This window comes from Ralstonia sp. UBA689 (assembly GCF_002298975.1).
GTDB lineage: Bacteria > Pseudomonadota > Gammaproteobacteria > Burkholderiales > Burkholderiaceae > Ralstonia.
On record NZ_DBMV01000033.1, the window covers coordinates 169,290 to 224,689 of the forward strand.

Below are 55,400 nucleotides of genomic sequence, written 5' to 3' on the forward strand. Positions count from 1 at the left end.
CTTCTCTCCGATTGATTTGCGTGGCTGCCGTGCTGGCGCTGGCGGCGTGCAAGCCGAAGGCGCATCAGGCGCCGCAAGCGAAAGACGCGCCGGCGCCAGCGGTCCAGGCGTCTGCTCCTGCCGCCGCATCCAGCCAGGTAGCGGCGCCGTCGCCGCCGAACGCCACGGACGTGGCTAGTCTTGCCGCTGGCGCGTTCGTGACCAACTTCGATCGCAGTGAGCGCACCTGGGTTGCCAGCTTCAACGGCATGGCAGTGGCCTTTGGCAATGGTTTTCTGATGGCTATGGGTGGCCAGGACCAGAGCAGTCACCTGGATGTGCTGCTCGCCGGCCCGACGGTGATCGATTCGTTCGGCTACCAACCGGCTGCCATGCCGATCTACCTGCCAAAGCGTATCGATATCGCCGTTTCCGACACCGAGCAGGGCGACGACTTTCGCACCGTGAAGTCCGTCTCCCCTGATGCCGCGCCGCCGCTGCCGTCTTCCGGCGTCGCGGAAGAGGTTCGAGTAAAGCTCAACGCTCCGGTACATGCGCGTCGCCTGCGCATTACCTATGTCGGCAACCACGACGAAGCTAAGGTCGCCAACAACCACAGCCTGGCGCAGTTTCACGCCTACGGCCACTTCGATGGCGAAGCGCCGCAGCGCGATATCAGCGGTGTCTACAGTTTCCCCAACGGCGCCGTCGTGCCCTCGCAGAACGGCTATCTGGTACTGCACCAGAACGGGAACAGCATCGAAGGTTGCACGCTGGATGCCACGACGGGCAATGGCCCCGGCGGGCTTGTGGTCAAAGCCGTATTGGGCACGCTGGTTGGGGGGCTCGAAGACGGGGTGTTCCGCTTTGTGCGCACCGATGCCGGGCAGTCCGAGGGCGTACCCGGATTCATCGTGGTCGGGCCGGATCGCAAGGATGAAACGCTCGCCTATGCGGCGCTGCTCAAGCCGGGCGAGTTCAAGGAAGAGCTCGGTCAGAAGACCGATCGTGGCCAGGTTCCCTGTGCACAGACCGGCAAGCCACCGGTCGACCCGATCGACCAGGAGCTGACGCAGCACGGCCGCATGGCGCTGTATGGCATCAACTTCGATTTTGATTCGGCCAAGCTGCGCGGCAACTCCGCGCCGGTGCTGGACAAGGTGGCCGCATGGCTTAAGGCGCATCCGGACGCCAAGTTGGAGATCGAGGGGCATACCGACGATACCGGCACGGCTGCGCATAACCAGACGCTGTCGCAAGGCCGAGCCGATGCGGCGAAGGCTTATCTGGTGGGCGCGGGCATTGCGCCGGATCGACTGACCACCGCAGCCTTCGGCGCTACCAAGCCTCTTGCGCCGAACGACTCGGAAACCCACCGCGCGCAGAATCGGCGCGTGGAGATCGTCAAGCACTGAGGACGCAGGCGATGCGGCGCAAGGCACTCGGACTGCTGTGGCTGGGCGCCGCATCCTGCGCACTGGCCAACCCCGTGATGTACCGCTCGGGCGGCGCGCAGTTCATCGTGGGGGGCATCAACGGCAGCGATGTTGTCCGCGCCCAGCCCGCCGTTCGGCCCACACCACAGAAGCTGGCTGCTGCCCGCGTCACCAACTTGGCAACGGCCGGGCGTGCGGACCCGTGCGGCAGGCTCGCCCCCGCTTCGATGGAGGCTCTGCGTAACGCCGCGCGCGCGGAAGGCGTGGACGAACGACTGCTACTGGCGGTGGCGCATACCGAATCGCGTTTCAACCCCCTGGCGAAGTCTCCGGCGGGCGCGATCGGCCTGATGCAATTGATGCCGGCCACCGCACGTCAGTACGACCGCAGCGGCACGGCCAATCTGTGGGACGCCGATACCAACGCACGCATCGGGGCGCGGCACCTGCGCTATCTGCTGGATCTGTATGGCGGCAACCTGGCGCTTACCGCCGCCGCGTACAACGCGGGCGAAGGCGCCGTGCAGCGCTACGGCCACGCCATCCCGCCGTTTGCCGAGACGCAGCAATATGTGCCGCAGGTGGTGGCGCGGTATCTGGACTATATGGAGCCCAGTAGCTTGCAGGCGCGACCGTCGGGATGCCGGCCGCTCGTGCGTTGATGCACCGCTTCAACCGCGTTATTGCGGCAGCGGTGTCGTCGTCGGTTGCTGCGCTTGGTACGTAATGGACACCGTAGTCAGTCGGCCCATGGCGTCGGTCACGTTGATGACGCCCGGCGTGATGCATCCACCGAGCAGCTTCACGCTGAAGCTGCCGCCGACATCGTTGACGCGCGATGTCGAAACGGTCATGAAGGCCGGCAGCGAGTTTGCCACCGTATACGGCGACTTCCCGCCATAGATGAAGTATGAGCCGGCGTCGGTCGGGGGGCAGGTAGCGCCCGGGCTTGTGATCGTCGTGTTGTTTGGCGAGACGGTCAGTGCGGTCACGCCGTTTTCCATATCGCCGCCGCCGCAACCCGCCAGCGCTGCGCAGGCTGCTACGGTCAGAAATATCCCCCGGAACAAATGTGTGTTGTCTTGCATGATGTGATCAGTGCTGAGGAGAGAAATGCCTTGCCGGCTCTCGAGTCGGCAAGGCGGGGTTACTTTGCAATGGCGGGACTCTGCATGCGCACGGTGGCATACGAGACGATCGGCGTGCGGCCTTGCTGGTAATAGATGCAGTTCGACAGATTGGACGCTTCCAGCAACGATGTGTCGCCGCCGAAGGCGTTCACACCATCACCAAAGCCGCCGCACATCACGCGCTTGAAGACGTATGAAATGAGCGGCACCTTGAGTTCGTAGGCGTAGGTCACACGGATGCGCAGCAGGTTGGCATCCATGAGTGTCTGCTTGGATTCCTTGCCAATGGAAACGGAGCGGAACTGCAGGTTGTCGTTGGGGATGGTGACCCGATTGCTGTTATTGGGATCGGGGATACCGTAGTCCTTGAACGAGCCGGGGGACGGGTTCAGGATTTCGATCTTGAGCCGCGTGGGGATCAGCAAGTCGCCCTGTGCGGCAAGCCAGGCGGTAGACAGCCGCGTGATGTCGCTGGTCTGCGTGGTGTCCTGATAGAAGGGGATCAACCCTTTGACAAGCGCCGCGCGGATCACCGCAGGATCGGCATTGTGCAACGAGCCCGCGCGCGCCGCCATGAACGTGGCGTTGTTGAGCGTCGAGCGTGCCATGAACATGAAACCGAGCTGCACGATCGCCAGAATCAGCAGGAAGGCCAGCGGCCCGATGACGACAAATTCAGCCAGCGTGGCGCCCTGCTCCCTGGCGCGACCGGCGCCGGTACCGCGCCGGCGGATCACTCTCCGCCCCCTTGCGGTTGGGCGTTCACCTGTGGTTTGCCCGCTGCGCCTTCGCTCGCGCTGGTGATCCGGATCATGCGCTGCGAGAGCTGGCGCATACGGCGTGCATCTTCTGCAAACTGCGGGCTATCGCCGGCATGATCGGCCGCATGGGCAAAGGCTGCATCGGACTGCAGCAAGCGGACCAGTCCCAGGTTGAAGGCGGCCTGGGCGTAGTTCGGGTCGTGCACCAGCGCGGTCTGGTAGGCCTGCGCGGCATTTTCGTACAGACCCAGGTGGCTTGCGACGTTGCCGTAGCGGAACAGCAGGAACGGGTTCTTTGGGTAAGCGCGCACCAACTGTTCGTAGCCGTCAAGCGCCTGCTGCCAACGGCTGGCGTCGTAGTCGGCTTCGGCCCGCTTCATCTGCTCGAGGCTCGCGCTGAATTTGTCCTCAAGTTTCGGGGCGGTCTGGCCGATAACGGGGGCAGCGCACGCCACACCCGCCGCCAGTGCCAACGCTCTGGCCCAGCGCAATCCCCTGCCGGCTCCGATCCGATTGCCTGTCTGCTTGTGCTGCACGTCTGCGCTCCCCATGCGTCCGCCCACCGGACGACCCGCATGTATAAGCGGCTTGTGTTAACGCACCGTTAACGCGACTACGAGTTCTCGTACACCAATCTTCATAGACAGAAAGCATTCGCGTGGAAGACTCCCGCTCGGTCACGGCATGCGGCCGCTTGGCGTTCGCGTATCGGACTTACCTCAACTGATTGGGTTCCTCAACCCTTTGATCCCCGGGAGTCAACCATGCGTCAACTCAAACTCAAACTCAAGCGCAAGTCGCTCGGCCAAGGCATGACCGAGTACATCATCATCGTCGCCCTGATCGCCATCGCTGCTGTCGGCGTCTACAACCTGTTCGGCAAGACCGTCCGCAACCAGATGGCGGGTGTGGCCAACGGCCTGGCCGGCGCAGACAGCACCGCCAAGACCGCCATTGGCAATGCCGGTACGGCCGCCAACAACGCCAGCAGCGACGCCAACAACCAGCGTGGCTTGGACTCGTTCGCCGACAGCACCGGCAAGAAGTAATCGGTTCAGTTGAACGGATCGACAAGGAGGCCGCGACATGCGCGATCGCAACGGACAACGTCATCGGCATAGCGTGCGGCAACGCGGGCAGGTGCTGGTCTGGACCTTGGCCATGGCGGCAGCGTGTGTCGCCGTCTTCCTTGGTGTTTATGGTGTTGGCCAAGCCAACATCGAGAAGCAGAAGATTGTGAACACCGCGGATGCTGCGGCTTACAGCGCGGCCATGCAGGAGGCCCGCACACTGAATTTCGAGTCCTACGTCAACCGTTCGATCGTTGCCAACGAGGTGGTGATCGCGCAGGTCGTGACGCTGGATTCCTGGGTGGCGTACATGGCACGAACGGCCAAGAACATTGGCACGATCCTCCAGTTCATTCCGTACGCCAACGTCATCGGCCGGGCGCTGGTGCAGATATCGGATAGGGTGCTCAAGCCGCTGGTTGACAACGTCCTGCCGCCCTTGGTGCCCTTCCATCAGGGCCTTATTACTGTCCTGACTGGGGCACGCGAGGCGGCTCATCTGGCCACTTATGAGACCGCCATTGAGACCGCCAAGGCCGTCGTCGGACGGAACGTCACGGTATTCGGTGGCCGCACCGACAACGCCCCCTACATCACCTCTCTGGGCATGGCCGCACTGGTTAAGAACGAGGTGAGCTGGCTGAACTTCACCAAGATCTACGCGAAGAATGATCGTGCCAACGCCGCCGATGTCATCAAGCGCTCACGCGATCGATTCTCTGGCGACAACGAGCGCACCGGCGGCGATCTGACCAACATCGACTTCTTCTTCGCCGGCATCAGCAAGACATCCGGCGGCACTCACTTGGTTGGTTACGACCGCTGGGAGGCGCAGGACACGCTGGACACGTGGCATTGGACCATCAAGGGCCGCAAGTACGATATTCCCGTGGGCTGGGGGCGTGCCACCGCTTCGCAGAACGGCCAGCGTGGCAACCGCTGGAACGTGCCTGGCAACGCCAATGGCATGGCCTACAGCTCGACCAAGGCCATCAAGGGGTGGCTTGGCATCCCGGAGATTCGCGACGTCGTGGATCGCAAGGCGACCTACGATCCGGAGGTCGATGCCAAGGCCAAGAAGGCACCGCAAACGCTCGAGTTTCTGATCGAGGTGGCGAAGAACCGCACGGATGTGCCGTTCGCCAGCTCGATGGGCATGGACAAGTCGCCGACGGGCGCGACATCGGGCCCAGGCTCCCCGGACCTGAACGAAAAGCTTGCCGGCGACCGCATCGGCGCGGTGTCGAAGGCACAGGTGTTCTTCAAGCGCCCCTATCTGCGCAAGGACATCACTGCAAGTTCGTTCTTCCGCAGTGACAACGCGCAGGAGTACGGCAGCATCTACAACCCGTATTGGCAGGCGCGCCTTGTCGATGTGTCGGTCACGGAAAAAGAGGCCTTCTATCTCGGCAGCGGGGCCAGCGGGCTCGCGATCTTCACCCCCAACTCCAGCGGGAAGAACTGACATGCAACACGAAGCCACTCGCCGACCGGCGCGCTTTGGCAGGGTGCGTGCCGCACTCACGCGCCATACGCAACGCGGGCAAGCTGCCACGGAGATGGTGGTGGCGACGGCCTTCTTGCTGCCGCTGTTCCTGAGCGTCGTGTATGTCGCCCGCTATGTCGACATCAAGCAGACCACCGTGCAGGCCTCGCGTTACGTGGCCTGGGAGCGCTCGACCGATCCCAGCGCCAAGCGCAAGGATAGTGATCTCGCGAACGAGGTGCGAACCCGATTCTTTGCGAGTGGCAATTGGCTGAACGGAAATATCAACAGCGTTGCCCATGTGGCCGGCACGCCGGGTACGGACCAGTACAACAGCTTCTGGTCAGATCAATCCGGCAAGCGTTTGCTCAATAGCTTTACAGACGTTACCGTCCTGACGCGCAACGAACCGCCGCCAGGCAAGATCGCGGGTATCGTCAGTGGCGCCGAAACCAAGGCGTTTGGCTTGAACGGCAAGGGCTTCTTCACGGCCAACGTGGAGGCAACGCTGCAGAACGTCGCAGGCTTCGATCCTCTGGCGGCCATCAATCTGCGTATCGGCGCAACCAACGCGATGCTTGGCGATACTTGGGGCGCGAACGGCAGTGATCAGGTGAAATCGCGTGTTCGCAAGACCGTACCTGCAAGTTATGTCGGTAGTGCGCTTGATGCCGTCAGTTGGATTCTTACGCCGTTCGAGAGTGCGTTCTCGGATTTCTACTTCGGTTGCATCAACACGGAAGTCGTGCCAAAGGATCGGCTCAAGCCGTATCAAGCGAACGGCTACTGTACGGATTGACGATGCGCGTGTTGTCTAGCCGGTCGCAATTGCGGCGTGCGTTGTTGGCGAGTGTCATGGCATTCACTGCGATGGCGGCGTGTGCCGCCATTGATTGGCCGAACGTTCCTCTTCCACCATCCACGCAAGCTGAGAAGGTGGGCGACGAGATGCGCGTCAATGGCTTGCCCATGCGGGCCATGGCGTTCGAGTCGGCGCTGGCGCCGCAGGACGTCATCAAGTTCTATCTGAACGCCTGGCGTAGCGGAACGGGCGAACTCTCCGGTGAAAAGCGCGTCGCCGATTGGACGGTGGTGGCATATACGGAATCGACGTTTCATACCACCGTACAAGTACGGCCGCGCGCGGACGGGCGTGGCAGCATGGGTTACATCGGCACCACGTCGCGGGACGGAACGGAGCGACCGGATTTCTCTGCGCGCGGTCTGCCGCAACCGGCGGGTGCGCGCGTGCTGTCTGCGGTGGAATCCGATGATCCTGGTCGCCAGAACGTGCAGGTGACCATGACGGTGCCGATGTCGGTGTCCTCGATTGCGAGCTACTACGCATCGTCCTTGCAGCGGGATGGCTGGGTGCCGGAGCGCACACCCAAGCCTCGCGAAGCCAACTCTGATCGCATCTATGCCACCTACAACCGTGGCGTGGAACAGCTCGACGTGGTGTTCATACGTGATGCTGCCAGCGGCCAGACCTATATCAACGCAAGCCGCGTTGGTCCCAAGTAGAGGTTCGCCGCCAGTTCACGCATTCATCTTGCCGCAAAGGCACGTATTCATAGTTGACCGTCCGCGCGACGGCCACGACGTCTATCCGATCGACCTAACGCCCCTTACCGCCATGAAACTTCGCCGATCCCAGCGCGGCCAATCCGCCGTCGAGTACACCATGGTGTGCCTGCTTGTCTTCATCGCGCTGTTCCAGGGCACGCCCAGCCCTGCGCAACAACTGGCCGATGGCGTGCGGTCGTTCTATCGCGCCCTGACTTTCTACGTTTCGCTGTCCTAAGCCGCCATGGCCATCGCACTCAAAATCAACCGTAACTGGGTCATGCTCGGCCTTGCCGTGGCGTTGGGCCTGTCTGCCACGTTCCTGAGCAACAAGCTGCTGCGCGATCGCGTTGCCTCCATTGAAGAGGAGGCGCGGCGCGGCCGCAAGATGGTCAGCGTTGTTGTCGCCAAGAAGGATCTGCAGCGCGGAGATACGCTCAATGCCGATGTGCTGGCAGTGCGCCAGATCCCTGCCGACTATGTTCACTCGACGGCCATCCTGCCGAATCAGTTCGACGCGATCGTCAACCAGCGCTTGGTTACGCCACTCAAGCGCGGGGAGGAGCTCCTGGAGGCACACACCGAAGGGCGCGGTACACAGATTTTCTCGGGCATGCTGAAGGTCGGCTCGCGTGCGCTGACCTTTCCGGTGGATGAGATCAACTCCATCTCGGGCATGCTGCGTCCCGGCGACAAGATCGACCTGATCGTCACCCTGCGCGATGCCAACCCGGGCGCCGCCCAGGGGAGCAAGGACATGACATTCCCGCTGCTCTCCAACGTGGCCGTGCTGGCCACCGGCCAGCAGATCGGCCGTGGCGGTCGCAATGATGATCCGAACACCGCCAAGCAGACCTTTGCCACTGTCACGCTCGAGACGACGCCTGAAGACGCCAACCGCATCATCACCGCCGAGTCCACCGGCAAGCTGACCGCAGTGCTGCGCAACCCGGAAGATGGTCAGCCCAACGGTGTCAAACCGCTGACGGCGTCGGATCTCATGCGCAACTCAGGCAAGCGCAACACGGTTGAAATGATTGTTGGTGGGGGGGGGGGCAGCAACATGACCGTCACGCAGGCGCAATCGCTGTCCAAATTCGAATAACCGGCGCGATTGAATAGCGCGCACTCAGAAGAACGTCATGTCAACCATAACGAAATTCAAACGGGCCGGCCTTGCCATGCTGTTGCCGGCACTGTTTCCGGGGGTCATCGCGCCGGCACAGGCGCAGACGGGGAAGGTACTGGGCGCCGGCCCGAACTGGGCGACGTACGGCAAGCCCGCCAACAACGGCCTGTCGACCGACGCCGGAACGCCGCTGACGACCGGGTCGGGTGCTTCGCTGCAAAACGGCACTGCCGAGCCCAAGGCGCAGACTGTGGCCGTCGCCACCAACGCGCCGGTCGGTTTCGACCGCGCGATGCAGCGGGTCTCGCAAGACTATGAGGCTGCCGATAGCGCGACGCTGGGTGCGCAGATTGCGGCCGACGAGAAGCGGCGTGCCAAGCTTCTGGCGCAGGCGTCGGCTTCCGCCGCAGCCGCCAGCGGCCCCACCATCGTCGAGTCGAAGCCGGCTGGGGCAGCGGCAGTGGCCGGCAAGACTGCCAAGGCGGTCAAGGTGCCGCCGGGGCGCCACATCGACGGTCCGGCGGAGGCTATTCCGCGTGCCATTGCGCTGTATCCAGGCGAAGTTCGCGTGCTGAATCTGCGCGGAGTGACCCGGGTGGCCATCGGCAGCGGCAAGATCGCCAGCGCCACCATTGTTGAGGACCGCCAGATCGTGCTGCTCGGCGAGATGGCCGGTACCACGTCGGTCCACGTCTGGCTGCGCAACGGGCGCGACTTCGACATCGCCCTGACTGTCACTGCGGATGCGGTTGGCAACACGCTGGCCAATGTCAACAGCATGCTCACCGGCACCAAGGTGGTCGCTGTGCAGATGGGCGATCGCATTGTTCTGACCGGAAACTACGACACGGATGAGACCGTGCAGCGCGTGGCTTTGGTCAAGAAGGCCTATCCGGCTCTGATCGACCAGATTCCGGCGCGTCCGCTCGATCGCAAGATCTATAACGAGAAGCTGATCCGCTTGGATGTGAAGCTGGTCGAGGTCAAGAAAAACGCGCTGGATAACATGGGCATCAAATGGGCCGAGTCGATGAGCGGCCCGACGTTCGCCACGTCCGGCTTCTTCTATGCCAATTCGCTCTTCCGTGGTACGGCGCAGAATGATTTCCCGGTGACGACCGCGGCCAAGCCGTTCGTGTCGTACTTCGGCATCGCCACGCAACTGACCTCGATGATCAATCTGCTGGAAGAAACCGGCGCGGGCTGGGTGCTGGCTGAGCCGCGCCTGTCTGCGCAGAGCGGCGGCAAGGCCAACTTCGTGGCTGGCGGAGAAATCCCCATCCCGGTAGCCGGTCCGTTCGGGCAGACGCAGGTGGTCTACAAGACGTACGGCGTGATCCTGAACTTCGAGCCGGTGGCTGACGATGCCGGCAACGTCAGCTCACACGTCTCCGCCGAGGTGAGTGACATCGACACGCAGCACAGCTCTGCCGGCATGCCTGCATTCACGCAGCACAAGACCGAGACCGATGTGACGCTCCATGAGAACGAAACGCTGGTGATCTCGGGCCTGCTTAAGAACACCGGCAGCAAGACGCTGGATCAGATTCCGTTTCTGGGCGACATCCCCGTGCTGGGCGAACTGTTCCGCAACCGCCAGTTCCGCAACGAGCAGACCGAACTGGTGGTGATGGTGACGCCGCGCATCGTCAAGTCTGTCCAGGCACGCGACAACATGACCAATGAGCAGGACGTCAAGCGCGGCTACGAAGTCGTCGACAACGTGCACCAGTTGGTCGAGAAGCGGATGGCGAAGTAAGGAGGTTCTTATGCTGACGTTCAAGGTACAGGGTCCGAAGGGCGAGCTTCGCCAGATCGACGTGACCGAGCCGCGCTGCAAGATCGGCACGGACAAGCGCAATGCAGTGGTGCTCTCGGGCTGGACGCTCGGGCGCGAGCACGCGGAGATCCTGATGTCGAACGACGGCATCTTCGTGCGCGACCTCAAGAGCGCGAAAGGTACGTTCGTCAATGGCAAACGCATCGACACGCACGGGCCGTTGCTGTTGGAGGATGAGATCCGCATCGGCGACTATCGGATTGCCGTGGCGCACGCCGGCGCGGCGCAAGCGTCGTTTATGGAGGCATCGCCCGCGTCGGCACCCACGCCTGTGCAGGTTGCCGCGCCGCCCGCGCCCCGCCCTGCGGCCTCGGCCGCGCAGCCTGCGCCCGCTTTTTCTCCTGCGTCAGCGGCGGCCCCCGTGCCTGCTGCCCCTGTGCAACCCGCCTTCGATCGCGAACTGTTCGAACTGCGCAAGCTGTTGCAGGAGAAGCTGGTCGAGGCGTTCGACCTGCGCCGCATCGACATCCACAACATGCCGGATGCCGAGCTGCGCGCGCTGACCGAGCAGACCATCCGTCAGATCATCGACCGCACCAGCAGCGAGATTCCGCCCGGCATCAACCGGGAAAGCCTCATGGAGATGGTGCGCGACGAAGCCATCGGCCTGGGACCGCTGGAGCCGTTGTTGGCCGATTCGACCGTGACCGAAATCATGGTCAACTCGGCCAACGACGTGTTCATCGAGCAGAACGGCACGCTGTCGCGCTGCCCGGTGGCCTTCACGAGCGATCGCGCGGTGATCGGCGTGATCGAGCGGATCGTCGCCCCGCTGGGCCGCCGCATCGACGAAAGCTCGCCGATGGTGGACGCGCGCTTAAAGGACGGCTCGCGGGTCAACGCCATCATTGCGCCGCTGGCGCTCAAGGGCCCGAGCCTGACGATCCGGAAGTTCGCCAAGCGCAAGCTGGTGGCCGATGATCTGCTGCGCTTCGGCTCGGCCAACGCGGCCATGATGGAATTCCTGCGTGTGTGTGTGCAGTACAAGAAGAACGTGGTGATCTCGGGCGGTACGGGTTCCGGTAAGACCACGCTGCTGAACATCCTGTCGAACTTCATCCCGGAGCATGAGCGCGTCGTCACCATCGAGGATGCGGCCGAACTGCAACTGCACCATGCCAACCTCGTGGGCCTGGAAGCCCGTCCTGCCAACCTGGAAGGCAAGGGGCATGTGAGCATCCGTGACCTGGTGCGCAACTCGCTGCGGATGCGCCCGGATCGCATCGTGGTGGGCGAGTGCCGCGGCGGTGAAGCACTCGACATGCTGCAGGCCATGAACACCGGCCACGATGGTTCGCTGACCACCGCTCACGCGAATACGCCACGAGACATGCTCTCGCGTCTGGAGGTGATGGTGCTGATGGCCGGTATGGACCTGCCAGTGACGGCAATCCGTGAACAGATCGCCTCGGCCGTCGACATCGTCGTGCAGCAGACGCGCTTTGCCTGCGGCACCCGCAAGATCACGCACATCACCGAAGTGACGGGGGTGGAAAGCGGCAAGATCCAGTTGCAGGACGTGTTCAACTTCGTGCAGACGGGGCTCGACTCCAACCACAAGGTGAAGGGCCACTTCACGGGCTGCGGCTTCGTGCCAGAGTTCTACGAACACATGAAGAGCATCGGCATGGATCTGGATCTGTCGATCTTCGCGCGCCACGACCCGCGCGAGCAGGCGCAGGAAGTGCGATGAGCTTCCTTGTCAGCTTGATGATCGGCCTTGCGCTCATCCTGGGCGTGATGGCCGTCAGCACGACCGTCAAGCGTTACCGCGAACAGTTCACGCAGACCTCGCAGGTCACGCTGGAGGACATGTTCCTCTTCGTCGATCCGCAGAAGCTGTTCTACATCAACGCGATCGGCATCGTGCTGGTGCCACTGTTCGTCTTTCTTGGCACCGGCAACGGGCTGCTGACGACGATCTCAGCCGTGGTTGTGCTGGTGGCGCCGCGGCTGGTCTATGCGTGGATGGGCAAGCGTCGGCGCGCACGTTTCGCGGTGCAGTTGCCGGATGCGCTGACCATGATCGCCAACGCACTGCGCGCGGGCGCCAGCTTGCAGATGTCGCTGGACGTTGTGGTGCGCGAGTCTGCACCACCGCTCTCGCAGGAGCTGGGGCTGGTGGTGCGCGAGCAGCGCCTGGGCGTGGCGCTGGAAGACGCGCTCGAAGGCATGGCACGCCGCGTCACCTCGCAGGACTTCGACCTAGTGGTGTCGGCCATCGTCATCGCCAAGGAAGTCGGGGGCAACCTGTCGGAGACGCTGGAGCGCCTGGCCGGCACGCTGCGTGCCAAGGCCATCATGGAAGGCAAGATCGACGCGCTCACCTCGCAGGGCAAGATGCAGGGCATCGTGGTGGGCCTGCTTCCGGTGTTTTTGGCCGGCATCCTGACCTTCATGGACCCGGTTGCCATGGCGCCGCTGTACAACACTTATTGGGGCTGGGCCGCGATGGGCGCCGTACTGATCCTGGAACTGATCGGTGCGTTCTTCATCCGCAAGATCGTGAACATCGACGTATGACCTACATCCTGATTGGCCTGGCCGCAGGGGCGGCGCTCTGTCTCGGTCTGTACGCGGTGTACAGCCTGTTCTCCGAAGTGCCGGAGCAGGACACGCAGTATCGCGATCGGCCGCCGTCGCTGTTCCGCATGCTGTGGCCGTTGATCATCCTGGTGGAGTTCAACTTCGGCCGGATTCTGTTCACCAAGAAGCGGCTGGAGCAGACGGCTGTCCTGTTGCGGCGTGCCGGCCAGGAATATGCGCTGACGCCGCGCCAGTTTCTGTCGGGGCGCATCGTCACAGCGCTGGTGGGGCTTGCGCTGGGCTGGATCGGCAACGAAATGACCGGCATGGAGGGCATCAGCCTGCCGGCCATGTTCGGCCTGCTCGGTTACTTTTATCCGGCCATCTGGCTGCGTGATCAGACCAAGGTGCGCAACCTGCAAATCCTCAAGGCACTGCCGTTCTTTCTGGATATCGTCACGCTGGCGGTGGAGGCCGGCCTCAACCTGTCCAACGCCATGCAGCAGGCAGTGACCAAGGGCCTGAAGGGCCCGCTGGCGGTGGAGATCAACCGGGTGCTGCGGGACACGCGTGGCGGTAAGGCGCGTATCGACGCGCTGCGCGACTTCGCCGATCGGCTGGATTTCGCGCCCGTCACCAGCCTGGTCAGCGCGCTCATCCAGGCCGAGTCGATGGGCAGCAGCCTTGGCCCCATCCTGCGCGTGCAGGCCGAGCAGCGCCGCGCTGAGCGCTTCCAGCGCGCCGAGAAGATGGCCATGGAGGCCCCGGTCAAGATGCTCGGTCCGCTCATCATGTGCATCTTCCCCTGCACTTTCATCGTGCTGGGGTTCCCGATCGTCGTGAAGTTCATGACGAGTGGGCTGTGAGCCACGCCATGTCGTTGCGTTTCACCCATCGTCTGCACGTGGCCGGCGCCGACACGGATTGCCGGGTGGCGCTGGCGCAATCCTTTCTGCAGCGGCTGCGCGGCCTGTTGGGTTATCCGCCGCTGCGCGCTGGGCAGGCCCTGTGGCTCGCGCAATGCAGCTCGATCCATACGCTCGGCATGCGCTATCCGATCGACGTGGTATTCCTGGATCGCGCGGGCCGTGTGACCAAGGTTTGCGAGGCGGTGCCACCGTTGGCAGCTCGCGGCAGCCTGGGGGCGGCATCGGCGCTGGAATTCCGCGTCGGCGAGGCCGCGCTGCTAGGCATCCGGCCGGGCGTGCATCTGGCATGGACGAGCTGACGGCGTCGCGCTCGCCGGCCTGGCGTGCCGTGGCGCGGCCGCTTTCCCTACGATCGACGACGACCGAGCGCCGCGTGTTGCCTCTGCTGCTTGCGGCTGCCTGTGGTGCGGCACTGGCGCTGGCGTTCGCGCCGTGGTCGCTGCGCTGGGCTGCAGCGATCGGCATGGTGGGCGTAGCGGTGCTGTTCTCCACTGCACCGTCACCGCGCATTGCGGGCGGTATCGGCCTCTGTTCGGGGGGCGGGCTGATGGCAGTGGGCACGACGTGGATCGTCCACGCGATCGAAGGCGGCGCGTCAGCCGCGCCATGGGCAGTGGCGCCGATTCTCGCGGCGTTCGTGCTCATCAGCGCGCTGCCGTATGGACTGACGTGTTGGCTTGGCGCACGGCTCGTTCCGCTGGAGGAGGGCTCCACGCGTGCCCGCATCGTGCGCGCAGCTCTGGTGCTGCCTGCCGCCTGGACGCTGGCCGAATGGCTGCGTGGCAGGGGCCCGCTGGCCTTGCCGTGGATGCTGACCGGTACCGCTCACGTACCCGATGGCGCGCTGGCGAGCTGGATGCCCGTGCTCGGCATGTTCGGTACTGGGTGGCTGGCCTGGACGCTGGCCGGCGGATTTGCGTGCGCAGGCTTGCTGGCCTATCGACGTCGCTGGCTTGCCGCCATGGTTGCGGCAACCTTGCCGCTGACCGTGCTCGGGGTATCCATACCGATGGCGAACATCGCCTGGACCACGCCCGAGCCGTTTGCGCTGCACGTCCGCCTCTGGCAGACCAACCACCCGCAGGGCGAAAAATGGAATCGCGCCGTCGCCGCGGCCACTGCACGCGAACTCGTCGATTGGGTCGAGAACGCCCCTCGGCACAGCGTCCTGCTGACACCCGAACTGGTCATGATCGACCCGTGGCAGATGCTGCCCGCCGACTGGACGGGCCACTTGAAGGCTGCGCTGGCCGCCCGCGACAACACGCTGTTGCTCGGCATCCCCGGCGCCGATGTTGCCACGCATCGCCTGTTCAATACGCTCACAGTCATCGGCCCGCATGCCCGCGAGGCCGAGCCGCAGATCTACCTCAAGGAGCGCCTGGCCATCTTCGGCGAGACGCTGCCCGCCAAGGCATTGCTCGGCTGGCTCTACACACGCGCCTTCGCCTGGCCGCTGCAGGACCTGTCGGCGCCGGAGCCCGGCGAGAATACCCCGCTGCTCTATGCCGATGGTCATGTGCTGGCGGGTGCCATCTGCTTTGAGACGGCCTTCACGCGCAGCAGCGCCCAGCGCGATGCGCGTGCCGCTTTCATTGCCAATCCGTCCAACGATGCCTGGTTCAACAGCACGCGCTACCAGACGCATGCCCTGCAGATCACGCAGGCGGCGGCCCTGGAAACCGGCAAGCCGATCCTGCGCGCCAACAACGTTGGCTACACCGCGGTCATCCGTCCGGATGGCTCGCTGCAGGCGGTGCTGCCCAGCGGCGTGGCGGGTGAACTGGCGGCCGATGTCATCGGTCATATCGGCACCACGCCCTTCGCGCGCGTGGGCGAGCCGCTTATCATCGGTATCTGCTGTGCCGGCCTGCTGCTTGCCTGGCGCCTGGGCCCTCGCCGGCATGGACCCACTCGATTGAAGAACACAGGAGTACTTGCATGAAGCGTTCCCCACTCGCCCTTCTTGGTCTTTCCGCCCTGCTGGCCGGTCTTGGCGCGGCGTCGGCCGTCCACGCGCAGGAAGCGCCGATGGACGCGACCCACCTGGGGCTGCGCACCTTCGTCTACAACGCGTTCACGGGGATCCAGAAAGCCGAAGACATGCCGCGGTACCCGAAGGGACGGCCGCTGACCAAGGCCGACCTTTACAGTGGCGTGGCCGCCGGCATTCGCGCGCGCGGCAAGAGCTGCACCGGCGTGTCAGAGGCGCACGCAGTGGATGCGATGGGCTCGAAGATCGACGTGACATGCACCGGTGGCGGCCACTTCCGCGTGTTGCCGACTACCGGTGAGGTGCAGGGCGTATGAAGTCGCGCATCGCCGTTGCCGGCATCGCGCTGGCCATGATGGCCGGCGCCGCCCACGCACAGGCGCCGCAGGAACTGTCGCGCGCCATGCTCGGCCAGCTGTTGGGGTTTGTCCAGAACGCGTACTTCAACGCAAATCGCCTGTCCGACACGCCGAAGATGCCGACGGATCGTGCCGCGACGCAGCCGGAGGTGTTGTCCGCTGTGGCGAGCGCACTGCGTGTGCGCCAGCGCGCGTGCGCTTCCGTTGTCGCCGTCGACTACGCCGACGACACGGGCAACATGTTCAACATCACCTGCGCCGGCGGCAGCTACCTCGTCGACGCCAAGCGCGGCAAGATCACGCCCTGAGCGCGCGTTTCTCGCGGGCGGCGGCGTCAGGCAATCAGCCGCGCCGGCTCGCCCGTGAGGGCAGGGCGCGCAGGTGTGCGCGGATAGGCTGGGGCAACGGGCTCTGGCTCGGGCTTGCGCGAAGCGGCCGCGCCGAGGCGATCGCCCACCGGCTCCGCCGCCTGGGCTGCACCGCCGCTGCTCACCAGCCGGTAACCCGCGCCGCGCACGGTCTGGATCAGCCCGTCGCAGGCGGTGCCTTCCAGCGCCACGCGCAGCTTGCGGATGTGCACGTCGACCGTGCGTTCGCCTACGAAAACATGGTCGCCCCACACGCGGTCGAGCAGTTGCGTGCGCGAGTGCACGCGCTGCGGATGGGCAATCAGGAAATGCAGCAAGCGGAATTCCAGCGGGCTCAGCGCAATCGGGCGCAGGCCGTCGGCCGTTTGTGCTGTCACGCCCAGCGTGAGCGGGTCGAGGCGCAGGCCGTTGACTTGCACCACTTCATCCGCATGCTGCGGCGAGCGGCGGCGAAGCACCGCGCGGATGCGTGCGTGCAACTCGCCCGGGTCGCATGGCTTGACGACGTAGTCATCCGCGCCGGCATCGAGCGCCGCGATCTTGGCGCGCGCGTCGTCATGGCGCGAGAGCACGATTACGGGCAGGCCTCGTGTACGGGCGTCGGCGCGCAATGCGAGCAGCACGTCCATCGATTGGCGCTCCGGCCAGGTCCACTCCATCAGCATCAGGTCGGGCAGCGTTGCCTGGGTCATCGCCAGTGCTTGCGCCAGGCTGCTGCCCCGCTGGACATGGTGTCCGCCGTCATGCAGCGAAAACGTCAAACGTTCGAGCTGCGCGTGGTCTTGGTCGACCAGCAAAATCTGATTACCCACAGTAAAACCTCCCGTCTAACCTGCTGACAACTCTCCGGCGAGCGGCCATGCTGGCGCGCTCTCTACTGTCTGCGGTGCGCGTTGTTATTGAAGGTCACGCAGGCGTCGCGCACTCGCCAGCATGTCATCTGACTGTTCCCCCTGACCGCGAATGGCTCCTCGCGGCACTGCCACGGTGCTGCTCTTACTTCTGTCCCGTCCGTGACATCCAGCGGTCCAGCCGTTGTCGTTGCGTGTTGCCCAGCACCTGCAGCGGCGGGCGTACGCACGTCCATTCCGCGTGTCGCCGTAGCCGGCTCAGCATGTGCTTAATACTCGCCACCGCCGGCAGGCCCTTGATGGGGTTCACCCACTCGGCCGGCTCTGCGGTGTCGTCCCGATCCAGATAGCGATCGGCCATCATGTTCGCCAGCAGCGCGACGTCTGCGGTGACCGGCGCGCCAAGCTGTCCGGCCCGCTCGGGCAGGAAGGTCAGCATGCCGTCGAGCGGCAGGCCGCCTGGCGTAACATCCGCGCTCACTGCCTCGATGCCTGCGATGCGATGCGGGTACGCATCGGTCAGGCGCCGCATTACCGCCGCGAAGACGGGAGCGTTGCGGCCGGAGGGGCGCTCCAGCACGAAGCGGGCATCCGCCGGAACACGTTCAATCACCTCGATGAAGAAGCGGGACAACGACGCTTCGCTCGCCGCAGCATGGGTACTCGGTACCCGCAGTTGCACCGTGCCGTAGCCCAATGACAACGCGGTCTGTGTCAATTCAATCGATTCAGGGAGCGTCTGGCAGGTGGTGGCCGGCAGCAGCGCGCGCGTATGGCACGGATAGCGCGCCAGTCGCGTCAGCACCTCGGCCTTCTCCGCCAGAGACAGTGATTCGCCTTCCGCGGCCTGCGAGAACAGCAGCATTCCGGCCTTGGCTTCGTGCAGTCCGGCCACGTGATCCAGTAGCAGGCTCCATTCGATGTCCAGCGAGAACCCGAACGGCACCAGCACCGGCACCCAGAGGCTTCGGGGGCTCAGCATCTGTTTTGCAGATGCGGCGCCTGACGGCACCTGCCGGCAATCGTTTGCCCAGCGCACTTCCGCGCGACGCTTGATTCCCGTCCGGAGCGCCCCCGCGCGACCGGTGGCAGGCACTGGGCCCACTCTGGCGTGACCTCGAACTGCATCCCTTTTCCCGATTGTTATGGGTTCCGTACCCCCTCCGGTCAACTGCATACCCCCCGGACCTTTGGAATGGCGGAAACCTGTTTTGCGCGATTATAAGAATCTCTTTGTGTTTCGTCACGTGAGATTTTCACTTTGTGAAGCTGCACTCCCGGTGTGGGTCTTCAATGACGGGTGTGTGACATGTGTCGTTCACAAAGCCACGCCAGGAGCGGGGTGGCGGGCAGTGGCGCGGTTGTGCGCTTCGCATTCACATAAAAATGTCGATATTATGTTTCTATAGTCATAATGCAAACGCCATTGCTCGGTGGTGGAAGTTTTTACAATTCTGAGGTTCAAATTCAAATTCAAATCAAGCGATCTGTTTTGTTGAGAGGGGTAAATCGCTCGATTTAAATATTTAGGATTACCTCTTGCTCCTTGAGCATCGCCTGGCGCACAGGCGCAAAAAAGCCCGCACGCGGCGGGCTTCCTTGTAGCGTTCCGGCGTTCAGGCACGCATCAGCCCTCCAGCCGCCCCTTCAGGCGCGTCTTCGCCTCCGGCAGCGCCTGCGGCAGGCCATGCGCCAACTGCGTGAACAGCTCGTCGTGCAGCGCCAGTTCCTGCTTCCATGCGGTGGCGTCCAGCGAGATCACCTTGGCAAACTGTTCGGCCGTGAAGTTCAGGCCGTCCCAGCGCAGTTCCTCATAGCGCGGCGACACGCCGAAGACGTGCTCATCGCCCTGCACCTGACCTTCGAGCCGGTCGATCATCCACTTCAGCACGCGCATGTTTTCGCCAAAGCCCGGCCACACGAACTTGCCGTTCTCGTCTTTGCGGAACCAGTTCACGCAGAAGATCTTCGGCAGCGTGGCGCCGCTGGTTGCCAGTTGCTCACCCAGCTTGAGCCAGTGCGCGAAGTAGTCGGCCATGTTGTAGCCGCAGAACGGCAGCATGGCGAACGGGTCGCGGCGCACCACGCCTTGCTGGCCGGCGGCCGCGGCGGTGGTTTCCGAGCCCATCGTCGCGGCCATGTATACGCCTTCGGTCCAGTCGCGCGCTTCGGTCACCAGCGGCACCGTGGTCGAGCGGCGGCCGCCGAAGATGAATGCGTCGATCGGCACGCCGGCCGGGTTGTCCCACTCGGGGTCGATCGACGGGCACTGCGCGGCCGGCGCAGTAAAGCGCGAGTTCGGATGCGCTGCCTTGCGGCCGGTTTCCTTGGCTGCCTCGGGCGTCCAGTCCTGGCCTTGCCAGTCGATCAGGTGTGCGGGCGGCGTGTCGGTCATACCTTCCCACCACACGTCGCCGTCGTCCGTCAGTGCAACGTTGGTGAAGATGACGTTTTCCTTGAGCGTCGCCATCGCGTTGAAGTTGGTCTTCTCGCCCGTGCCCGGCGCCACGCCAAAGAAACCGGCTTCCGGATTGATGGCGTACAGGCGCGTCTTGCCGTCGGCGCTCTGGCGCGGCTTGATCCAGGCGATGTCGTCGCCGATGGTGGTGACTTTCCAGCCATTGAAGCCGGTCGGCGGGATCAGCATCGCAAAGTTGGTCTTGCCGCACGCCGACGGGAACGCCGCCGCCACGTGGTAAGTCTTGCCTTCCGGCGAGGTCACGCCCAGGATCAGCATGTGCTCGGCCAGCCAGCCCTGATCTCGGCCCATGGTGGAGGCGATCCGCAGCGCGAAGCACTTCTTGCCCAGCAGCGCGTTGCCGCCGTAGCCCGAGCCGAACGACCAGATCTCCCGCGACTCGGGGAAGTGCACGATGTACTTGGTCGGGTTGCACGGCCACGGCGCGTCTTTCTCGCCAGCGGCCAGCGGCTTGCCGACGGTGTGTACGCACGGCACGAACTCGCCGTCGGTGCCCAGCACGTCGTACACCGCGCGGCCCATGCGGGTCATGATGCGCATGTTGGCAACCACGTACGGGCTGTCAGACAGCTCCACGCCGATGTGCGCGATCGGCGAGCCCAGCGGGCCCATCGAAAACGGCACCACATACAGCGTGCGGCCGCGCATGCAGCCGTCAAACAGGCCATTCAGCGTCTGGCGCATCTCGGCCGGGGCGATCCAGTTGTTGGTGGGGCCGGCGTCTTCCTTCTTCTGCGAGCAGATGAAGGTGCGGTCTTCCACGCGCGCCACGTCCGACGGGTCCGACAGCGCCAGATATGAGTTCTTGCGCTTGGCCGGGTTGAGCTGCTTCATCGTGCCGGCAACGACCATCTCGGCGCACAGGCGGTCGTATTCCTCCTGCGATCCATCGCACCAGACGATGCGCTGCGGCTTGGTGAGCGCGGCGATCTCGCCCACCCATGCGATCAGGCGCGGGTGTTTCACGTAATCGGGTACGTTCAATGCGGGAACGCCCTGCATCACGGGTTGATTCATACAAAAACTCCGATGGGAAGTGAAAAGGAAAGCGGCGGCAGATCAGCACAGCGGCCGCGGCGTGGCGGCTTCTCCTCGCGCCGGAAAGCGATCGACGGCGCAGCGTGGGCGGGCCGGATCAGCGATTTCCAGGGGAAGGCGCAACGTAGGCGGAGGGACAGAGGCTGTACTGATTTCACATTCAGTTACAAAGCCGGTTGTTGCCGGATCGTAGGTTTTTCCGGGCGGCGGGGGCCGCGTGCGCTAAAGTGGCGGGACCGAGGTCAACAGACCCTAGAACAAGGACTCGTCACCAGCGTGGCTGCGCAAATTGCATGCCCGCGGCGGGCAATTCCAAACGTCGCCACGGATAGTCGGGGCGACGAGGGATGGGAAGAATACCACCGCGAGGGATCGCTGTTTTTTGCTGCGCACCATTGTCCGAAGTGAGATGTCGATGAAGATTGCCGTACTGGACGACTACCAAGACGCCGTTCGCAAGCTGGATTGCTTCAGCCTGCTGCAAGACCACGAAGTCAAAGTGTTCAACAACACCGTCAAGGGTGTGGGCCAGTTGGCCGCACGCGTGGCGGATGTCGAAGCCATCGTGCTGATCCGGGAGCGCACGCGCGTGACGCGTCAGTTGCTCGACCGCCTGCCCAAGCTCAAGATCATCAGCCAGACGGGTCGCGTATCGCGCGACTCGGGCAGCCATATCGACCTGGACGCCTGCACCGACAAGGGCGTGGTCGTGCTGGAAGGCAAGGGCTCGCCAGTGGCGCCGGCCGAGCTGACCTGGGCGCTGGTGATGGCCGCGCAGCGCCGTATTCCGCAATACGTTGCCAGCCTCAAGCATGGCGCGTGGCAGCAGTCGGGGCTGAAATCCACGACGATGCCGCCCAACTTCGGTATCGGCCGCGTGCTCAAGGGCCAGACGCTGGGCATCTTCGGTTACGGCAAGATTGGCCAGCTTGTGGCTGGCTATGGCCGCGCCTTCGGCATGAACGTGCTGGTGTGGGGCCGAGAGGGTTCGCAGGAGCGCGCCCGTGCCGATGGTTTTGCGGTGGCGGAATCGAAGGACGCGTTGTTCGAGCAGTCCGATGTGCTGTCCGTCCATCTGCGCCTGAACGAGGAGACGCGCGGCATCGTGACCGTCGCCGACCTCACGCGCATGAAGCCGACCGCCCTCTTCGTCAACACCAGCCGCGCCGAGCTGGTGGAAGAAAACGGCCTGGTCACTTCACTCAATCGCGGCCGTCCCGGGATGGCCGCCATCGACGTGTTCGAGACCGAGCCCATCCTGCAAGGCCACACGCTGCTGCGCATGGAGAACTGCATCTGCACGCCGCACATCGGCTATGTCGAACGCGAAAGCTACGAGATGTACTTCGGTATCGCGTTCCAGAACATCCTCGATGTGCTGCAGGGCAATGTCGACAGCGTGGTCAATCCGACCGCGCTGGCGCCGGCGCTGATCCGCGCCTGAGAATCCGCTCACGATCCGGGTGCGCCTCCTGATCTTGGCCCTGTGATACTCGCCGTACCCATGTATGGCTGCGTTTCTCAGGCCAACCTCGGGTCACTCGCTACGGATCATGAGCGGGTTCTAACGCAAGTCTTGAGTTCAGGCTGCCGCGTGCATCTGCGGTTGGTTAGCGCCCGCGCCGTCAAAGCGGAAGCTGTCCATCGCCAGCGAGCCGTAGGTGACGGTGTCGATCACGTGCTGGGCCTGCACGCCACCAGGCGTGGCTTGGGTGGGCTGGCCCATCGCGGCACCCAGGGCGACGTAGAGCGGCATCAGGTGCTCGTCGGTCGGGTGCGCATGGGCGGCATGCGGGGCTTGTGCGCGGTAGTCGCAGAAGGTGGCGAAGTCGCCGGTGCGGAGGCCTTCGGTCATCGCTTCCAGCATCCATTCGCGGAAGGCATTCACCCACGGCTCGACCGGCACGCCGTGCTGGGCCATGCCCGGGCCGCGCATCAGCGCGCGCAGGTTGTGCGTGAAGCTGCCCGATCCGATGATCAGCACACCCTCGTCGCGCAGCGGCGCGAGCGTGCGCCCCATCGCCATCTGGCACGCGGGCGATAGGCCCGGCATCAGCGACACCTGCACCACGGGAATCGTCGCCTCGGGCAGCATCAGCATTAGCGGCACCCACGCACCGTGGTCCAGTGGCTGGCGCGGGTCGAGCACCGTCGAGGCCTGTTCCTCCAAGCCGGGCACGATGTTGCCGTCGATCAGCGCGCGAATGCGCTCGGCCAACTCCGGCGCGCCCGGCGGGGAATATTCCAGCGCATAGAGTTGCGGCGGGAAGCCGCCGAAGTCGTGCCAGGCCTCCTGCTGCGCGCGGGCGGTGACGGCCGGGCGGCGCGTCATCCAATGCGGCGAGATAACCACGATGGCGCGCGGCGTGAGGGCGGCCATCTCTTGCCCGAGCGCGGCCAGGGCTTTGCCGACGGGGCCCGGATCGGCCGCCAGCATCGGCGACCCATGGGAAAGATAGAGCACGGGAAGCATGTCAAATTTCCTGAAGAATGTACCAACCATTCTGCGCGGTCCACGTGCCTGCAGCGTGCATGGATTTGCAGGCCGGGGTCAGAAAACTTGAACAAGTGCGCTCAGACGCTCAGCAATGCCTCCGCCGCAGTCGGGTGCAGGCCCACCGTTGTGCGCAGATGCTTGAGCCGCACGCCCATGCGCACCGCCACCGCTAGCGCCTGGATAATCTCCGGCGCTGCGTTATCGACGATGTGCGCGCCGAGCACGCGGCCGCTGCGCGCGTTGCACACCAGCTTGATCAGCGATTCCATGCCGGTGCCGGCAAAGCGCCGCTCCAGCGAGACGAAGCGGCGGATCACCACGTCGATGCGGTCGGCGGCGGCGCGCTTGTCGCTGTCCGCCCCGCGTTTGCCCAATTCGGGCCAGCGCGCGCGCGCTTCGCTCTCGGTCAGGCCGACGGCGGCGACGGCCGGATCGCAGAACACGGCGATCGGCACGGTATCCATGTCCGGCAGCTTGGCGCCCTTGCCAAACAGGTGCTCGGCTACGTAGCGGCCGTGCGCGGCGGCCACGGGCGTGAGCTGCAGCGCGCTGCTGACGTCGCCCACGGCATGCACGCCGCGCGCGCGGGTGCGGAAGTGGCGGTCCACGGCAATGCGACCATGCCCGTCGAGCGTCACGCCTGCCGCCTCCAGGCCGAGCCCCGTCGTGTTCGGTGCGCGGCTGACGGCCGTGACTACGCGCTGGGCGCGCAGCACGCGCGGGACGTCGCTGGCACTTTGACTTGCATAGACCGCGATGCCGTCACGGTTGATGGCATCGCGCTCCAAGCGTGCCACGTGGGCATTCAGCACCAACTCGACCCCGCAGGCGGCTAGGGCGTTTGCGGTGGCCTCTGACACCGCGGCATCGAACTCGGGCAGCACGTGCGCATCGCGCGTCAGCAGCGTCACCCGCACGCCGAAGCGCGCGAGCATGGAGGTCATCTCCACCGCCACCACCCCGCTGCCCACGATGATGAGCGAGGCAGGCAGCGTGCTCCAGACAAACACGTCATCGGAGGCACAGGCGAGTTCCGCGCCGGGTACCGGCAGCGGCACGGGAAGCGCACCGGTGGCCAGCACGATCTGGCGGCCACGCAGCGTGGTCTTGCCGCTGTCAGTCTGCAGCCGGACGATGCCGCGCCCTCGCAATGAGGCCATGCCGGTCAGCCATTGCACGCCGGCATCGGCCAGATGCGCGTGATGCACCTCGCCCAGTCGTGCCACCTCGGCCCGCGTGCGGGCGAGGGCGTCGGCCCAGGTGCCGGTGGCATGCGTGGCGCGCAGGCAGCGCGCAAGGGTCTGCGACCAGGCCGCGCCGTAGCCGAGCAGTGTCTTTGGCGCGCAACCCCGGTTGACGCAGGTACCACCCACCTGTGCGCAGTCGATCAGCAGCGTGCGCGCGCCCAGTTGGCTCGCGCGCAGGGCGGCGGCCAGCCCGGCCGAGCCGGCACCGATCACGATCAGGTCAAACGAGCTTGCAGGGAAGATGGGGTTATTAGGGGGCATGCCGGCGTCCGTCGAAGAAGCGTCGGCCGGACGGCCATGGCGGCGCGCCGGCGGGCGCGCCGTGTGCAGCAAGCGGCGCGAGCGCCGCACATCTCTCAACGGCGGCTACGCGGCCACCGGCACGGCGAACCCGCGTGGAAGTTCGCGCAGGAAGGTTTCGCCGTCATGACGGCCGAGCGCGTAGGCGTCGCGCATGGCGTCGGGGCGGGTGTAGTCCCAGCTCGAGATCGGCACCTTGCGCGAGGGTTGCACATAGAAGCGGCGCTGCATGCCACCAGGCACCGGCACGTCCACGCGGAAGTAGGTCGGACGCGGATACAGGCGCGTGACCAGCACCAGCACGTCACCCGGGGTTTGGTCCAGCGCGTGCACCGGCACGTTGTCGACCATGCCGCCGTCGAGCACCGGTCGCCCCGAGCGCCGCAGCACGGGCGTAAATGGCGGGGTCGACGCCGATTGCAGCAGCAGGTCGGCCAGTTCTTCAGGCGTGGCGCAATCCTGCGCGCGCACGAACTCGGGCGTGAAGCCCAGGCGCCGGCCCAGCGTCGGGTGCAGCGTCTTGCGGACATGCTTTTCGATGTTGTAGGCGATGAGCCCGGCTGCCACGGCTGTGCGCGCGCCCATCCAGCGCGGGATATGCGCCACACCGATGCGGATCTCGGGCGCCTGCGCCAGCCGCGCGAGGCGGCCCTCGCCGAAGACGGTCAGCAGCGCCGTGCGGTACATGCCGTAATGCGGGAACACGCGCTCGCCGCGCAGCAAGTTGCCCCAATGGGCATTGCGCTTGTTGTGGCGCAGGGCTTCGCCGTAGTAATCCATCAGCTCGGCGGCATTCCAGGCGTGCAGCATGCAGGCCGTCGACGCGCCGGCCGAGATGCCCGCGATCACACGCGGCGCCAGGCCCAGTTCGGGCTGCACGACATCCCACCAGCCGGCCTGCCACCAGCAGCGGTTGCCGCCGCCGGCAAACACCATCTGATCGAACGCGGGCGTGCTCATACGGTGGCCTCCACGCTGACCGGCTGGGCCAGGCGCAGCGCGGGCGAATATTTGAGCGTATCGATGCACGCTTCGACAAAGCGCTCCCGCTTGGCCGACAGGCTGGATGCATCGGGGTAGAAGAGGTAGTCGCCCATGATGCCGCCGAACGATGCGTGGAAATGCGCCACCGCCAGCGGCACATCGAGGTCGGGAGGCAACTGTCCACGTCGCGCCGCCTGGCCGATGATCTGGGTCAGTTTGGCCAGCCCCTCTTCAAATGACTCCTGCTGGCGCTTGAGGATCGGGCTTGTGTCCTCCACGAACTCGCACTTGTTGAACATGATCTCGAAGACGCGGCGCCAGTGCGCGTCTTCCACGAGCTGGCGCAGCAGGAAGTTGGCCACCGTGCGCAGTTCGCCGAGCGGGTCGTCGGACTCGACGCCCAGCGGCGAGCACAGGGTTTCCATCGGCAGCTTCACGCGCTCGCACATGGCGGCGAACACATCGGCCTTGTTGCGGAAATGCCAATAGATGGCGCCACGCGTCACGCCTGCGGCCTGCGCGATATCCGATAACGATGTGCGCGCCACGCCGCGCGCGTAGAACACGTCTTCCGCCGCATCCAGGATGCGGTTGCGTGTTTCGAGTGCTTCTTCCTTGGTTCGTCTGACCATGATCTTCCAGGGGAACGCCGGATGACCGGCTCTGGCCACCGGCGTTCTTTCGATTGGCTTTTGTGCGTTGCACAAAATAAGGCAACGAGCTATTGCGTCCTATGCAACGTGGCAGCGTCCTTGCCCGCCGACAATGCTTGCCGCAACGCGGCATCTCCTCACTTTCACGTGCTGCCGGCATTGCAACGAATTCCGAAAAAGTGTCAACGGAAGCCGTATTGCGAGCAGGCGTTACTTACATACATACGCGAACGTATCTATAATAGCGCGCACTCCGTAAGTTGCCCATGGTCGTACCCGCCACTTCCCAGTTTCGAGGTTGGCTGTACGACTGTCTTCTGGTGTCGACGCCATGCTGTAGGTTGCGATTGACGGAGATCGAACGCCGATCGCTCCCGCCTCTCAGCATTCTGGTCCGGTTTGTTGCGACTTCGTCGCATTGGCGGTATCGCACGCCGCCGGATACGGCTAGCATCGAACGTTTTCGTTTTTGTGTTTTTTGGTTTCGCTGACGGTTTGCTGGCGCCGCACTCGTTTGCGTCGCGCGGCACCCGGCATTCCGCTTATCGCCACATGGGGTCATCTATGACGAACACCCGCCGTTATCACCAACTCGCTGCCGCCGCATTCACGGTAGTGGCGCTTGCAGCCTGCGGCAACAAGCAGGCACAAGGGCCGGGCGGCGCCGGCATGCCTCCGACCGAAGTCGGCATTGTGACCGTGCAGCCGCACACCGTTGGCCTGACCAGCGAGTTGCCAGGCCGCCTGGAAGCCACGCGCGTGGCCCAGGTGCGTGCGCGGGTCGCGGGCATCGTGCTCAAGCGCAACTACGCGGAAGGCAGCGACGTGAAGGCCGGCCAGCAACTGTTCCAGATCGACCCGGCGCAGTACCAGGCTTCGCTCGACAGCGCAAAGGCACAACTGGCGCGCTCCGAAGCCACGCAGACGCAGGCGCAGCTCAAGGCCGAGCGGTACAAGCCGCTGGTGGCCACCAACGCCATCAGCAAGCAGGACTACGACGACGCCACCGCCGCCGCCAAGCAAGCCACCGCGGATGTGGCCGCCGCCCGCGCCGCCGTGGAAACCGCCAAGCTGAACGTCGGCTACGCCAGCGTGACTTCGCCCATCTCCGGCCGTGCCGGTCTGGCGCAGGTCACCGAAGGTGCGCTGGTTGGCCAGGGCGAGGCGACGCTGCTGACGACCGTGCAGCAGATCGACCCGATCTACCTGACCTTCACGCAGTCGAGCACCGAAGTGATGCGTCTGCAGCAAGCGCTCAAGGACGGCAAGCTGGCCAAGGCCGGTGGTGATGCGGCCAAGGTCACGCTCGTCACCGAAGACGGCCGCGCCTACGCCCAGCCGGGCAAGCTGTATTTCTCGGACCTGACGGTGGACCCGGCCACGGGCACCATCACGCTGCGCGCGATTGTTCCGAACGCCGACCGCACGCTGCTGCCGGGCATGTACGTGCGTGCGCGCCTGGAGCAGGCCGTGGACGAACAAGCCATCACGGTGCCGCAACAAGCGGTGACGCGCAGCCCGGACGGCGCCTCCGTCATGGTGGTCGATGAGAAGGGCATGGCTGCCGTGCGCCAGGTTCAGGCCGACCGCTCAATCGGCACGGACTGGATCGTCTCCAGCGGTTTGAAGGCGGGCGACAAGGTGATCGTCGACGGCCTGCAGAAGGTTCGTCCGGGTGCACCGGTCAAGGCCGTACCGTGGCAGCCGATGTCGGCAGGCCAGGGCAAGGCCCCGCAAAGTCAGGGCGGCCAGGGTAGCGGCGCAGCATCTGCACCGGCGGCCAGCGCCCCTGCTGCAAGCACTCCCGCTGCCAGCGCACCGGCAGCCAAGCAGTAAACAAGGAGCCATCGCATGGCAAAGTTTTTCATCGATCGCCCGGTCTTTGCCTGGGTGCTCGCGCTGTTCATCATCCTTGCTGGGGCAATTTCGATCACCCAGCTGCCGATCTCGCAGTACCCGACCATCGCACCGCCGTCTGTCATCATCACGGCCACGTACCCGGGCGCAAATGCGAAGACGCTGGACGAATCCGTTACCAGCATCATCGAGCAGGAAATGAACGGTGCGGACGGCCTGCTCTATATGGAGTCGGTCAGCCAGGGCGGTAACGGCCAGGCGCAAATCACCGTGACGTTCAAGGCCGGTACCGATCCGGCGCTGGCGCAGGTGGACGTGCAGAACCGCCTGAAGCGCGTGGAAGCGCGGTTGCCGTCTGCGGTGACGCAGCAGGGGGTGCAGGTCGACAAGGCCCGCTCGAACTTCCTGCTGTTCGCCACGCTGGCATCCACTGACGGCAAGATGGACCCGGTGGCGCTGGGTGACTACATCTCGCGCAACGTGCTGAATGAAATCAAGCGCGTGCCGGGCGTGGGTCAGGCGATTCTGTTCGGTACGGAGCGCGCCATGCGCGTCTGGATCGATCCGGCCAAGCTGGTCGGCTACAAGCTGACGCCCACGGATGTCTACAACGCCATCCGCGCACAGAACGCGCTCGTCTCGGCCGGTACGATCGGCGATCTGCCGTCTGTCTCCGACCAGCCGCTCGCGGCGACGGTCGTGGTGGAAGGCCAGCTCACGACCACCGAGCAGTTCGGCAATATCGTGCTGGTGGCCAAGCCGGATGGTTCGCTGGTCCGCGTGAAGGACGTTGCGCGCCTGGAACTGGGTGGCCAGACCTACTCGACGTCTGCGCGGATCAACGGTCAGCCGATCTCGGCCATTGGTGTGCAGCTCTCGCCCACCGGTAACGCGCTGGGCACCGCCAAGGCCGTGAAGGCCAAGCTGGAAGAGCTGTCGAAGTACTTCCCGGCGGGCGTGGAATACAAGGTGCCGTACGACACCTCCAAGTTTGTCCAGATCTCGATCGAGGAAGTGGTCAAGACGCTGTTCGAGGCCATGGCGCTGGTGTTCCTGGTGATGCTGCTGTTCCTGCAGAACATCCGCTACACGCTGGTGCCGTCGATCGTGGTGCCGATCTCGCTGCTCGGGGCGTTCGCCACCATGAACGCGATGGGCTTCTCGATCAACGTGCTGACGATGTTCGGCCTCGTGCTGGCGATCGGTATCCTCGTTGACGATGCCATCGTGGTGGTGGAAAACGTCGAGCGGATCATGGCCGAAGAAGGCCTGCCCCCGCGCGAAGCGACCCGCAAGGCCATGGGCCAGATCACGGGCGCCATCATCGGTATTACGCTGGTGCTGATGGCCGTGTTCATCCCGATGGCGTTCTTCTCGGGTTCGGTGGGCGCGATCTATCGCCAGTTCTCGCTGTCGATGGTGTCGTCGATCTTCTTCTCGGCACTCATGGCGCTGACGCTCACGCCGGCGCTGTGCTCAACGCTGCTCAAGCCGATCGAGAAAGGTTCGCACCACGAGAAGAAGGGCTTCTTCGGCTGGTTCAACCGCATGTTCAGCACCACCACGAACCGCTACCAAAGCTTCGTGGAGCGCATGCTCAAGAAGACCTTCCGCTACATGGTCATCTACGCTGCGCTGATCGCTGCGGTGGTGCTCCTGTTCCTGCGCCTGCCGTCTTCGTTCCTGCCGACCGAAGACCAGGGCTACATCGTGACCAACATCCAGTTGCCGCCGGGTGCATCGGCCAACCGCACGCTGGAAGTGATCAAGCAGGTCGAGAACTACTACAAGCATGAAAAGGCCGTCGAGAACATCGTGGCCGTGCAGGGCTTCAGCTTCTCGGGCAACGGCCCGAACGCCGGTATCGTGTTCACCCCACTCAAGGATTGGAGCGAGCGAAAGGGCAAGGATCAAACCGCTGATGCTGTGGCCGGCCGTGCCTTCGGTGCGTTGTTCGGTGGTATTCGCGACGCGATCGTGTTCCCGCTGAACCCGCCGCCGATCCCGGAACTGGGTAACGCAACGGGCTTCACCTTCCGTCTGCAGGACCGTGCAGGCCTGGGCCACGACGCGCTGATCGCAGCTCGCAACCAGCTGATGGAGATGGCGGCGAAAAGCAAGGTCATCACCGGCATGCGCCCTGAAGGCCTGGAAGATTCGCCGCAGTACCAGGTGGATATCGACCGTGAGAAGGCCAATGCGCTGGGTGTCTCGTTCACCGACATCAACGCTGTGCTGTCGACGGCGCTGGGTTCGGCCTATGCGAACGACTTCCCGAACTACGGTCGTCAGCAGCGTGTGATCGTGCAAGCGGACAAGATCAACCGCATGCAGCCCGAAGACATCATGAAACTGTACGTGCGCAACGCGCAGGGCAACATGGTGCCGATGTCGACGTTCGCCAAGGGCCATTGGATCGTCGGCCCGGTGCAGCTCGTGCGCTACAACGGTTATCCGGCTGTTCGCCTTTCGGGGGCGGCCGCGCCGGGTGCCAGTTCGGGTGATGCCATGGCCGAGATGGAGCGCTTGGCTGCCAAGCTGCCGGCCGGTATCGGCTACGAGTGGACGGGGCAGTCGCTGCAGGAAAAGGCCTCGGGCTCGCAGGCGCCGGCGCTGTATGCGCTGTCGCTGCTGGCGGTGTTCCTGGTGCTGGCCGCGCTGTACGAGAGCTGGTCGATCCCGGCGGCGGTGATTCTGGTGGTGCCGCTGGGCGTGCTCGGTGCGCTGCTGGGCGTGACGCTGCGCGCCATGCCTGACGACGTGTACTTCAAGGTCGGCCTGATTGCGGTGGTGGGTCTGTCCGCCAAGAACGCGATTCTGATCATCGAATTCGCGAAGGACCTGCAGGCGCAAGGCAAGGGCCTGATCGAAGCGACATTGGAAGCGGTGCACCTGCGGTTCCGCCCGATCATCATGACGTCGTTCGCCTTCATCCTGGGCGTGCTGCCGTTGGCGATTGCCACTGGTGCCAGCTCCGCCAGCCAGCGCGCCATCGGTACCGGCGTGATGGGCGGGATGATCACCGCGACGGTGCTGGCTGTGATGCTGGTGCCCGTGTTCTTCGTGGTGGTCCGCCGCATCTTCAAGGGCAGCGAGCGTCAACGCCGCCTGGATGCCGCGCACCGTCCGCTGGACGAGGAAATCTGAATATGCAGAAAACCATGACTTTCCGAACCCCCGCGCTGTTGCCGGCGCTCCTGCTGGCTGCCGGCGTGTTGTCCGGCTGCTCGCTGGCGCCGACTTACCAGCGCCCGGATGCTCCGGTGTCCGGTGCCTATCCGCAAGCGCCGGCCGGCTATGTCGTGCCGGCCGATAGCGCCAAGCCGGGTGAGAACGCACCGCGTGCCACCGACCTCGGCTGGCGCGAGTTCTTCCCCGACGCGCGTCTGCAGAAGCTGATCGGCCTGGCGCTGGAAAACAACCGCGACTTGCGCATCGCCGTGCTCAACATCGAGGCGGCGCGCGCCCAATACCGCCTGCAGATCGCCGACCTGCTGCCGCCGGTCAACGCGTCTGCCACGTACACGCGCAGCCTGACACCGCGGTCAATCTCGCAAACTGGGCAGGATATCCACGCCAAGCAGTACCAGCTTGGCGTCGGCATCAACAACTACCAGGTCAACCTGTTCAGCGTGGGCGATGTGACGAGCTCCGCGCGCGCCAGCTACCTCGCCACCGAGGAAGGCCAGCGTGCCGCGCAGATCAGCCTGATCTCGCAGGTGGCCAAGGCGTATTTGAACGAGCGTGCCTATGCCGAGCAACTCGACCTGGCCCAGCAGACCCTGAAAGGTCGCGAGGATTACTACAAGCTCGCCAAGCAGCGCTTTGACGTAGGTGCGTCGTCGTTGCTGGATCTGCGCCAGACCGAGACGCTGGTGGAATCGGCCCGCGTGGCCGTTGCGCAGCTCACGCGCCAGTACGCCCAGGCGACCAACGCCCTGGTGCTGCTGGTCGGTGCGCCGTTGCCGGCCGACCTGCCACCGCCGACCACCGTGTCGTCGGAGAAGATCGTTGCCGATATTCCGCCGGGGCTGCCTTCGGAACTGCTGGAGCAGCGTCCTGACATCCGCCAGGCCGAGCAGAAGCTGATTGCGGCCAACGCCAACATTGGCGTGGCGCGCGCGGCGTTCTTCCCGAGCATCGGGCTGACGTCCAACGTCGGTACGGCGAGCGGTGCGCTGCACGACCTGTTCAAGTCCGGAACCGGGCTGTGGTCGTTCGTGCCAAACCTCACGCTGCCGATCTTCAACTGGGGCACCAACGTCTTCAATCTGGACCTGACCAAGGCCAACCAGAAGATTGCCGTCGCCAACTACGAGAAAACGATCCAGACCGCGTTCCAGGAGGTGTCCGACGCGCTAGTGGCGCGCGGTACGCTGGAAGAGCAGGTCGCCGCGCAGAAGCGCTTCCGCGATGCCACGGCCGAGCGCCTGATGCTGTCTGACCAGCGCTACCGCAACGGCGTGTCGAGCTTCCTCGACGTGCTCGATGCGCAACGTGATCTGTTCAGCGCCGACCAGACCCTGGTGCAGACGCGCTTGGCTCGCCTGACCAACGCCATCGATCTGTATACGGCGTTGGGCGGCGGCCTGCAGGAGCGCAGCACCGTCGCGGCTGCCCAGCAGGCCCAGCCGACGGCCGCGCCCGGTATTGCGCCCGCCGCGCCGGATATGACGCCAGCCCGCTGATTCGCTAAATCAGCGGGCCGGTCACCGTCGCATCGAGGCGACGGTGACCGGCGCAGAAGTGGTTGATTCGGCACACCTTGACCGTGCTTGCACCGGTAAAGCAATTCAACTACACTGCACGCCCTCTGGGCGGTATATAATCCGCTGTTTCGCCGTCCACCCGAATATTGAGCAAGGGACCCGATGACCACCATCCGCCTGAAAGAAAACGAGCCGGTCGAAGTCGCACTGCGCCGCTTCCGCCGTGAAATCGAGCGCACCGGCCTGATCAAGGAACTGCGCGCCCGCACCGCCTACGAAAAGCCGACGACCGAGCGCAAGCGCAAGAAGGCTGCCGCCGTGTCGCGTACGCGTAAGCGCCTGCGCTCGCAAATGCTGCCGAAGAAGCTTTACTAAGATCGCGCGATTGTTCCGGTAGCACCAACTGGGTGCTGCCGTTGGCGGCGTGAAGTCATTCGACCTCCAGCCCGCCGGGCTTGGCCCACAGCGCGCTTAGTGCGCACCCGGAAGCTCCTTCTGGACCCGGCCAACGCTCCAACTCCCGATACAGAAGCTTGCAAGATGCGGTTGATGGCCTGAGCGCCGTTTTCCGCCGCTTCGGTGCGCTCACGTGCGCTCCCTCTGTTGCAAACGACCTCCGCCAGCGGTATTTGACCGGCTGGCTGTTGGCGTTTGTCGTCCCGCATTTGTCGCGCCTGTTCCGCGCCCATCTCATGCATCGCCGTAGATGCGAATTTTGCGCGGCGCCACCATCTCTTTACGATTTCTTGACGGACACAGTCGTACGCTGCAGGTATCCCAGACTGCAGACGCAAACGCGTCTTCCGATCATGAACGTGATGAGCCATTGGCTGCTCGGCGCGGGCGCCCTGCTGGTCATCCTTGCGCTGTTTTTCATCGAGTACATTGGAGTTGAGCGTGCGGCGCGCCGCAATGCCGAGGCCGAAGCCCGCCTGCCCAAGCCCCCGGGCGACGACACGTTCGTCCTTTGATCCGTGTATATCGAGACGACGATGCCAATCGACTCCAACGGCCATTGGTTCCCAGCCAAGCGCTACGGTTGGGGATGGGGGTTGCCTTCCCGCTGGCAAGGCTGGGTGGCTTCGCTGTCTACGCCGTGCTGATGGCTGTGAGCATTGTCGTGCCGTGCCCGGATGCCGGGCCGGCGCGTTTCGTGCTGTACACGCTAGGCGTGACTGCATTGCTTTTGCTGGTGCGTTGGTGGAAGGGCGAGCCGCTGGCGGTGGGGTGGGGATTGATCCGCAGATCCGCTGAGCTAACGGCGCAAATACGGGCCAGCCCGCTTCTCCAGCAGGGCGACAAGTTCCGGCTGCATGAACGCGTAATCGTCGGGAATATCGAGGCAGACTACCCGCTTCCCCCTGAGATGCGCGCCGAAGCGCCGTGAAACGCGGCGCTGATGACTGCGCTCCATCACGAAGGTCAATTCAGCCCAATCGAGTTGTCCGGTGTCGAGCGGCACGTCTGCGTCAGGTGCGATACCGGCGGAATCTGTTTCTACTCCTGGCCACTGCGCGAACACCGACTCGGCCGTCGGGCTGCGCAGCCGGTTACGGCTACAGATGAATAGGACGCGCATGCGCTATCGCGCTCCGCCGTACACTGCCGTAATCGACGCCCGATCGCCATCGGGCAGATTCGCCGGCAGTGCATCCGGCGCGAACAAACCCAGCCGCTTGTGTTCGTGACTGAGCGTTGGCTCAAACGCGCCGACCAGCGTGCACAGTCATACGTGGCGATGAACACGTGCTTGCCCGGCAAGACTTCAAACAGATACGTATCGAACGGCGGCGCCCCAACTTCCAACCTGCACGTTCAGTTCTTCCGCAATCTCGCGTGCGAGGCATTCGGTGGACGATTCCCCCGGTTCGATGCGGCCACCAGACAACTCCCACTCCTCGCGTTCGTTGAGGAGCAATACGACCTCGCCGGCGGGCGCGCGCAGGACACCTTTGACGGAGACGGGGTGGGTAGACATTGGGCTGACGGGGTGCGGGTGACGGTGAGGGTTACGGCCCGTCCGCGACATTGGCGGTGCCGCTGGATGTGCCCAGGTGCAGTTCCTGATCGAAGGCGCGGTTCACGTCGCAGTATTGGGTGCGCGCTGGCTGAGATTTCTGCCAACGGAAGGACAGTTTTGGATAACCGGGCGTGCCATCGGTGTTTTCGGTCAGCACGTAATAGTCGAAGCGCACGTTGGCTTCGGCTGCATAGCTGGCGCCGGTTTCGCGGTTGGCGAGGATAAGCACGGCGGGTTTGCCGCCTTGCGCGAGCAACAGCCGGAAGTCGTGAAGCAGACAGTCTGCGCCGCCGCTGGCCGTGACGTGCAACTGCTCTTGCTCGCCACTGCCGCCGTTGTTACTGCGGCGGAATACCGGGACGAGGCTCCAGGGCTGCGCACGGCCCGCTGTGCCGTCGCGCACGAAGAAGGTCACCACATCGAAGCTGTGCGCGTTGAAGTTTTCGCGCCACGCCCGGACGGCGATCGCATCGTAGCCGCGCAGTTTCAGCGCGTTGACGCCGTTGTGTATGGGCATCGCCGTGTAGCCGGTTTGTGCGGCTGCAGCGCCTGAGAGGCCAAGCGCGGCCAATCCCAATAAAGCGTTGTTGAAGACGTGTTTGCAGTACTTACGCACCAGTCTCTCCGTTGGTGAATCGGTCGGCATCTCAGGTGTGGGTCAACAGGTGGGGCACCTCGTCGATGAGCGCGTCAATGGCCACGCGCATCTTGAGCGGCATGTGGTTGGTCTTCAGCCGCAGCACGTTGATCTCGGCATCGAGCACGCCATTGTGGTCCATCACGCTCGTGAGTTGGCCGGCGTGCAGGTAGGGAGAGATCAGCCAGCAGGGCAGCCACGCAAGGCCGGCTCCGGCCACCGCCGCGTCGGCGATCGAGAGCAGGTCGTCCATCCGCAGGCGCGACGCGGGCCGATACAACTGGGGCTGGCGGTCCGGCCCGAGGAGGCGCCACGGCGTGTCATCCTCGCCGCGGGCGTAGGCGATGCAGGCGTGCGACTCCAGATCGCTGACGGTGGCCGGGGGGCCATGCTTTTCGAGATAGGCGGGCGAGGCGCATAGCGCCATCCGGTTGAAGCCCAAGCGGCGTGCAACCAGCGTGGCATGGTTCGGCAGGGCGCCTATGCGCACGGCGATGTCGAAGCGGTCTTCGACCAGGTCCGCCATGCGGTCGTTGAACGCCATCTCGACCTCCAGCAGGGGATGGCGTTCGACCAGTCTGCGCATCACCGGGGCAATGCACTGCCTGCCGAACAGCACGGGCACCGTCACCCGCAGCCGCCCGCTCGGCTCACGCTGGCTGGCGTGCAAGGCGGCCTCGGTCTCGCTGAGTTCGGTCAGGATGCGCTTGCATTGCTCGTAGTAGAGCGCGCCTTCGCCGGTCAGGTTCAGGCTGCGGGTCGTCCGCTGCAGCAGTTGCGTGTTCAGGCGCCGTTCGAGCCGGGCGATCACCTTGGCGACGGCCGAGCGCGTCACGCCAAGCCGCACGGCTGCAGCCGCAAAGCTCCCCGACTCGATCACGTTCACAAATTCGGCAACGCCGCTGAGCCGATCATCCATCGAAGGCCATTCCGTTTCGGTTGTACAAATGTCGCCCAAATGGTGCCTGAGTGGCGACAGTGAGTCTACAAAATGGAGGCAATGCATCTTGCTTGGCAACACTAAGATGGGCGCTCCATTTGCGTGTGAACGGGGAATCCACATGAAGGCATGGCAAGTCACGCCGGGACGCGGCATCGAGGGGATGAAGCAGATCCAGATCGACGAGAGTACGCGGCAGCCTGGGCCCACCGAGGTGCTGGTGCGCATGCGCGCGGCATCGCTGAACTATCGCGACTGGATGTTCGCGCGCGGCGACTATCCGGGTATCGATGGCTCGCCGCTGGTGCCGCTGAGCGACGGGGCGGGCGAGGTGGTGGCGGTCGGCCACGGCGTCACGCGTTTCAAGCCGGGTGACCGCGTCATCAATACCTATTTCCCGCGCTGGGTCGATGGCGCGATCTCGCATTGGAAGATCGCCGAATCAGCGGGCGCGACGTTCGACGGCGTGCTGGCCGAGCAGTTCGTTGCGGATGAATCCACGTTGACCGCTATCCCGGCGCACCTGAGTTTCGAGGAAGCCTCAACGATGTCGTGTGCGGGGATCACTGCATGGAACGCGTTGTTCGCGAATGCTGTGGTCAAGCCCGGCGCGACGGCGCTGCTGCTGGGCACCGGAGGCGTCTCGATCTGGGCGCTGCAGCTTGCGCAGGCAGCCGGGCTGCGCACCATCATCACCTCGTCAAGCGACGACAAACTTGAACGCGCGCGCCAGCTCGGCGCCGACGAGACCATCAACTACCGCACCATGCCCGACTGGCAGAACGAGGTGCTGCGCCTGACCGGCGGGGCGGGAGCTGACGTGGTGGTGGAGGTGGGCGGGCGTGACACCATGGCGCGCTCGATCGCGGCCACGCGGTTGGGCGGCGTCGTCTCCATCACGGGTTTGCTGAGTGGTTTCGCGGGCGTGGATTTCGGCCTGCAGACCCTGTTCGATGTGGCCAAGCATCTGCATGGCGTGATCGTCGGCAGCCGCACCGTGCTCGATGAGGTGGTGCGGCTGGTTGACGTGCAACAACTCCGACCGGCGGTTGACCGCGTGTTTGGCTTTGACGACGCGCCGGCCGCGTATGACTACCTGCAGTCGGGGCGGCACTTCGGCAAGGTGGTGATCCGGATTGGGGCTTGAACGGCGGGTTCCATTCCGTTGGCTGACAGCCTGAAGCCTTATCGGGCCGTTCGCTACCAATACAAAACCTAGTGATGTGCTGTAGATGGCTCAGTTTAGCCATTTCAAGGCGGATCGACTTTTGTTGTGTACTAACTTGTGTACTAAAAATCTAATCCATCTAAGCTCAATGAGCAAAACAAAAGCCCCAAACAGGGGCTCGTTCAAAGCTACGGGTGCGCGGTCTACTAGTTAAGCGTGTACGGCTCTTGAATCTCATACAACACTTGCACGCCTCGCACGGACGACGGCAACCGGTGCCGGATATGGGCGAGCGCGGGCGGAATCATGACCAATAGCACCAGTTCCCCCACGTTTCTGGTGAGGGTCGATATGCTCACCTCATCGCTAGCGGGAGATGGCAATAGAGCTGCTATCTCCTCTGCTGCTTGGGTTAGCTTGTGCGGGTCATGTACCAACATTGTGTCCACTTACGAGGCTTACGCCTAAGCGCTGCAGGATCGGCGCTAGAGGAACAATCAGCGAGCGCTTACCGCCAGGAGCCTTCGAATCAGGGCCTCCGCAGAATACTAGTCCGACAGCAGATTTAGTGCCATCGTCATTCAACGAGACAACTAGTGCGCCAGAGTCACCGGACTCGGAGAATTCTCTTTGGTCGCCATGTACGGCGAAAGCATTCGGGAACCAGATGCGACCTTCGAACAAGTTTGAAGGTGATGCAGCCTTTACTTTGATCGGTCGCAACTCTCTGCCGACGATCCGCCCCTCAGTATACCCCGTCGTCCGTCCCACCTTGGCCACGCGCATCCCCTCCACAGGCTCAGCTACCCGCGTCGGTGTATCGAAAGTACCGCCCTGTAGTGAAGAAACAAGCTGGGGGTTCGCAATCCTGAAAATTGCCGCGTCAGTGTTGCGTGTGATGTCAACGTTTCCGCTCGTCCCTAAAGCGTAAGGAAGCACTCGATGGTGATACCCGATGGTAAACGGTGCAATTACACCTGCGGCGACGTCTTTCACTCCAGGAGCAAGGATTGGCAGCCCCGGGGCAGAGTGATTGCAGCCTCCGGTGACATGGTTGTTTGAGAGTCCGTATAGCTGCTGTTGATCATCTGCCACCAAAGCCCCCAGAGTACCCGCAGATGCCTCGTTGCCAGGTGATATAAAGGAGCCGCAGCAATACCAATGAACGCCATTTGGTCCGGGTAGCAGCGTAACTGACGAGCCTTGAGCCTGAATCTCGGCTGGCGCTAAATCGTCGACCGAGCCGTGGGGGTAGTGAATTGCGCACTCGTCAATAAAGTTCGGCAGGAGTTCTTGTTCTTTCTGCGTGACTCTCTTTCCCGTATAGACGAAGACGCTGTGGTCGGGATCGCTAAAAACAATGGATGTAATGCCGCGCCTACGCAGTATGTCCTCGGCGGCTTCTGTGAAGCTATCGATTTGAATACCTGCAGCGTATTCGCTGTCCATGTTTCCCGGGACTGGCTCCAGCATGTTCCGAGTGAGGGCCCATCGAGTGATTCCACTTGCAATTTCAAACGCGCTCGGCATTAACTCTTATCCCCAAATAGTCAATTGATGCGATTCACTAGCCCTCGGCTGTGAGACCCGACTGCGAGTTTGTGGTCGTCAACCGTGCATCGGCAGTGTTTGTAGCCAATGAACTATGTCCGGCACACTCTGCAATCCCCTCTCCACTAGGGATTTCGTCAGTGCTTTCATTGCCTCTCCCGACAGCGTTGAAAGATGCTGCTTGAGTTTCGACTTTTGCTCTTCGGGGATCGGTGTGCTGTTGATCTTGGCTGTAATCAGTTCGCGGATGGTGTCCGCGTGCAGCTTGACGGTGACGACGTCTAGAATCGCGGTCAAGCCTCCGTCGTCCGTCAAGAAATCCATGCCGCGATGATTAATGCGTGGCATTCCCATAGAGGCGTGACCATCGAGGCCAAATCTGATGCTGCTCTCGATGAGCCCGTGCTCGTCCAGATACATCATATTTGCTAGGTACTTGGCTTCCGCTTCACCCTCAAGGCCTCGCAACAAGTCGCGAACGTCGTGGGACTGAGGGTAGCTCTCAGCCAGTTGCTCTAGAAGATGGCGTTGATAGTCCCGGTCAAGTTTCATTGCATCCCCATGATGATGGCTGTATCACCCGTTCCCTCGTTTCCTATGCTAAAGAGTCATCAGCCGGAGCGTCTCAATTGGCAGGGCATTTGATGTCTGCTAGCGACGTGCTCTCAATCACACGAGCCCCTTTCTCGCCATCAGTCACCATCACCACCGCATCCTTCGTCAGCAGCGCAATGAGTTTCTCGTTGCGCTCGATGACGTGGCCCTTCAGCGTTGACCCGTCCGCCAGCGTAATGCTGGTTGGTGCAGCTCCAGAGCGAACCTGACAGGCCTGCGTCTCGAACAGAGACTGGCCTTGGTAGTGGCTGCCCAGAATCCACAGCACTGCAGGCGAGATCAATATGGCGTAGTAGCAGAACGCCGTACCCAGCAGCAACACGCCTGGCACTGCCGAAGTGCGATCAAGCTCGAAGTTTGCGGACCACCAGTTCCGTATGCTGTTGGCCATCCTCCGGAGCCAGTTGGGCTCGCGCTTCGCCCTGTTCTTCCTGCGGATGGCCGTCAGCACGATCAACGCTCCGCACAGAACTGCCGCTCCTATGCCCCACATCCAGCATCTGTAGGCGCCGTAGAAACCAAGCAATGCAAGGCTCTGTAGCGACATCGCGGAGAGGTTCCTTGGGTAGTGGGCGGCTCCCCAGTACCCGAGCATGTAGGCCTCTCCAGCGACCCACGCAACGATGCCCGTTAGCGTCATGAACAACGCCACGAGCTTGAACGGATCAAGGGAGGTGGGCCACTTCGATGGCGGCACCTCGCGTGGTGACCCTGCAGCTTGTACGGCGCTATCGGACGGAACGTCTCTCATTTGCGAGCCGCAGGCCAGTCGGACAGGGCGAACACCCAGATGGTGATGACGTTGACGAGAGGAACGAGCATCAGCAGCGCCCACACGGACGAGTAGCCCGCCTTCCTCGCGATCAATCCAGCCGGGAACAAATAGACGAACACAATCACCAGCAGCACGATGAGCCAGTGCCAAACGCTGAACGAACCCATATACCCCTCCCTTTAGTCGTTGCGGTGTCGGCATCTGTTCGTGCCTGCGATAGCCTGCGAAGACTGACGCAACTGGGCCACCCCACGATAGCGGGGGGGCAGCGCACTCGGCACCAGTACGAGATGTTGATGTGGCGCCGTTTCGTGGGTTTGACTCAGATCAGATGGAAGAAATGCTAACAACTGCGAGGCCCAGCCTTTGATAGTCTGCGCCCGCAACATATGATCACGCGCGCATGCGCTTCTTCGGGGAAGTTCAAACGATGTTCGATACGACAAAGCTGCAAGCAGATCCCTCCAATCCAGGGTGGGTCTTCGGTTGGGCTGTTGTTCGAAATGCTCCGTGGCATCTAGCTGGCATCCATCCAGATGAACAGTCTGCGCGCTCAAATGCGCAAGGTCTCGGAGATGCGTATCAGGTCAAGTACGGTTCCCACCGGTTGGGCTCGGACGATTTCATCAGCCGGGACTGACAGTGAGGCCGAGCCAAAAGCAAATCTTCGCCCTGCTGCTTGCCGGTTCGCTGCTTGTTCCGGCGCTGCCTGCAGAAGCCAGAGGCAAGGGCGGTAGTCGACCATCCTATTCAGGCAGTAAGCACACCAACAGCCACGGCGGCTCCTATGCCGGTGGCAGTGGGTCTTCGCACAAGGGCGGCTCATATCGGAACAGCCGATCCGGCGACCGATATGGGAAGCATGGGGGCTGACCTCCATTGTCGAGTACCACAACATTTGGTGACAGCGGCGAGCCCTTTTGCGGGTGAGCCGCATGACCACAAACGCTTTACCGCAACATGCAATACGAAGAGTCCAACCAGTCCCCGTGGAAAAGCGCCGCGATCCTGATCCTATTGGCCGCAGCATTCATCCTTGCAACAGAAGGGTGGGAGAGGGTGCGTCAAAAGCAGGAAATCGCTCGTGGTGTAGAGCAAGCAAAGGCGAAACTTGATGCACTGAGGGACAAAGCGGTGCGAGAGCATCCGAACGAAGATCCCGTTACGGCGCTGCAGACTGTCGCTGCAGAAGAGTCAACAAGACGCATCAACGGATTGAGCGGCGCAAACAAGGCGGCGTCTGCCGCCTCTAGTTTTCTCGGTTTCTATCTGATGAACGTAAAGGGGCGCGAGGAATACTGTTCGCAGTTTTCGGTGAACTTGTCCCGGTGGTTGGCGGCATTTCAAAGTGCAAACGCCGCTCCGTATCTGAAGGCGCGTGCCGTATATGAATCGCACAGATACCCCATATCTAAGGCCGAAGAGACGCTCTACTCGTCACTGCATCTGGAGATCATGAGGTTCGTGGAGGAAGACATGAGCACCGTTGCTCGTACCAATGGTGTCTCCACGAAGGGCGCGTGTGAGCTGCTCAATAGTCACGCAGACGAGATCGCGAGCAATGTTCAGTTCTCCAAGGTTTTGCCCGTAGCCAACAGTGCTCTCATGGAGGGCAAATGACGAAGCGCGCCACCGGCGGAGTTCCTATGCAAGCTCGAAGCCACGTCAAAGCCTTTCTCTGGTTCTTTCTGCAAGGCGCCGTCTGTACGGCGGCCGTCGCCCAGCAGGATCGGACCGTCAGCGATCCAATCGAGTTGAGTAAGCTACTCCACTCGATCCCGGCCTACCGTGGCGATTTAGGAAGCAGGTTCACGGCCGGTGGAATGACGGTCAAGAGCGTATGGATAAACAAGCTGACGCGCGATGATGTTGCGGAGGACCCGCAGAGCTATGCACTCGGGGATATTGAGTTGCACTTTGTCGCGGACAAGCCCGACGTACCAGACTGCAGGATTTTGGGTTCGCCCGTGATCCTTGTTAGCGCCGATGTAATACTGACCCACCTCGCCGAAGTAAGCCTGACCCACCTGGGAGAGGATGGCGGCTTTTGTGCCGCCGATGCTGACTCAGGAGCAAGCAGTGGAAATCAAGGTATTGGCAAGGCGCGGGACGGCGGTGCGGGAGATAGCGAGGCAGACGGGACTGTCGCGCAATACCGTGCGCCGCTACCTGCGGGACGCACAGGCGGGCCGCTACAAGCAACGTGAGCTTCGGCCAACGAAGCTCGACCCGTTCAAGGGCTGTCTGCTAGAACGTGTCGCCGCCGCGCGGCCACACTGGATTCCGGCAACGGTGCTGCTTCGGGAGTTGCAGGAGGCCGGCTATCAATGGGCAGAAGAACACGACATCACCGATCCGAGTGAGTGCTCGGGAAACTCGACTTCGTTCATCGAAGGCTGCGAGGCGTACGCGGAAGAAAATTCGACACCGGCCGACGACTCTGAGGAGTCGCTGACCGCAGCCAGCGCTGCACCCCAACTCGGTTAGCTTTGCGTGCCTGCTGGCGTGCTTTGCTTTCCTGGCTCGACACACTTGAACGTGAGTTCAGCCTCCTGTGGTGTCCAACCGCGAGCGCCGCGAGTCTTGCTATCAACTTGCACCATTTCTTTACCCTGGCTGGAGCAGTACTCGTTCGCGCGCCTCAATGTCAGCGCACGCACCTCTGTCCAAGAAGAGAAGCCTCCCCGAACTTCCGAGCCGACCAGGTACGTACCGTTCCCGGCAGGCACAACTTCGGACACGCTCTGGCAGCCAGTGACCAAGAGAGCAAAGCTCAACATAACCGCTTTTCGCATATCCATCTCCCCCTTCAATCTGTCTTGTTGACTAGAGATCATACTTGGAGGGGCTAACCTCAGATCCCTGTTGCTCCAGTGAGCGTACAGTGGTGAACGAAAAACCCGCCGAAGCGGGTTCGCTGCAATCTCCCGTGCAGACAAAGGGGTTACTGAGCGTCCAGGACATGACTGCGCTCGACTGCCGCATAGTCCACGGCATCAAAGCCGCTCGGATCGCGCCATACGGCATGCGGTGCGACCTTGCGCACCTCATCGGCCATAACGCCCCTGCGGCGAATATTTGGCTCATCCCACAGATAGCGGAAGCTGTAGAGCGGCAACCCATTGGCCAAGTGCTCACCCGTCGCTTCAACATCCAACTTCAATCGGCGGTCAGAGAACGCGCCCATCGCACCACCCAAGGCCGCGCCAATGCCGGTTCCATAGCCATAACCGCCGCCAAACGCGGTTCCCAGTGCTGCACCGTTAACCGCGCCACCAAGAGCGCCCGCCATCTGATTCTGGAAGTAGGGTTCTGACGCCGTAACGTTGCTGCCGTACTGTCCCTGAATCAGGTTCGAGAAGTTGTTGAGCTGCTGCCAGGGCGCGTTGAGTTGGTTCTGTTGCAGGGCCTGCTGATTGCCGCCCATGTTGTGCAGATTCGAGATGCCGCTGTTCACCGAGTTGACGATGTTCGGCGCATTCGCCGCCCCCGCAAGCTGCTGCTGAGAAGCGGTGTTGTAGTTCTGCGAGAGACCCTGCGCGCCCTGTAGCATGTTGCTCATGTTGTTCTGGTACATGTTCCCGTAAAGGGAGTTCATGCTATTGCCGAGCTGCGTGGCAAGGTCTTGCTGGTTCTGGCTGACTTGGTTCTGATATGCGCCAGAACCATAGCGACCCGATCCAGCGAATGCGCTTGCAGTCTGCGGTGCAGTGGCCGTCTGATATGCCCGCGTGATGGAGTCGGTAGCGGCATTCGCCATACCCGTCATGTACGGGTTGTTCATCATGTCGCCACTGGAGAACTTGCTGAATGCCGCATTACCCGGATTGGAGTTCAGGTAATTCCCATTCAGCAGATTCGTCGTATAGCCACCGGCCGCGTTGTTGACGTTGGCCGCGTTCCCGAAGTTGGTGCCATTTGCTACACCCTGCGTCGCACCAATAGCCTGCTGCTGCATCGGCGTGAACCTGGCAACAGAAGACGAAGGGTTGCCCGCGTATTGGTTGTACGCATTCTGGGCTCCAGAAAAGACATTCTCTAGGTACGGTTGCTGCCCCGACCAGGGATCGCTCTTTTGAACAGTTGTAGTGCTTCCACCGCCGCCTGACATGGTTATGCTCCGGTTAATTAGTGGACAGAAAACTCAGGCTTCATGCTTTCTAGATTGGTAGTGCATGGAGCGCCGTTATCAGGGGGGACGTGGCTGGCAGAAGTACCGGGTTGGTGTTCCGCAGCGGTCTGGCCTTGTGCCGCCACATTTCGCGCACTGCTCACTGACAGCGCGTTTAACTGATTCAATTGCTCCAGCAGATAACCGTGCAACTGATGGAGACCGGCCAGGCTTTTAACCAAGTAGCCCTTGTCCGCGCTCCCTTCCAGCAAGCCGTTCGCCACTGGTGTTACATGGGCAACGATCAACCGTAGCTGCGCCAAGGTGGTGCTTAATGTGTGATCACATTTGGTGAGGAGAATCTGCGTCTCGGCTTCAGTCATGATGTGTTTCCTTTTGTGAGTTACGTGGTGTGGTCCCTGCCTCTCGGCAGCTTTCGCTGTAGACGAACAACAAGCCCCTCGGGTCGTCTAGGCCCAGATGGTCCGGGACCAGCTGGAACGGGCCGGGGTCGCCCATCCGGCAAATGAGATGCGGTCCATTGCCGCTGTCATCGCCGAGGGGTGAAACGACGATGAATTCCACCGCCTGAACCAGCGGGCGTCTGCCTTCAAGTCGCTCAATTCGCGACCGGATGTTGGTTGCCATCTTTCATTGCCTCCAGCGCAGCGATGCGCTTTTCAAGTTCATCGACCTCAACAACACGCATTTGCGCGGTGAGTACGGCCATTACGGAGTTCGCTTCGTCCGGCGTCAGGGCACCTGTGGTTAGGGCATTCACCACGGCCTGAGCCTGTTCGGTAGGCGAGCCGGTCAAACCCTCCAGGCTGATCGGCGAATCCTTCGCTTTCGCGGCCGGGATGATTCGGTCAATGCAGATCCGCAGCGCTGTGGTGTCGCCATCCAGCGCCAACTTCACGGCTTTCTGCACGAGCTGCTCGGCGTGTGGCTGTAGCAGCTCCCGCAGCGCCGTACGCTTGTCCTTGGCGCCCTTGGGTTTGCCTGCTGGATTGCCGCTTTGCCCTTTTTGAAATGCCATTGCGTTGCTATTCCTCTGAAAAAATCAGCAGTCACGCGTGGATCGCAGCCGAATGCGGCGGAATCGCTGAGAAGTCGAAAACCGGGCGCGCGTGCCAATTCGCCCGTTGGCTGAACTGCAGGCTGCCGGTGTCAAACCAGAGCCGTAACGCACCCTCGTAGCCGGTAGCGCGCTGCGTGTGGCAGTAGAGGCGTGCGTCTTCTACGTCCCCATCCGCCTCCTCCCCAGCTAGTTCCTTGCGCTTGTTGCGCCAGACCGTGAACACGTTGTCGGCCAGGTCGGTAATCGCGCCAGCACCGCGAACGTCCAACTTGCCCGGTGCCTTGTCTTCGCTTTCACCCTTGCGGGCGTGCGCCACTAGATGGACATGCGCGTTGAACTCGTTCTTGAAGTCGCACAGGCGGTCCAGAAACGCCTTCTGGGCCTTGTAGTCGTCTTCTGCGATGCCGCACTTCAGCAGCGAATCGACAACGAAATGCGTGACGCGGTAGCGCTTGGCGGCATAGCGGAACGCCTCCATTAGGCTGTCTTGGCTGATCGTGCCGACGTGGGCATAGAGCCAGAGGGCACCGCACATCCAGTCGTTGGCGGCACGCACGAACCTCTCGGTCGGCGTTGAGGTGGCGCTGGCCTGAATGGTGAGATGGCGTAGCACCGTGGCCGGCTTCATCTCGCCGGAGAAGATGCAAACCCGCTCTCCTTGGCGGATGAGATCTACGCAGACCTGCCCCAAGAGGTCGCTTTTGCCGTGGCCATTGATGCCGGTCCAAATGGATAGCTCCGCGGGGCGGAGTCGTACCTTGTCGGACCAGGCCGGCCACGGAAGCGCGGCGCCGACTGTGTTGACCGGACCATCCCGGAACATCGCCAGCACATCATCCAGGTACGCGGCAGGCGTGCGGAGGTCGGTCGGCTCAATACGCTCCGCAGCATCTAGCGCTTCGCCGATCTCCTCAGCCGTCACGCCTTGCTGCAATGCCTCGTTGGCGTCCTTCAGGTGGAATTTGACGATCCGGCAGCGATCCAACCCCAGACGCTGCGCCACTTCACGGGCGCCTTTCTGTCCGGCCTCGTCGTTGTCGAACCAGAGGAAGATCTCCGGGAAGCGCTCCAGGCGATCGAAATCGCTGTCGATCCATTGATGGTTTCCGGCGCCTTGATTGACCGACAGAGCGGCGATGCCGTATTCGTAGAGGCTCATGGCGTCCAGTTCGCCCTCCACGATCAGCACCGCCTTGGCGCTATCCGGGATCAGATCCCACCCGAACAGGCACGGCTCAGCACCAGCGGCCTGCCAAGTGCGCTTCTTGCCCTTGGCGTCGCGTTCGAGAGCCAGATGCTTCAGGTTGATGAGCTCGGCGTCGCGCATGTATGGCAAGACAATCGCGTCGTCCTCTTTGCTCGCGGCAACCTTGAATGCGCGGATCGTCTCCAGGGATAACTTCCGCTCATCCGTCAGATACTTGAGCACTCGACCGGCAGGACTCACCACTGCGGGGCGGCTAGGACGCGAATAGGCCCGGGTAGGAGCCACGAAAGTTGGCTCGGGTATACCGAGGTAGCGGCGAGCCTCCAAAAACGCTTCCTTGAGCGTTATTTGCTTCGCTGCCGCCCACAGGTCTACGAGGTCGCCAGCGTCGCCAGTCGCGAAATCCTTCCAAACCCCTGCCTTGTTGCCAGTGATGCGCACCTTGAGCGATTCGCCCGCTTCTCCCTCAACGCTGCCAGCAACCCATTCGGGGCCTTGGCGTTTTCCGTTGGGCAGCAACATGCCGGCAACGGCTTCTGCTTCTTGAGCGAGCCGGTTCGAAACTTCGTTCCAGTTCATGCCGTCTCCTCAGTTGGCAAAGTTGGCTTCAGTTCCGCCGTGGCGACCCTGCTGCCTGCGGCTCAGGCCGGCCCAGTCAGCGCGCACGGCCGTTTTGAAAGCGGCATCCCAATCGACGTAACGGCTGCCCTTCGCTCGTATGGTGTCGACGAAGTACTCAAGGTGGGCGTCAAGGTTCTTGTGTCCGTTTTCCTTCGCCCACTTGCGGACGCCTTCCGAGATTGCGAAACCTTCTGGCAACTGAGTTTTTCCGTTCGCAGATTTCGATCGACTTTTCGACGTGCGCGTACTCTTGGTGGTTACTGATGGTTCAATGATGGTTTGGCTGGCATGGGTGCTAGCCGTCTCCGTGCATGGGCGCCAGCCCTGGCATCCACGCCAGGGGGCGCATCTGCGCTAGTCGTACGGGTGGCATCCACGCCAGGGGTTGCGGACGAGATTCGATCAAGTCGGAGACGGTACTTGCGAGTGGTCCCCGGAGCTCCCCCGAACTCGTTGCCGATCACCTCCAAAAAGCCATCATCGATGAGCTGATGTACAAGGCGGCGCGCCTGCCATTCGGAGAGGCGGCATTTAGTGGCAATAGCGCCGATCGAAGGATGCAGGGACTCGCCGACATCGTTGCACCAGTCCGCGAGAGCAAGCGCAACCAGCATGTCAGAGCCGCCACGAGGGAAGCGGTCCCACACCTGGGACATGGCACGGATCGACATCACGCCTCCCGCAGGTTGAAGAGACGGAACGCACGCGTCACCGTCCGCTGCCCGACCCAACCGCGATTCCAGGCTGAGATGATTAGGCGCTTGATGAGCGTGCGCATGTCACACCCCCGCCAAACGTGCAAAGCGCACCATGGCTGCCTCATAGTCGGCAGGAGAAGCATCGGGGTTGGCAGAGAGCCAGGTCGCCTTCAGCGTCTCGTATAGGGCGATACCACCGTGGGGAATTCGGCGAAGGTGCCGCGACGCCATTGGCGCGGTAGCCGGGCGAGTGGGTACGGTGCTCATACGCTCACCTCCGGCGTCAATACATACCGGGCGACGCGATGAGGGAATCCCGCAGCACTGAAATCCCACGTCCAAACGGTGGTGATGAGGTGCCCCTCTGCACGCAGTTCCTGAACGCGCGCGGCCGGATGCAGCGTGTCCAATTCGCGGCGCGCTTGGAGCGTAGTCAGTGGGCCGTTTCGGAGAGCCGTAAGAATGCGCTCCCGCTGCGCTGCGGTGGAATTTGGGCTAGACTCAGTTCGCTTTTGAGATTTAGCCGCTTCCCCGTGGGGAGCGGCTTTTGTTTTTTCCGACATGGCGCCCCCTTACGCAGCGATTGCTTGCGCTTGGTAGGCGGCCGGATTCTGCATCCAGCGATGTACTTCCACATTGCTGTAGACGGTGCAACGCTCAGTCCAGCGTTGGGGCTGAGGTGCGCGCCCGTCCTTAACAAGCTTCCGCCATGTCTCGCGGCTTACGGGGATAAAGTACTGGAGCTGACTCCAGCGGGAGAATCCAACCGAGGGAAGGGTTTCCGGGACTTTGTGGATTTCGGTGACTGCACGCATGCTTTGTCGCTCCTAGGCGTCGTTTGCATGGTGGTCATCATGGGTGTAGATATTTGGCGCTCGGAATTAACCTACAGGTTTGTTTTTGGCACGAGCAGCCATTCCCCTTTTAGGGGCGGAGGTCCAAGACTGCGGCATCCCACTCTGCGATAGAGTCCTCCAAAGCGTGGGTCCGGAAGGCGTCTCGGAAGACGGTGGCCCATTTGTCTTTTTTCATCACCGTGTACTGCTGGCGTAATGTTTCTGCGACATTGTCGCCGCGAACAAGATCCTTCCATGGCATACGCTTCGCTAAGATCGCGGCGGCAGATTTCACGCTAAGCTTCTTGTTCTGCTCCTGCAATCGCTCAAGTTCGACCACTAGGTAGCCGCTGGCAATCGCGTTCCATTTTTCCGGCGCGCCGCTCCTTGTTGTTTCTGTGGCCAATTGGAGCCCCGGAACAAGATCAAGCGCCATCGACATTGCAAGCGTGTAGAAGTCTCCCTGGCCTACTCCATAGTGGTCAAAAAGAAGCCGTATCTTCTCCGCTCTCGCTTGCTCGATAGCATTGGAATGAGCGGTAAGAGCCTTCTCCGGTGAGGTCATCAGTTCCAGCAGGCCCGGGGGCTGGACAAAAATCGGCTTTCCTAGCTTCCCCTTGAACTTTTTGCTCATAGGTTCCTTGGTGGATCTGCGGCTAGAAGGGCAACCAAGACAGATCGTTACAGCTACGAAGTCGCCGGGAAATCTCTGGAGCGCAGTCTTGTACGCATTGCATCGCGGCTTGATCGCTCGGAGCATTCCGCATAGAGAGAGCAGTGCAAGTCTGAGCGCAAGCAACGATTTTGCTGTTTGAGTTCAGCGTAGCCAAATCTGCCTTGCCGCGCTGAGCTGCCGCAGCAAGCGCAACAGTGGCATCGTCGCCAGTCAACATTTTCGGCAGCACGTATGCGCGAAGGCGAGACACGCGTTCAGATAGTTCTGACACAGCTTTGCGGATGCTATCTAGTTCGGTGTCCGTGGTGCTGCTTGCTGTTGACTGCAGCTCACTTAGCATGGCATCCGAGACACTCAAACAGTACGCAGCATGCAAATCATCGTCGGTGGGCTGATATGCCTGGTGCGCGGCCGCGCGTGGAGAAACCAAGGCTATGGCGCTGCTGCAAATGCAAGCTGCGAATATCCAACTGTTCATCGCCTCCCCTTTGATTCGCCGCTTCATCGCTCGCTCCAGCTAGTAACGTTGATCGTTCGCCGCTTCCCGGCTAGTGAATCGCCGCAACTGCCAACTGCGGATCTGCACAAGCGCCCGTGCCCACTGTTCCGGCGTCAGCATCCTCCAGCGGCTTTCGGGCCGTGGCCAAAGGCGCTGTACCCGGAAGGCTTCGATGTCACACCAGTTTGGATTAGTTGGGTTGGCCCGATCCGATAGCGTGTAGAGCGCCACGAACGCCGGTACGTCAGCCATTTCCGCGAGCTTACGAAGAACTCCAGCGGGCTTGTCCTGGCCAATATCGCGTGCGACTTCCACCAGCGCCAAAGGCAATTTGCTGCCGTTGTCGTACTCGGTGAAAAGCACCGAGTCCAAATCCGCCATGGTCAGTGATTCAGCCTGCGCGCCCTTGAGATAGCGGCCAATGGAGGGGGCGCGATGCCACACGCCGTATGCGCGATCGCGAGTCAAATAGCGTTCGAGCCTCATGATCGGCTCCAAAATGCTTCTCTGTCCAGTCCAGCGTCCTTGAGCCTTTCCAGAAAATCGCCCATCACTACATAGCAGGCGATTGCACCCTTGATGGTTTCAGCGAGACTCAGATTCTCGTCAATCGCGTATTCGAAATCGTCGCCTGGAAACAGCCTTATCTCCATCGCCGACGTTACCCTTGCTTTCTTCTCTCTGCGCGAACGCGCGTCCTCAAGCATCGAGGGCCCCTTAGGATGGCGCCCGGGTAGTTGTCTGACACGCTCGCGCGCAGCTGTCGGTAGCGCAATGATCTTTGCGGAGATGCATGCTTCATTAGTTGAATTGGCGTCGTCCATGATCAGACTCCCTTGCGCTGTTGTTCCTCTTCATACCAGAGGGCATCTAGTGCTTGCTCGATCTGCCAAGCCATGTCGTTCATTACCGCGATTGAGCCTGATACGAACTCTGGCGCTGTGTTCGTCTCCCTAATGTCTACCGCCTGCAAAACGGCACTGAGTTCCGCCAAAGCGTTCGCTGTCTTCCGTACATAGCACATCATCTCCTCTTTGTCGGAGAAAACGAGGTGCGCGCCCCGAGCGCTCATGATGCGCAAGTCATGCTCCGCAGCGTTGGTAGAATCGAACTCAGCCATGATGCGACCTCCTGTTTAGGTCGGTTTGTGGTCAGGCGGTCTTGGAGTTGCCGCTCCTTGGCCGCCGCCCTGCGAAATTCCCGATTGATCAGCCGCTCAGTGAATGCCGCGCTCTGCTCCGCCGCGAAGCGCTACAGCGGTGGTCCGCAAGTCTTTTTCCAAGGTTTGGTCGAGGAATGCGGCCAGGCTGTAAATGTTCGAGATTTGCGAATGGAAGAGCGGAGCCCAGTGTCCTGGCTCGTCAGCAATCTCCCGCGTTGTCATATCAAGGTGAGCGGTAGCGATGCATTCGATTGCATCGATCAGTGTCTTGACGCGATGGTAGGCATCGTCAAATGCGCTCCATGTAGCAGCAGATGCGTCGTTCTCTGCCATCTCTGAGGCGGTAAAATCTGCTTCAGCCATGATGCAAGCTCCTTACTAGCTTGGTTGTGGTCAGGCAGGTTCGATGCGCCAACATCGTTCCTGCCGCTTTGCCTGATGCCGTCAGGCGCGGTCATGCAAACCCTAGGCAGCGTTGCCGAAGCGGCCAATCACTACCTTCTTTTCCTCCGAGATCTGCGCGTCAACGAAGTCAGCCCAGAGCTGCAGGATGCGGCGCCTCTCCTCTGCATACTCAGCGCGGTTGTAGACGCCTTTGATTCCTTTGATGCTGTGAGCGAGCGCCTTCTCGATAGCGTCTGATGACTGGCCCATCTCGTGAAGGTGCGTTGATGCAGTGCGGCGGAAGTCATGCAGCACGAAGTGCTGAACCTCCATATCGAGCGCGCGAACTGCGGTGTTCAGCGTGCTCTTGGCGATGGGTACGTCCTTGCCGCCGCGACTGGTCGGGAAAAGGAACGCGCTGCCTTCGGTGAGCGCAAAGATCTCACGCAGCATGGCGACAGCCTGGGCCGACAGGTACACCCAATGCTCTTTGTCCTTCTTCATGCGCTCCGCTGGGATGCGCCAGATCGCGGCATCCAGATCGAATTCCGATTTTCGGGCCTCGATCAGTTCCGACTTGCGCACCATCGTCAGGATGAGCAGATGCAGGGCCAGCTTGTGCAGGCGGCGGATGTCTGAGGCGTAGATGCTCCGCAGAACGTTGCCGATCTCGTCTGGCGTCAGAACGCGGGTGCGGCTCTCTTGGGTTGCGATGAAACGGGCAACCAAGGCTTGAGCGGGGTTTGTTGTGGCCACGTGGCGGGCGACAGCGTACTCATACATGCGCTTGAGTACGTTGCGCGTGAAGAGGGCCATCTTGGGCGCGCCGCGAGCCTTGATCTTGTCGCAAAGCTCCAGCACCTCGCCGGGCGTAACTTCCGTAAGCGGCTTCGAGCCGATGACCGGGAGGATGTCTTTGTCTAGGGCGCGCCGCACACCTCGACGGTATTCCTCCGACTTGTCGGCAATCGTCGCTTCGAACCACTGTGCCGAGAACTCACGCACCGTGGTCGGCGCCGAATCTGCTCCTCGGTCCTTCTTGGATTGAGCGATAGGGGAGCCGCCTGATGCGACGATCTCCGAATACTTGCGAGCACGTTCCCGCGCTGCGGTCAGGCTGACAGCCGGGTAGTCGCCGATCGTTACAAGGGGCTGCTGCTTGCTGTGCAGCGAGTAGCGGTACCGCCAGACCTTGGACCCCGACACCATGATCTCCAGCACCAAGCCCCCGCCATCCGCCACTTGGTAACGGGCGGCCTTCGGCTTGAGGGCCTTGATGCGGGTGTCGGTGAGGGGAGGGACTGTTCGGGGCATCTTTAGTACACAGAAAGTAACCAAGCAGGGCTTGTGTACTTAAATGTGTACTATAGATCGCTGGGTGTCAATGGGAATCGTTGGGCAACGTGAGCCAACAATTCCTTGTAAAACAAAGGCTTGCTTGGGTGTTCTTGGCAACCTTGGGCATCCCTGGGCAGCCAATTATTTTCCAATACAAAACCGACTAAAAATCACTCCCAGCAGATCATCACTGGAGAACGCCCCCGTGATGCTGTTCAACGCCTCCTGCGCCAGCCGCAGCTCCTCGGCAAACAAGTCCAGCGACTGCGCCCGCTGATCCGCATGCTCGGCCGCCGTGGCCAGATGCTCGCGGGCCGCGCGCAATGCCGCGAGATGGCGTTCGCGCGCCAGATAAAGGCCTTCGCCGCCACCTTGCCAGCCGGCAATTTCCAGCAACGCGGTGCGCAGCAGTTCGATGCCCACGCCGTCGCGCGCCGACAGCCACACCTCCGGCGGCTCGGCATCGACGCGGCCCGCGACGGCAACACCGGTCAGATCGATCTTGTTGACCACGCGCAGCGTCGGTACACCGGCCGGCACGTGCTCCGCAATGCGGGCGTCGATGGCGGTGTCTTCGGCGGACAGGCCGTTGGCACGGTAGTCCGCTGCGTCCAGCAGGTGAAGCACGACATCAGCATGCGCGATGGCGGCCCAGGTGCGTTCGATGCCGATGCGCTCGACTTCGTCTTGCGTGTCGCGCAGGCCGGCCGTATCGACGATGTTCAGCGGGATGCCTTCGATCTGGATGGTCTGCTGCACCTTATCGCGCGTGGTGCCGGCAATCGGTGTGACGATGGCCAGCTCCGCGCCGGCCAGCGCGTTGAGCAGCGAGGATTTACCGACGTTCGGCTGCCCGGCCAGCACCACGTGCAGGCCCTCGCGAAGCAGCGCGCCCTGGCGTGCCTGGGCCAGCACGCCATCAAGCCGTGTACGGATGTCGGCAAGCTGGCCGCGCGCATCGGCGGCCTCCAGGAAGTCAATCTCCTCTTCGGGGAAATCCAGGGTCGCTTCCACCAGCATGCGCAGATGGATCACGCGCTCGACCAGCGCATGTACGGCTTGCGAGAACGCGCCGTCGAGCGAGCGTGCCGCAGAGCGTGCCGCCGCCTCGGTACTCGCCTCGATCAGGTCGGCCACGGCCTCGGCCTGCGCTAGATCCATCTTGTCGTTGAGGAAGGCGCGGCGCGTGAATTCGCCCGGTTCGGCCACGCGCAGGCCGATCTCGCGGCCCGCCGCCAAGCAGCGTTGCAGCAGCAGTTGCATCACCACCGGGCCGCCGTGGCCCTGCAGTTCGAGCACGTCTTCGCCGGTGTACGAATGCGGTGCCGGAAACCACAGCGCGATGCCTCGATCAATGGCGTTGCCGTCGGCGTCGAGGAAGGGCAGATAGGTGGCTTGGCGTGACGTCAGCAGTCGGCCGCACACCGCCTGCATGACCACGCGCACGTCAGGCCCCGACACGCGAACGACGCCGATGCCGCCTCGCCCAGGCGCGGTGGCAATCGCCGCGATGGGAATCGTGCGAGTGACGGGGCGTGGGGCGCTGGAAACGTTCGGCAAGGTTGTGGGGTGGTCGGCGGCAGTCATGGGCGGTATTGTGCGGCAGCCGCGTATCTGCGCGCCAGTTTCCAATGAAGGAGATTCGGATGATCGATCACACCGGCGTTGTCGTTAGCGACTTCGCGGCCAGCAAACGGTTCTATCAACAGGCGCTGGGCGCCATTGGCCTCGGCAAGGTGCTGGAATTTCCGGCCGCAGTAACGGGCCACACCGACGTGGCCGGCTTTGGCCCGCCGGGCAGGGCGGAGTTCTGGATCTCGGCGGCGACGGCCGGGCAGGGGCCGAATAAACCGCCGCTGCAGGTGGCTTTTCGCGTCGAGTCGCGAGCCGAGGT

Annotated in this window: 57 protein-coding genes and 1 pseudogene (2 of these 58 cut by a window edge); 26 read left to right on the forward strand and 32 right to left on the reverse strand. The window is 62.7% G+C overall.

The window, feature by feature from the left end; genetic code table 11:
• A protein-coding gene (locus B4F51_RS15300) for an OmpA family protein (protein WP_296226844.1) crosses the window boundary here: on the forward strand, positions 1-1,394 show its 3' portion. It extends 37 nt beyond the left edge of the window; 1,394 of the gene's 1,431 nt are visible here — the last part of the coding sequence; the start codon falls outside the window, past its left edge; the stop codon is at positions 1,392-1,394.
• Between the two features lie 11 nt (positions 1,395-1,405).
• Positions 1,406-2,077, forward strand: coding sequence for a lytic transglycosylase domain-containing protein (locus tag B4F51_RS15305; RefSeq protein WP_296226845.1), 672 nt, complete (start codon positions 1,406-1,408; stop codon positions 2,075-2,077).
• An 18-nt stretch (positions 2,078-2,095) separates the two neighbouring features.
• Here B4F51_RS15305 and B4F51_RS15310 read toward each other — a convergent pair whose 3' ends face one another.
• The 3 genes from B4F51_RS15310 to B4F51_RS15320 are packed head-to-tail and all read right to left on the reverse strand — an operon-like array spanning position 2,096 to position 3,857.
• On the reverse strand, positions 2,096-2,503 hold the full coding sequence (locus B4F51_RS15310; RefSeq protein ID WP_296226846.1) for a hypothetical protein: 408 nt from the start codon (positions 2,501-2,503) through the stop codon (positions 2,096-2,098).
• Between the two features lie 59 nt (positions 2,504-2,562).
• Positions 2,563-3,282, reverse strand: a complete 720-nt coding sequence (locus B4F51_RS15315; RefSeq protein ID WP_296226847.1) for a TadE/TadG family type IV pilus assembly protein — start codon at positions 3,280-3,282, stop codon at positions 2,563-2,565.
• Positions 3,279-3,857 (reverse strand): tetratricopeptide repeat protein, encoded by a 579-nt coding sequence (locus B4F51_RS15320; protein ID WP_296226848.1) that lies wholly within the window; start codon positions 3,855-3,857, stop codon positions 3,279-3,281. The genes B4F51_RS15315 and B4F51_RS15320 overlap by 4 nt, the downstream gene beginning before the upstream one ends.
• A 213-nt stretch (positions 3,858-4,070) precedes the next feature.
• Between B4F51_RS15320 and B4F51_RS15325 the strand changes: the two genes are divergently transcribed.
• The 14 genes from B4F51_RS15325 (at position 4,071) to B4F51_RS15390 (ending at position 16,512) form a co-directional block, all read left to right on the forward strand.
• On the forward strand, positions 4,071-4,355 hold the full coding sequence (locus B4F51_RS15325; RefSeq protein WP_296226849.1) for a pilus assembly protein: 285 nt from the start codon (positions 4,071-4,073) through the stop codon (positions 4,353-4,355).
• Positions 4,356-4,392: 37 nt separating this feature from the next.
• Positions 4,393-5,841, forward strand: a complete 1,449-nt coding sequence (locus tag B4F51_RS15330) for a pilus assembly protein TadG-related protein (RefSeq protein WP_296226851.1) — start codon at positions 4,393-4,395, stop codon at positions 5,839-5,841.
• A gap of 100 nt (positions 5,842-5,941) precedes the next feature.
• Entirely contained in the window at positions 5,942-6,661 is a 720-nt protein-coding gene (locus tag B4F51_RS15335; protein ID WP_296226852.1) for a hypothetical protein, read from the forward strand.
• A gap of 56 nt (positions 6,662-6,717) precedes the next feature.
• Entirely contained in the window at positions 6,718-7,386 is a 669-nt protein-coding gene (locus B4F51_RS15340) for a hypothetical protein (protein WP_296226854.1), read from the forward strand.
• 112 nt (positions 7,387-7,498) lie between these two features.
• Complete coding sequence (locus tag B4F51_RS15345) at positions 7,499-7,666, forward strand: hypothetical protein (protein ID WP_296226856.1); 168 nt, start codon at positions 7,499-7,501, stop codon at positions 7,664-7,666.
• 6 nt (positions 7,667-7,672) lie between these two features.
• Complete coding sequence (gene cpaB / locus B4F51_RS15350) at positions 7,673-8,533, forward strand: Flp pilus assembly protein CpaB (RefSeq protein ID WP_296226857.1); 861 nt, start codon at positions 7,673-7,675, stop codon at positions 8,531-8,533.
• Positions 8,534-8,570: 37 nt separating this feature from the next.
• A complete protein-coding gene (locus tag B4F51_RS15355; RefSeq protein ID WP_296226858.1) occupies positions 8,571-10,316 on the forward strand; it encodes a type II and III secretion system protein family protein in 1,746 nt (581 codons plus the stop codon).
• Between the two features lie 10 nt (positions 10,317-10,326).
• A complete protein-coding gene (locus B4F51_RS15360; RefSeq protein WP_296226859.1) occupies positions 10,327-12,090 on the forward strand; it encodes an ATPase, T2SS/T4P/T4SS family in 1,764 nt (587 codons plus the stop codon).
• Positions 12,087-12,920 (forward strand): type II secretion system F family protein, encoded by an 834-nt coding sequence (locus tag B4F51_RS15365; RefSeq protein WP_296226861.1) that lies wholly within the window; start codon positions 12,087-12,089, stop codon positions 12,918-12,920. The genes B4F51_RS15360 and B4F51_RS15365 overlap by 4 nt, the downstream gene beginning before the upstream one ends.
• Entirely contained in the window at positions 12,917-13,789 is an 873-nt protein-coding gene (locus B4F51_RS15370) for a type II secretion system F family protein (RefSeq protein WP_296226864.1), read from the forward strand. Before B4F51_RS15365 ends, B4F51_RS15370 begins: the two co-directional genes overlap by 4 nt.
• 8 nt (positions 13,790-13,797) lie before the next feature.
• Positions 13,798-14,151 carry a DUF192 domain-containing protein gene (locus B4F51_RS15375; RefSeq protein WP_296226865.1) on the forward strand — a complete coding sequence of 118 codons (354 nt, stop codon included), beginning with the start codon at positions 13,798-13,800 and terminating at the stop codon, positions 14,149-14,151.
• Positions 14,139-15,797 carry an apolipoprotein N-acyltransferase gene (lnt, locus tag B4F51_RS15380; protein ID WP_296226867.1) on the forward strand — a complete coding sequence of 553 codons (1,659 nt, stop codon included), beginning with the start codon at positions 14,139-14,141 and terminating at the stop codon, positions 15,795-15,797. The genes B4F51_RS15375 and lnt overlap by 13 nt, the downstream gene beginning before the upstream one ends.
• A complete protein-coding gene (locus tag B4F51_RS15385) occupies positions 15,794-16,162 on the forward strand; it encodes a hypothetical protein (RefSeq protein WP_296226869.1) in 369 nt (122 codons plus the stop codon). Before lnt ends, B4F51_RS15385 begins: the two co-directional genes overlap by 4 nt.
• Entirely contained in the window at positions 16,159-16,512 is a 354-nt protein-coding gene (locus B4F51_RS15390; RefSeq protein ID WP_296226872.1) for a hypothetical protein, read from the forward strand. The genes B4F51_RS15385 and B4F51_RS15390 overlap by 4 nt, the downstream gene beginning before the upstream one ends.
• Before the next feature lie 26 nt (positions 16,513-16,538).
• On the opposite strand, the gene B4F51_RS15395 is transcribed toward B4F51_RS15390, so the two are convergent.
• The 3 genes from B4F51_RS15395 to B4F51_RS15405 all read right to left on the reverse strand — a co-directional run bounded on the left by B4F51_RS15395 (position 16,539) and on the right by B4F51_RS15405 (position 20,919).
• On the reverse strand, positions 16,539-17,384 hold the full coding sequence (locus B4F51_RS15395) for a winged helix-turn-helix domain-containing protein (protein ID WP_296226873.1): 846 nt from the start codon (positions 17,382-17,384) through the stop codon (positions 16,539-16,541).
• A 184-nt stretch (positions 17,385-17,568) separates the two neighbouring features.
• Positions 17,569-18,405 carry a hypothetical protein gene (locus B4F51_RS15400; protein WP_296226875.1) on the reverse strand — a complete coding sequence of 279 codons (837 nt, stop codon included), beginning with the start codon at positions 18,403-18,405 and terminating at the stop codon, positions 17,569-17,571.
• Positions 18,406-19,050: 645 nt separating this feature from the next.
• Positions 19,051-20,919, reverse strand: a complete 1,869-nt coding sequence (locus tag B4F51_RS15405; protein ID WP_296226877.1) for a phosphoenolpyruvate carboxykinase (GTP) — start codon at positions 20,917-20,919, stop codon at positions 19,051-19,053.
• 436 nt (positions 20,920-21,355) lie between these two features.
• Here B4F51_RS15405 and B4F51_RS15410 point away from each other — a divergent pair, with 436 nt between their 5' ends.
• Positions 21,356-22,384 (forward strand): D-2-hydroxyacid dehydrogenase family protein, encoded by a 1,029-nt coding sequence (locus B4F51_RS15410; RefSeq protein ID WP_296226879.1) that lies wholly within the window; start codon positions 21,356-21,358, stop codon positions 22,382-22,384.
• A 138-nt stretch (positions 22,385-22,522) separates the two neighbouring features.
• Here the strand turns inward: B4F51_RS15410 and B4F51_RS15415 are convergent, their stop codons facing one another.
• From B4F51_RS15415 to B4F51_RS15430, 4 genes are all read right to left on the reverse strand, one after another.
• A complete protein-coding gene (locus tag B4F51_RS15415; RefSeq protein ID WP_296226881.1) occupies positions 22,523-23,413 on the reverse strand; it encodes a DODA-type extradiol aromatic ring-opening family dioxygenase in 891 nt (296 codons plus the stop codon).
• 101 nt (positions 23,414-23,514) lie between these two features.
• Positions 23,515-24,945 (reverse strand): dihydrolipoyl dehydrogenase family protein, encoded by a 1,431-nt coding sequence (locus B4F51_RS15420; protein ID WP_296226883.1) that lies wholly within the window; start codon positions 24,943-24,945, stop codon positions 23,515-23,517.
• Positions 24,946-25,050: 105 nt separating this feature from the next.
• Complete coding sequence (locus B4F51_RS15425) at positions 25,051-25,944, reverse strand: patatin-like phospholipase family protein (RefSeq protein WP_296226884.1); 894 nt, start codon at positions 25,942-25,944, stop codon at positions 25,051-25,053.
• Complete coding sequence (locus B4F51_RS15430; RefSeq protein WP_296226886.1) at positions 25,941-26,600, reverse strand: TetR family transcriptional regulator; 660 nt, start codon at positions 26,598-26,600, stop codon at positions 25,941-25,943. The genes B4F51_RS15425 and B4F51_RS15430 overlap by 4 nt, the downstream gene beginning before the upstream one ends.
• 585 nt (positions 26,601-27,185) lie before the next feature.
• Between B4F51_RS15430 and B4F51_RS15435 the strand changes: the two genes are divergently transcribed.
• The 5 genes from B4F51_RS15435 to B4F51_RS15455 all read left to right on the forward strand — a co-directional run bounded on the left by B4F51_RS15435 (position 27,186) and on the right by B4F51_RS15455 (position 34,158).
• Positions 27,186-28,457: an efflux RND transporter periplasmic adaptor subunit gene (locus B4F51_RS15435; RefSeq protein ID WP_296226888.1), complete on the forward strand. Its 1,272-nt coding sequence runs from the start codon at positions 27,186-27,188 to the stop codon at positions 28,455-28,457.
• A gap of 15 nt (positions 28,458-28,472) precedes the next feature.
• Positions 28,473-31,625, forward strand: a complete 3,153-nt coding sequence (locus tag B4F51_RS15440) for an efflux RND transporter permease subunit (RefSeq protein ID WP_296226890.1) — start codon at positions 28,473-28,475, stop codon at positions 31,623-31,625.
• A gap of 2 nt (positions 31,626-31,627) precedes the next feature.
• Positions 31,628-33,166: an efflux transporter outer membrane subunit gene (locus B4F51_RS15445; protein WP_296226891.1), complete on the forward strand. Its 1,539-nt coding sequence runs from the start codon at positions 31,628-31,630 to the stop codon at positions 33,164-33,166.
• A gap of 183 nt (positions 33,167-33,349) precedes the next feature.
• Positions 33,350-33,562: a 30S ribosomal protein S21 gene (rpsU, locus tag B4F51_RS15450; RefSeq protein WP_003262970.1), complete on the forward strand. Its 213-nt coding sequence runs from the start codon at positions 33,350-33,352 to the stop codon at positions 33,560-33,562.
• A gap of 434 nt (positions 33,563-33,996) precedes the next feature.
• Positions 33,997-34,158, forward strand: coding sequence for a hypothetical protein (locus tag B4F51_RS15455; protein ID WP_296226892.1), 162 nt, complete (start codon positions 33,997-33,999; stop codon positions 34,156-34,158).
• Between the two features lie 284 nt (positions 34,159-34,442).
• On the opposite strand, the gene B4F51_RS15465 is transcribed toward B4F51_RS15455, so the two are convergent.
• The 4 genes from B4F51_RS15465 to B4F51_RS15480 all read right to left on the reverse strand — a co-directional run bounded on the left by B4F51_RS15465 (position 34,443) and on the right by B4F51_RS15480 (position 36,763).
• Positions 34,443-34,766, reverse strand: a complete 324-nt coding sequence (locus B4F51_RS15465) for a low molecular weight protein tyrosine phosphatase family protein (RefSeq protein ID WP_296226893.1) — start codon at positions 34,764-34,766, stop codon at positions 34,443-34,445.
• Positions 34,767-34,952: 186 nt separating this feature from the next.
• Entirely contained in the window at positions 34,953-35,165 is a 213-nt protein-coding gene (locus tag B4F51_RS15470; RefSeq protein WP_296226894.1) for an NUDIX domain-containing protein, read from the reverse strand.
• 31 nt (positions 35,166-35,196) lie between these two features.
• On the reverse strand, positions 35,197-35,853 hold the full coding sequence (locus B4F51_RS15475) for a hypothetical protein (protein ID WP_296226896.1): 657 nt from the start codon (positions 35,851-35,853) through the stop codon (positions 35,197-35,199).
• A 1-nt stretch (position 35,854) separates the two neighbouring features.
• Positions 35,855-36,763: a LysR substrate-binding domain-containing protein gene (locus B4F51_RS15480; RefSeq protein ID WP_296226898.1), complete on the reverse strand. Its 909-nt coding sequence runs from the start codon at positions 36,761-36,763 to the stop codon at positions 35,855-35,857.
• A gap of 142 nt (positions 36,764-36,905) precedes the next feature.
• On the opposite strand from B4F51_RS15480, the gene B4F51_RS15485 reads away from it, so the two are divergent.
• Positions 36,906-37,931 (forward strand): zinc-dependent alcohol dehydrogenase family protein, encoded by a 1,026-nt coding sequence (locus tag B4F51_RS15485; RefSeq protein WP_296226900.1) that lies wholly within the window; start codon positions 36,906-36,908, stop codon positions 37,929-37,931.
• Between the two features lie 447 nt (positions 37,932-38,378).
• Here B4F51_RS15485 and B4F51_RS15490 read toward each other — a convergent pair whose 3' ends face one another.
• The 4 genes from B4F51_RS15490 to B4F51_RS15505 all read right to left on the reverse strand — a co-directional run bounded on the left by B4F51_RS15490 (position 38,379) and on the right by B4F51_RS15505 (position 41,060).
• Positions 38,379-39,401 (reverse strand): hypothetical protein, encoded by a 1,023-nt coding sequence (locus B4F51_RS15490; protein ID WP_296226901.1) that lies wholly within the window; start codon positions 39,399-39,401, stop codon positions 38,379-38,381.
• 159 nt (positions 39,402-39,560) lie between these two features.
• Positions 39,561-40,055: a hypothetical protein gene (locus B4F51_RS15495; RefSeq protein WP_296226903.1), complete on the reverse strand. Its 495-nt coding sequence runs from the start codon at positions 40,053-40,055 to the stop codon at positions 39,561-39,563.
• 73 nt (positions 40,056-40,128) lie between these two features.
• Positions 40,129-40,713, reverse strand: coding sequence for a hypothetical protein (locus tag B4F51_RS15500; protein WP_296226905.1), 585 nt, complete (start codon positions 40,711-40,713; stop codon positions 40,129-40,131).
• Positions 40,714-40,865: 152 nt separating this feature from the next.
• On the reverse strand, positions 40,866-41,060 hold the full coding sequence (locus B4F51_RS15505) for a hypothetical protein (RefSeq protein WP_296226906.1): 195 nt from the start codon (positions 41,058-41,060) through the stop codon (positions 40,866-40,868).
• A 793-nt stretch (positions 41,061-41,853) separates the two neighbouring features.
• Here B4F51_RS15505 and B4F51_RS15510 point away from each other — a divergent pair.
• Together B4F51_RS15510 and B4F51_RS15515 are read left to right on the forward strand one after the other, a co-directional pair.
• Complete coding sequence (locus B4F51_RS15510; RefSeq protein ID WP_296226907.1) at positions 41,854-42,513, forward strand: hypothetical protein; 660 nt, start codon at positions 41,854-41,856, stop codon at positions 42,511-42,513.
• Positions 42,514-42,951: 438 nt separating this feature from the next.
• Positions 42,952-43,218 (forward strand): annotated as a pseudogene (locus tag B4F51_RS15515) (helix-turn-helix domain-containing protein); the annotation flags it as partial.
• A gap of 619 nt (positions 43,219-43,837) precedes the next feature.
• On the opposite strand, the gene B4F51_RS15520 reads toward B4F51_RS15515, so the two are convergent.
• The 14 genes from B4F51_RS15520 to mnmE all read right to left on the reverse strand — a co-directional run bounded on the left by B4F51_RS15520 (position 43,838) and on the right by mnmE (position 55,024).
• Positions 43,838-45,004 carry a tail fiber domain-containing protein gene (locus B4F51_RS15520; protein ID WP_296226910.1) on the reverse strand — a complete coding sequence of 389 codons (1,167 nt, stop codon included), beginning with the start codon at positions 45,002-45,004 and terminating at the stop codon, positions 43,838-43,840.
• A 17-nt stretch (positions 45,005-45,021) separates the two neighbouring features.
• Complete coding sequence (locus B4F51_RS15525; protein WP_296226912.1) at positions 45,022-45,387, reverse strand: hypothetical protein; 366 nt, start codon at positions 45,385-45,387, stop codon at positions 45,022-45,024.
• Complete coding sequence (locus B4F51_RS15530) at positions 45,380-45,652, reverse strand: hypothetical protein (protein ID WP_296226914.1); 273 nt, start codon at positions 45,650-45,652, stop codon at positions 45,380-45,382. Before B4F51_RS15530 ends, B4F51_RS15525 begins: the two co-directional genes overlap by 8 nt.
• The gene (locus tag B4F51_RS15535) at positions 45,624-46,043 is read right to left on the reverse strand and encodes a DUF5681 domain-containing protein (RefSeq protein ID WP_296226916.1); all 420 of its coding nucleotides are present in this window, start codon (positions 46,041-46,043) and stop codon (positions 45,624-45,626) included. Before B4F51_RS15535 ends, B4F51_RS15530 begins: the two co-directional genes overlap by 29 nt.
• 31 nt (positions 46,044-46,074) lie before the next feature.
• A complete protein-coding gene (locus B4F51_RS15540) occupies positions 46,075-47,871 on the reverse strand; it encodes a toprim domain-containing protein (RefSeq protein WP_296226917.1) in 1,797 nt (598 codons plus the stop codon).
• 9 nt (positions 47,872-47,880) lie between these two features.
• Entirely contained in the window at positions 47,881-48,111 is a 231-nt protein-coding gene (locus B4F51_RS15545) for a hypothetical protein (RefSeq protein WP_296226920.1), read from the reverse strand.
• Positions 48,112-48,874: 763 nt separating this feature from the next.
• Positions 48,875-49,174: a helix-turn-helix domain-containing protein gene (locus B4F51_RS15550; RefSeq protein WP_296226922.1), complete on the reverse strand. Its 300-nt coding sequence runs from the start codon at positions 49,172-49,174 to the stop codon at positions 48,875-48,877.
• A gap of 361 nt (positions 49,175-49,535) precedes the next feature.
• Complete coding sequence (locus B4F51_RS15555) at positions 49,536-50,081, reverse strand: hypothetical protein (RefSeq protein ID WP_296226923.1); 546 nt, start codon at positions 50,079-50,081, stop codon at positions 49,536-49,538.
• 559 nt (positions 50,082-50,640) lie between these two features.
• A complete protein-coding gene (locus B4F51_RS15560; RefSeq protein ID WP_296226925.1) occupies positions 50,641-51,108 on the reverse strand; it encodes a hypothetical protein in 468 nt (155 codons plus the stop codon).
• Positions 51,105-51,446, reverse strand: coding sequence for a hypothetical protein (locus tag B4F51_RS15565; RefSeq protein ID WP_296226927.1), 342 nt, complete (start codon positions 51,444-51,446; stop codon positions 51,105-51,107). The genes B4F51_RS15560 and B4F51_RS15565 overlap by 4 nt, the downstream gene beginning before the upstream one ends.
• A 2-nt stretch (positions 51,447-51,448) precedes the next feature.
• Positions 51,449-51,742 carry a hypothetical protein gene (locus B4F51_RS15570; protein ID WP_296226929.1) on the reverse strand — a complete coding sequence of 98 codons (294 nt, stop codon included), beginning with the start codon at positions 51,740-51,742 and terminating at the stop codon, positions 51,449-51,451.
• A gap of 96 nt (positions 51,743-51,838) precedes the next feature.
• Positions 51,839-52,147: a hypothetical protein gene (locus B4F51_RS15575; RefSeq protein ID WP_296226931.1), complete on the reverse strand. Its 309-nt coding sequence runs from the start codon at positions 52,145-52,147 to the stop codon at positions 51,839-51,841.
• A gap of 102 nt (positions 52,148-52,249) precedes the next feature.
• A complete protein-coding gene (locus tag B4F51_RS15580; protein ID WP_296226932.1) occupies positions 52,250-53,482 on the reverse strand; it encodes a tyrosine-type recombinase/integrase in 1,233 nt (410 codons plus the stop codon).
• A gap of 165 nt (positions 53,483-53,647) precedes the next feature.
• Complete coding sequence (gene mnmE, locus B4F51_RS15585) at positions 53,648-55,024, reverse strand: tRNA uridine-5-carboxymethylaminomethyl(34) synthesis GTPase MnmE (RefSeq protein ID WP_414706778.1); 1,377 nt, start codon at positions 55,022-55,024, stop codon at positions 53,648-53,650.
• Positions 55,025-55,152: 128 nt separating this feature from the next.
• On the opposite strand from mnmE, the gene B4F51_RS15590 reads away from it, so the two are divergent.
• Positions 55,153-55,400, forward strand: the 5' portion of a protein-coding gene (locus tag B4F51_RS15590) for a VOC family protein (RefSeq protein WP_296226937.1). It continues 151 nt past the right edge of the window; 248 of the gene's 399 nt are visible here — the first part of the coding sequence; it begins with the start codon at positions 55,153-55,155; its stop codon lies off the right edge, out of view.

Excerpts from the sequence above, each read along its gene's own strand:
- B4F51_RS15505 (WP_296226906.1), bottom strand. The coding sequence starts at position 41,060 with ATGGGTTCGTTCAGCGTTTGGCACTGGCTCATCGTGCTGCTGGTGATT.
- B4F51_RS15480 (WP_296226898.1), bottom strand. The coding sequence starts at position 36,763 with ATGGATGATCGGCTCAGCGGCGTTGCCGAATTTGTGAACGTGATCGAG.
- B4F51_RS15550 (WP_296226922.1), bottom strand. The coding sequence starts at position 49,174 with ATGTCGGAAAAAACAAAAGCCGCTCCCCACGGGGAAGCGGCTAAATCT.
- B4F51_RS15475 (WP_296226896.1), bottom strand. The coding sequence starts at position 35,853 with ATGCCGACCGATTCACCAACGGAGAGACTGGTGCGTAAGTACTGCAAA.
- B4F51_RS15320 (WP_296226848.1), bottom strand. The coding sequence starts at position 3,857 with ATGGGGAGCGCAGACGTGCAGCACAAGCAGACAGGCAATCGGATCGGA.
- B4F51_RS15305 (WP_296226845.1), top strand. The coding sequence starts at position 1,406 with ATGCGGCGCAAGGCACTCGGACTGCTGTGGCTGGGCGCCGCATCCTGC.
- B4F51_RS15375 (WP_296226865.1), top strand. The coding sequence starts at position 13,798 with ATGTCGTTGCGTTTCACCCATCGTCTGCACGTGGCCGGCGCCGACACG.
- B4F51_RS15360 (WP_296226859.1), top strand. The coding sequence starts at position 10,327 with ATGCTGACGTTCAAGGTACAGGGTCCGAAGGGCGAGCTTCGCCAGATC.
- B4F51_RS15330 (WP_296226851.1), top strand. The coding sequence starts at position 4,393 with ATGCGCGATCGCAACGGACAACGTCATCGGCATAGCGTGCGGCAACGC.
- B4F51_RS15435 (WP_296226888.1), top strand. The coding sequence starts at position 27,186 with ATGACGAACACCCGCCGTTATCACCAACTCGCTGCCGCCGCATTCACG.
- B4F51_RS15565 (WP_296226927.1), bottom strand. The coding sequence starts at position 51,446 with ATGGACGACGCCAATTCAACTAATGAAGCATGCATCTCCGCAAAGATC.
- B4F51_RS15420 (WP_296226883.1), bottom strand. The coding sequence starts at position 24,945 with ATGCCCCCTAATAACCCCATCTTCCCTGCAAGCTCGTTTGACCTGATC.
- B4F51_RS15325 (WP_296226849.1), top strand. The coding sequence starts at position 4,071 with ATGCGTCAACTCAAACTCAAACTCAAGCGCAAGTCGCTCGGCCAAGGC.
- B4F51_RS15355 (WP_296226858.1), top strand. The coding sequence starts at position 8,571 with ATGTCAACCATAACGAAATTCAAACGGGCCGGCCTTGCCATGCTGTTG.
- B4F51_RS15415 (WP_296226881.1), bottom strand. The coding sequence starts at position 23,413 with ATGCTTCCCGTGCTCTATCTTTCCCATGGGTCGCCGATGCTGGCGGCC.
- B4F51_RS15345 (WP_296226856.1), top strand. The coding sequence starts at position 7,499 with ATGAAACTTCGCCGATCCCAGCGCGGCCAATCCGCCGTCGAGTACACC.
- B4F51_RS15390 (WP_296226872.1), top strand. The coding sequence starts at position 16,159 with ATGAAGTCGCGCATCGCCGTTGCCGGCATCGCGCTGGCCATGATGGCC.
- B4F51_RS15570 (WP_296226929.1), bottom strand. The coding sequence starts at position 51,742 with ATGGCTGAGTTCGATTCTACCAACGCTGCGGAGCATGACTTGCGCATC.
- B4F51_RS15365 (WP_296226861.1), top strand. The coding sequence starts at position 12,087 with ATGAGCTTCCTTGTCAGCTTGATGATCGGCCTTGCGCTCATCCTGGGC.
- B4F51_RS15490 (WP_296226901.1), bottom strand. The coding sequence starts at position 39,401 with ATGGACAGCGAATACGCTGCAGGTATTCAAATCGATAGCTTCACAGAA.
- B4F51_RS15455 (WP_296226892.1), top strand. The coding sequence starts at position 33,997 with ATGAACGTGATGAGCCATTGGCTGCTCGGCGCGGGCGCCCTGCTGGTC.
- B4F51_RS15560 (WP_296226925.1), bottom strand. The coding sequence starts at position 51,108 with ATGAGGCTCGAACGCTATTTGACTCGCGATCGCGCATACGGCGTGTGG.
- B4F51_RS15340 (WP_296226854.1), top strand. The coding sequence starts at position 6,718 with ATGGCATTCACTGCGATGGCGGCGTGTGCCGCCATTGATTGGCCGAAC.
- B4F51_RS15470 (WP_296226894.1), bottom strand. The coding sequence starts at position 35,165 with ATGTCTACCCACCCCGTCTCCGTCAAAGGTGTCCTGCGCGCGCCCGCC.
- B4F51_RS15510 (WP_296226907.1), top strand. The coding sequence starts at position 41,854 with ATGCAATACGAAGAGTCCAACCAGTCCCCGTGGAAAAGCGCCGCGATC.
- B4F51_RS15535 (WP_296226916.1), bottom strand. The coding sequence starts at position 46,043 with ATGGCATTTCAAAAAGGGCAAAGCGGCAATCCAGCAGGCAAACCCAAG.
- B4F51_RS15440 (WP_296226890.1), top strand. The coding sequence starts at position 28,473 with ATGGCAAAGTTTTTCATCGATCGCCCGGTCTTTGCCTGGGTGCTCGCG.
- B4F51_RS15495 (WP_296226903.1), bottom strand. The coding sequence starts at position 40,055 with ATGAAACTTGACCGGGACTATCAACGCCATCTTCTAGAGCAACTGGCT.
- B4F51_RS15575 (WP_296226931.1), bottom strand. The coding sequence starts at position 52,147 with ATGGCTGAAGCAGATTTTACCGCCTCAGAGATGGCAGAGAACGACGCA.
- B4F51_RS15445 (WP_296226891.1), top strand. The coding sequence starts at position 31,628 with ATGCAGAAAACCATGACTTTCCGAACCCCCGCGCTGTTGCCGGCGCTC.
- B4F51_RS15520 (WP_296226910.1), bottom strand. The coding sequence starts at position 45,004 with ATGTCAGGCGGCGGTGGAAGCACTACAACTGTTCAAAAGAGCGATCCC.
- B4F51_RS15580 (WP_296226932.1), bottom strand. The coding sequence starts at position 53,482 with ATGCCCCGAACAGTCCCTCCCCTCACCGACACCCGCATCAAGGCCCTC.
- B4F51_RS15310 (WP_296226846.1), bottom strand. The coding sequence starts at position 2,503 with ATGCAAGACAACACACATTTGTTCCGGGGGATATTTCTGACCGTAGCA.
- B4F51_RS15425 (WP_296226884.1), bottom strand. The coding sequence starts at position 25,944 with ATGAGCACGCCCGCGTTCGATCAGATGGTGTTTGCCGGCGGCGGCAAC.
- B4F51_RS15555 (WP_296226923.1), bottom strand. The coding sequence starts at position 50,081 with ATGAGCAAAAAGTTCAAGGGGAAGCTAGGAAAGCCGATTTTTGTCCAG.
- B4F51_RS15430 (WP_296226886.1), bottom strand. The coding sequence starts at position 26,600 with ATGGTCAGACGAACCAAGGAAGAAGCACTCGAAACACGCAACCGCATC.
- cpaB (WP_296226857.1), top strand. The coding sequence starts at position 7,673 with ATGGCCATCGCACTCAAAATCAACCGTAACTGGGTCATGCTCGGCCTT.
- B4F51_RS15500 (WP_296226905.1), bottom strand. The coding sequence starts at position 40,713 with ATGCTCGGGTACTGGGGAGCCGCCCACTACCCAAGGAACCTCTCCGCG.
- B4F51_RS15465 (WP_296226893.1), bottom strand. The coding sequence starts at position 34,766 with ATGCGCGTCCTATTCATCTGTAGCCGTAACCGGCTGCGCAGCCCGACG.
- B4F51_RS15370 (WP_296226864.1), top strand. The coding sequence starts at position 12,917 with ATGACCTACATCCTGATTGGCCTGGCCGCAGGGGCGGCGCTCTGTCTC.
- lnt (WP_296226867.1), top strand. The coding sequence starts at position 14,139 with ATGGACGAGCTGACGGCGTCGCGCTCGCCGGCCTGGCGTGCCGTGGCG.
- B4F51_RS15485 (WP_296226900.1), top strand. The coding sequence starts at position 36,906 with ATGAAGGCATGGCAAGTCACGCCGGGACGCGGCATCGAGGGGATGAAG.
- B4F51_RS15525 (WP_296226912.1), bottom strand. The coding sequence starts at position 45,387 with ATGACTGAAGCCGAGACGCAGATTCTCCTCACCAAATGTGATCACACA.
- B4F51_RS15540 (WP_296226917.1), bottom strand. The coding sequence starts at position 47,871 with ATGAACTGGAACGAAGTTTCGAACCGGCTCGCTCAAGAAGCAGAAGCC.
- B4F51_RS15400 (WP_296226875.1), bottom strand. The coding sequence starts at position 18,405 with ATGCTGAGCCCCCGAAGCCTCTGGGTGCCGGTGCTGGTGCCGTTCGGG.
- B4F51_RS15410 (WP_296226879.1), top strand. The coding sequence starts at position 21,356 with ATGAAGATTGCCGTACTGGACGACTACCAAGACGCCGTTCGCAAGCTG.
- rpsU (WP_003262970.1), top strand. The coding sequence starts at position 33,350 with ATGACCACCATCCGCCTGAAAGAAAACGAGCCGGTCGAAGTCGCACTG.
- B4F51_RS15530 (WP_296226914.1), bottom strand. The coding sequence starts at position 45,652 with ATGGCAACCAACATCCGGTCGCGAATTGAGCGACTTGAAGGCAGACGC.
- B4F51_RS15385 (WP_296226869.1), top strand. The coding sequence starts at position 15,794 with ATGAAGCGTTCCCCACTCGCCCTTCTTGGTCTTTCCGCCCTGCTGGCC.
- B4F51_RS15405 (WP_296226877.1), bottom strand. The coding sequence starts at position 20,919 with ATGAATCAACCCGTGATGCAGGGCGTTCCCGCATTGAACGTACCCGAT.